The organism is Thermosyntropha tengcongensis, from assembly GCF_055381335.1.
Genome location: NZ_AP042437.1, coordinates 57,672 through 115,342, shown reverse-complemented (window position 1 = coordinate 115,342; position 57,671 = coordinate 57,672). Strand labels below are relative to the sequence as shown.

At 44.6% G+C, this 57,671-nt stretch carries 56 protein-coding genes (2 of these 56 cut by a window edge); 6 read left to right on the top strand and 50 right to left on the bottom strand.

Annotated elements, in window-relative coordinates; genetic code table 11:
- The 3 genes from ACZ42E_RS00595 to ACZ42E_RS00585 form a co-directional block, all read right to left on the bottom strand.
- Positions 1-1,376, bottom strand: partial view of a copper amine oxidase N-terminal domain-containing protein gene (locus ACZ42E_RS00595; RefSeq protein WP_464892536.1) — the 5' portion only. 835 nt of this gene lie to the left of the window's left edge; 1,376 of the gene's 2,211 nt are visible here — the first part of the coding sequence; the start codon lies at positions 1,374-1,376; its stop codon lies off the left edge, out of view.
- 292 nt (positions 1,377-1,668) lie between these two features.
- Positions 1,669-1,827: a hypothetical protein gene (locus ACZ42E_RS00590; protein ID WP_464892535.1), complete on the bottom strand. Its 159-nt coding sequence runs from the start codon at positions 1,825-1,827 to the stop codon at positions 1,669-1,671.
- Complete coding sequence (locus ACZ42E_RS00585; protein WP_464892534.1) at positions 1,824-2,381, bottom strand: hypothetical protein; 558 nt, start codon at positions 2,379-2,381, stop codon at positions 1,824-1,826. Before ACZ42E_RS00585 ends, ACZ42E_RS00590 begins: the two co-directional genes overlap by 4 nt.
- A 295-nt stretch (positions 2,382-2,676) precedes the next feature.
- Between ACZ42E_RS00585 and ACZ42E_RS00580 the strand changes: the two genes are divergently transcribed.
- Positions 2,677-3,789: an ISL3 family transposase gene (locus ACZ42E_RS00580; protein WP_464892533.1), complete on the top strand. Its 1,113-nt coding sequence runs from the start codon at positions 2,677-2,679 to the stop codon at positions 3,787-3,789.
- A gap of 172 nt (positions 3,790-3,961) precedes the next feature.
- Here the strand turns inward: ACZ42E_RS00580 and ACZ42E_RS00575 are convergent, their stop codons facing one another.
- Both ACZ42E_RS00575 and ACZ42E_RS00570 read right to left on the bottom strand, forming a co-directional pair.
- Positions 3,962-4,456 (bottom strand): hypothetical protein, encoded by a 495-nt coding sequence (locus ACZ42E_RS00575; protein WP_464892532.1) that lies wholly within the window; start codon positions 4,454-4,456, stop codon positions 3,962-3,964.
- Between the two features lie 32 nt (positions 4,457-4,488).
- On the bottom strand, positions 4,489-5,850 hold the full coding sequence (locus ACZ42E_RS00570; protein ID WP_464892531.1) for an HD domain-containing protein: 1,362 nt from the start codon (positions 5,848-5,850) through the stop codon (positions 4,489-4,491).
- Positions 5,851-6,373: 523 nt separating this feature from the next.
- Here ACZ42E_RS00570 and ACZ42E_RS00565 point away from each other — a divergent pair.
- From ACZ42E_RS00565 to ACZ42E_RS00555, 3 genes are all read left to right on the top strand, one after another.
- The gene (locus tag ACZ42E_RS00565) at positions 6,374-6,592 is read left to right on the top strand and encodes a DUF1659 domain-containing protein (RefSeq protein WP_464892530.1); all 219 of its coding nucleotides are present in this window, start codon (positions 6,374-6,376) and stop codon (positions 6,590-6,592) included.
- 43 nt (positions 6,593-6,635) lie between these two features.
- Complete coding sequence (locus ACZ42E_RS00560) at positions 6,636-6,860, top strand: DUF2922 domain-containing protein (protein WP_464892529.1); 225 nt, start codon at positions 6,636-6,638, stop codon at positions 6,858-6,860.
- 318 nt (positions 6,861-7,178) lie between these two features.
- The gene (locus tag ACZ42E_RS00555; RefSeq protein ID WP_464892528.1) at positions 7,179-7,349 is read left to right on the top strand and encodes a YvrJ family protein; all 171 of its coding nucleotides are present in this window, start codon (positions 7,179-7,181) and stop codon (positions 7,347-7,349) included.
- Between the two features lie 64 nt (positions 7,350-7,413).
- Here ACZ42E_RS00555 and ACZ42E_RS00550 read toward each other — a convergent pair whose 3' ends face one another.
- The 27 genes from ACZ42E_RS00550 to ACZ42E_RS00420 form a co-directional block, all read right to left on the bottom strand.
- Positions 7,414-8,565: a DegT/DnrJ/EryC1/StrS family aminotransferase gene (locus ACZ42E_RS00550; RefSeq protein WP_464892527.1), complete on the bottom strand. Its 1,152-nt coding sequence runs from the start codon at positions 8,563-8,565 to the stop codon at positions 7,414-7,416.
- An 11-nt stretch (positions 8,566-8,576) separates the two neighbouring features.
- Complete coding sequence (locus tag ACZ42E_RS00545; protein ID WP_464892526.1) at positions 8,577-9,227, bottom strand: acetyltransferase; 651 nt, start codon at positions 9,225-9,227, stop codon at positions 8,577-8,579.
- 15 nt (positions 9,228-9,242) lie between these two features.
- Positions 9,243-9,878: a sugar transferase gene (locus tag ACZ42E_RS00540; RefSeq protein WP_464892525.1), complete on the bottom strand. Its 636-nt coding sequence runs from the start codon at positions 9,876-9,878 to the stop codon at positions 9,243-9,245.
- A 3-nt stretch (positions 9,879-9,881) separates the two neighbouring features.
- Positions 9,882-10,892 (bottom strand): UDP-glucose 4-epimerase GalE, encoded by a 1,011-nt coding sequence (gene galE / locus ACZ42E_RS00535; protein WP_464892524.1) that lies wholly within the window; start codon positions 10,890-10,892, stop codon positions 9,882-9,884.
- A 26-nt stretch (positions 10,893-10,918) separates the two neighbouring features.
- The gene (gene murJ, locus ACZ42E_RS00530; protein ID WP_464892523.1) at positions 10,919-12,442 is read right to left on the bottom strand and encodes a murein biosynthesis integral membrane protein MurJ; all 1,524 of its coding nucleotides are present in this window, start codon (positions 12,440-12,442) and stop codon (positions 10,919-10,921) included.
- A 63-nt stretch (positions 12,443-12,505) separates the two neighbouring features.
- Positions 12,506-13,177, bottom strand: a complete 672-nt coding sequence (locus ACZ42E_RS00525; protein WP_464892522.1) for an acyltransferase — start codon at positions 13,175-13,177, stop codon at positions 12,506-12,508.
- A gap of 5 nt (positions 13,178-13,182) precedes the next feature.
- Positions 13,183-13,602, bottom strand: a complete 420-nt coding sequence (gene tagD, locus ACZ42E_RS00520) for a glycerol-3-phosphate cytidylyltransferase (protein WP_464892521.1) — start codon at positions 13,600-13,602, stop codon at positions 13,183-13,185.
- A 40-nt stretch (positions 13,603-13,642) separates the two neighbouring features.
- Positions 13,643-14,866, bottom strand: coding sequence for a CDP-glycerol glycerophosphotransferase family protein (locus ACZ42E_RS00515; RefSeq protein ID WP_464892520.1), 1,224 nt, complete (start codon positions 14,864-14,866; stop codon positions 13,643-13,645).
- A 280-nt stretch (positions 14,867-15,146) separates the two neighbouring features.
- Positions 15,147-15,302 (bottom strand): hypothetical protein, encoded by a 156-nt coding sequence (locus ACZ42E_RS00510; protein ID WP_464892519.1) that lies wholly within the window; start codon positions 15,300-15,302, stop codon positions 15,147-15,149.
- A 119-nt stretch (positions 15,303-15,421) separates the two neighbouring features.
- Positions 15,422-16,342 (bottom strand): glycosyltransferase, encoded by a 921-nt coding sequence (locus ACZ42E_RS00505; RefSeq protein WP_464892518.1) that lies wholly within the window; start codon positions 16,340-16,342, stop codon positions 15,422-15,424.
- Positions 16,278-17,525 (bottom strand): O-antigen ligase family protein, encoded by a 1,248-nt coding sequence (locus ACZ42E_RS00500; protein WP_464892517.1) that lies wholly within the window; start codon positions 17,523-17,525, stop codon positions 16,278-16,280. Before ACZ42E_RS00500 ends, ACZ42E_RS00505 begins: the two co-directional genes overlap by 65 nt.
- Positions 17,526-17,657: 132 nt before the next feature.
- Positions 17,658-18,767: a glycosyltransferase family 4 protein gene (locus ACZ42E_RS00495; protein WP_464892516.1), complete on the bottom strand. Its 1,110-nt coding sequence runs from the start codon at positions 18,765-18,767 to the stop codon at positions 17,658-17,660.
- 21 nt (positions 18,768-18,788) lie between these two features.
- Positions 18,789-20,630, bottom strand: coding sequence for a polysaccharide biosynthesis protein (locus ACZ42E_RS00490; RefSeq protein WP_464892515.1), 1,842 nt, complete (start codon positions 20,628-20,630; stop codon positions 18,789-18,791).
- Between the two features lie 15 nt (positions 20,631-20,645).
- Positions 20,646-23,543 carry an O-antigen ligase family protein gene (locus tag ACZ42E_RS00485; protein WP_464892514.1) on the bottom strand — a complete coding sequence of 966 codons (2,898 nt, stop codon included), beginning with the start codon at positions 23,541-23,543 and terminating at the stop codon, positions 20,646-20,648.
- A 65-nt stretch (positions 23,544-23,608) separates the two neighbouring features.
- A complete protein-coding gene (locus tag ACZ42E_RS00480) occupies positions 23,609-24,571 on the bottom strand; it encodes a YveK family protein (RefSeq protein WP_464892513.1) in 963 nt (320 codons plus the stop codon).
- A gap of 147 nt (positions 24,572-24,718) precedes the next feature.
- A complete protein-coding gene (locus tag ACZ42E_RS00475) occupies positions 24,719-25,681 on the bottom strand; it encodes a hypothetical protein (RefSeq protein ID WP_464892512.1) in 963 nt (320 codons plus the stop codon).
- The gene (locus ACZ42E_RS00470; RefSeq protein ID WP_464892511.1) at positions 25,674-26,087 is read right to left on the bottom strand and encodes a hypothetical protein; all 414 of its coding nucleotides are present in this window, start codon (positions 26,085-26,087) and stop codon (positions 25,674-25,676) included. Before ACZ42E_RS00470 ends, ACZ42E_RS00475 begins: the two co-directional genes overlap by 8 nt.
- Entirely contained in the window at positions 26,050-26,988 is a 939-nt protein-coding gene (gene cmr4, locus ACZ42E_RS00465) for a type III-B CRISPR module RAMP protein Cmr4 (protein ID WP_464892510.1), read from the bottom strand. The genes ACZ42E_RS00470 and cmr4 overlap by 38 nt, the downstream gene beginning before the upstream one ends.
- 17 nt (positions 26,989-27,005) lie before the next feature.
- Positions 27,006-29,939: a CRISPR-associated protein Csx11 gene (locus ACZ42E_RS00460; protein ID WP_464892509.1), complete on the bottom strand. Its 2,934-nt coding sequence runs from the start codon at positions 29,937-29,939 to the stop codon at positions 27,006-27,008.
- 35 nt (positions 29,940-29,974) lie between these two features.
- Positions 29,975-30,895 (bottom strand): RAMP superfamily CRISPR-associated protein, encoded by a 921-nt coding sequence (locus ACZ42E_RS00455; RefSeq protein WP_464892508.1) that lies wholly within the window; start codon positions 30,893-30,895, stop codon positions 29,975-29,977.
- On the bottom strand, positions 30,888-32,060 hold the full coding sequence (gene cmr1, locus ACZ42E_RS00450; RefSeq protein ID WP_464892507.1) for a type III-B CRISPR module RAMP protein Cmr1: 1,173 nt from the start codon (positions 32,058-32,060) through the stop codon (positions 30,888-30,890). The genes ACZ42E_RS00455 and cmr1 overlap by 8 nt, the downstream gene beginning before the upstream one ends.
- A gap of 338 nt (positions 32,061-32,398) precedes the next feature.
- The gene (locus ACZ42E_RS00445; RefSeq protein WP_464892506.1) at positions 32,399-33,421 is read right to left on the bottom strand and encodes a hypothetical protein; all 1,023 of its coding nucleotides are present in this window, start codon (positions 33,419-33,421) and stop codon (positions 32,399-32,401) included.
- 28 nt (positions 33,422-33,449) lie between these two features.
- On the bottom strand, positions 33,450-35,180 hold the full coding sequence (locus tag ACZ42E_RS00440) for a hypothetical protein (RefSeq protein WP_464893553.1): 1,731 nt from the start codon (positions 35,178-35,180) through the stop codon (positions 33,450-33,452).
- A gap of 93 nt (positions 35,181-35,273) precedes the next feature.
- Positions 35,274-37,718, bottom strand: coding sequence for an N-acetylmuramoyl-L-alanine amidase (locus ACZ42E_RS00435; RefSeq protein WP_464892505.1), 2,445 nt, complete (start codon positions 37,716-37,718; stop codon positions 35,274-35,276).
- A 224-nt stretch (positions 37,719-37,942) separates the two neighbouring features.
- Positions 37,943-38,353 (bottom strand): type VII toxin-antitoxin system MntA family adenylyltransferase antitoxin, encoded by a 411-nt coding sequence (gene mntA, locus ACZ42E_RS00430; protein WP_464892504.1) that lies wholly within the window; start codon positions 38,351-38,353, stop codon positions 37,943-37,945.
- A 23-nt stretch (positions 38,354-38,376) separates the two neighbouring features.
- Positions 38,377-38,640 carry a type VII toxin-antitoxin system HepT family RNase toxin gene (gene hepT / locus ACZ42E_RS00425; protein ID WP_464893542.1) on the bottom strand — a complete coding sequence of 88 codons (264 nt, stop codon included), beginning with the start codon at positions 38,638-38,640 and terminating at the stop codon, positions 38,377-38,379.
- A gap of 196 nt (positions 38,641-38,836) precedes the next feature.
- Positions 38,837-39,901: a hypothetical protein gene (locus tag ACZ42E_RS00420; protein WP_464892503.1), complete on the bottom strand. Its 1,065-nt coding sequence runs from the start codon at positions 39,899-39,901 to the stop codon at positions 38,837-38,839.
- A 170-nt stretch (positions 39,902-40,071) separates the two neighbouring features.
- On the opposite strand from ACZ42E_RS00420, the gene ACZ42E_RS00415 reads away from it, so the two are divergent.
- Complete coding sequence (locus ACZ42E_RS00415) at positions 40,072-40,311, top strand: AbrB/MazE/SpoVT family DNA-binding domain-containing protein (protein ID WP_464892502.1); 240 nt, start codon at positions 40,072-40,074, stop codon at positions 40,309-40,311.
- Positions 40,311-40,646: a type II toxin-antitoxin system PemK/MazF family toxin gene (locus ACZ42E_RS00410; protein ID WP_464892501.1), complete on the top strand. Its 336-nt coding sequence runs from the start codon at positions 40,311-40,313 to the stop codon at positions 40,644-40,646. Before ACZ42E_RS00415 ends, ACZ42E_RS00410 begins: the two co-directional genes overlap by 1 nt.
- Positions 40,647-40,786: 140 nt before the next feature.
- On the opposite strand, the gene ACZ42E_RS00405 is transcribed toward ACZ42E_RS00410, so the two are convergent.
- The 18 genes from ACZ42E_RS00405 to panC all read right to left on the bottom strand — a co-directional run.
- Positions 40,787-42,238, bottom strand: a complete 1,452-nt coding sequence (locus tag ACZ42E_RS00405; RefSeq protein ID WP_464892500.1) for an MBOAT family O-acyltransferase — start codon at positions 42,236-42,238, stop codon at positions 40,787-40,789.
- A gap of 83 nt (positions 42,239-42,321) precedes the next feature.
- Entirely contained in the window at positions 42,322-43,410 is a 1,089-nt protein-coding gene (locus ACZ42E_RS00400) for an LCP family protein (RefSeq protein ID WP_464892499.1), read from the bottom strand.
- A 14-nt stretch (positions 43,411-43,424) separates the two neighbouring features.
- Positions 43,425-44,492 carry a glycosyltransferase family 4 protein gene (locus ACZ42E_RS00395; protein WP_464892498.1) on the bottom strand — a complete coding sequence of 356 codons (1,068 nt, stop codon included), beginning with the start codon at positions 44,490-44,492 and terminating at the stop codon, positions 43,425-43,427.
- Positions 44,493-44,591: 99 nt separating this feature from the next.
- Positions 44,592-44,771 carry a hypothetical protein gene (locus ACZ42E_RS00390; protein ID WP_464892497.1) on the bottom strand — a complete coding sequence of 60 codons (180 nt, stop codon included), beginning with the start codon at positions 44,769-44,771 and terminating at the stop codon, positions 44,592-44,594.
- Positions 44,772-44,885: 114 nt separating this feature from the next.
- Complete coding sequence (gene lysS / locus ACZ42E_RS00385; RefSeq protein WP_464892496.1) at positions 44,886-46,385, bottom strand: lysine--tRNA ligase; 1,500 nt, start codon at positions 46,383-46,385, stop codon at positions 44,886-44,888.
- Positions 46,386-46,424: 39 nt separating this feature from the next.
- Complete coding sequence (greA, locus tag ACZ42E_RS00380) at positions 46,425-46,904, bottom strand: transcription elongation factor GreA (RefSeq protein ID WP_464892495.1); 480 nt, start codon at positions 46,902-46,904, stop codon at positions 46,425-46,427.
- Positions 46,905-46,999: 95 nt separating this feature from the next.
- A complete protein-coding gene (locus tag ACZ42E_RS00375) occupies positions 47,000-47,896 on the bottom strand; it encodes a hypothetical protein (RefSeq protein WP_464892494.1) in 897 nt (298 codons plus the stop codon).
- Positions 47,889-48,803, bottom strand: coding sequence for a quinate 5-dehydrogenase (locus ACZ42E_RS00370; RefSeq protein WP_464892493.1), 915 nt, complete (start codon positions 48,801-48,803; stop codon positions 47,889-47,891). The genes ACZ42E_RS00375 and ACZ42E_RS00370 overlap by 8 nt, the downstream gene beginning before the upstream one ends.
- A gap of 37 nt (positions 48,804-48,840) precedes the next feature.
- Complete coding sequence (locus tag ACZ42E_RS00365; protein ID WP_464892492.1) at positions 48,841-49,377, bottom strand: helix-turn-helix domain-containing protein; 537 nt, start codon at positions 49,375-49,377, stop codon at positions 48,841-48,843.
- 163 nt (positions 49,378-49,540) lie between these two features.
- Complete coding sequence (dusB, locus tag ACZ42E_RS00360; protein ID WP_464892491.1) at positions 49,541-50,506, bottom strand: tRNA dihydrouridine synthase DusB; 966 nt, start codon at positions 50,504-50,506, stop codon at positions 49,541-49,543.
- Entirely contained in the window at positions 50,499-51,275 is a 777-nt protein-coding gene (locus ACZ42E_RS00355; protein WP_464892490.1) for a type III pantothenate kinase, read from the bottom strand. The genes dusB and ACZ42E_RS00355 overlap by 8 nt, the downstream gene beginning before the upstream one ends.
- A 13-nt stretch (positions 51,276-51,288) precedes the next feature.
- A complete protein-coding gene (locus tag ACZ42E_RS00350) occupies positions 51,289-52,248 on the bottom strand; it encodes a P1 family peptidase (protein ID WP_464892489.1) in 960 nt (319 codons plus the stop codon).
- Positions 52,249-52,304: 56 nt separating this feature from the next.
- Positions 52,305-52,880, bottom strand: coding sequence for a biotin transporter BioY (locus ACZ42E_RS00345; RefSeq protein ID WP_464892488.1), 576 nt, complete (start codon positions 52,878-52,880; stop codon positions 52,305-52,307).
- A gap of 182 nt (positions 52,881-53,062) precedes the next feature.
- Positions 53,063-53,893 carry a carboxylating nicotinate-nucleotide diphosphorylase gene (gene nadC, locus ACZ42E_RS00340; RefSeq protein ID WP_464892487.1) on the bottom strand — a complete coding sequence of 277 codons (831 nt, stop codon included), beginning with the start codon at positions 53,891-53,893 and terminating at the stop codon, positions 53,063-53,065.
- Between the two features lie 19 nt (positions 53,894-53,912).
- Entirely contained in the window at positions 53,913-55,514 is a 1,602-nt protein-coding gene (gene nadB, locus ACZ42E_RS00335) for an L-aspartate oxidase (RefSeq protein WP_464892486.1), read from the bottom strand.
- 10 nt (positions 55,515-55,524) lie between these two features.
- Positions 55,525-56,433, bottom strand: a complete 909-nt coding sequence (gene nadA / locus ACZ42E_RS00330) for a quinolinate synthase NadA (protein ID WP_464892485.1) — start codon at positions 56,431-56,433, stop codon at positions 55,525-55,527.
- A gap of 14 nt (positions 56,434-56,447) precedes the next feature.
- On the bottom strand, positions 56,448-56,819 hold the full coding sequence (gene panD, locus ACZ42E_RS00325) for an aspartate 1-decarboxylase (RefSeq protein ID WP_464892484.1): 372 nt from the start codon (positions 56,817-56,819) through the stop codon (positions 56,448-56,450).
- A gap of 7 nt (positions 56,820-56,826) precedes the next feature.
- Positions 56,827-57,671: the 3' portion of a pantoate--beta-alanine ligase gene (gene panC, locus ACZ42E_RS00320; protein WP_464892483.1), read on the bottom strand. It continues 4 nt past the right edge of the window; 845 of the gene's 849 nt are visible here — the last part of the coding sequence; its start codon lies off the right edge, out of view; it ends in the stop codon at positions 56,827-56,829.

Genomic DNA, 57,671 nt, shown 5'->3' with positions numbered 1-57,671 from the left:
ACTACTGGAGGTACAACCTTAGCAACAGTAATAGTGGTTTCTTCTAAACCAGCAGTACCATATGCTTTAATTTTAATTTCACCATCAAGAGCAGCACTTGCAGCAACTGACAGTTCAGCTTTGTGGAATACCATATCAGCAGCACTTGTCGAAGCACTATTTACAGTTGCTCTTATAATTTTGCCGGTAGTTCCTACAGGTTCCCAAGACCCCAGATTATGATTTTTGCTCTTTGTTCCATCTAGTACAGGCACATCTTCCCATTTGGCATTTCCGATTATTTCAAGAGTTATGGTTCTGTTTGCAACCAAGCTGCCAGCAATGCCTTCTTTAATTCTGAAAGCACCAATTTCCTGATCTTTTTTCCCAGCTACTACTTGTTTAGCATCGCCAACAGGTTCTACAATAACCTTATATTCCCCATATTTTGCAACTAAGAGTTCACTTACAGTAGAAGAAGTTTTTCCTCCTACAGTTGCTACAACATCGCCTAATTTTGCTACTGATTCATCTACTTTAACTCCAAGTCCTTTTATCTCAAACTTAGTTGCTTTGGTTGTTTTGCTAGAAGTTGTTATAACTAATGTCCTTCCATCATCTTCAGTAGAAAGATTCAAAGTAGCACCAGATTGTCCCCAAATAACATTCTTAGAAGCACTAGTGTAACCAACCCAGGTGAAACCGCTAGGAAGTTTTAGTTTAAGGCCACTACCTGAAGTTCCTAACGCCCCAGGACTATCTTCAGTAATGTAAAGCTTGTCAATGTCAGTTTTTGAGGTGGTTATTGTGTTGACATCTCCCATTGACAGAGATACAGCACCCGCACCTGCTTTAGCTATAATAACTTCGCCACTGCTTAATCCTGATCCAGGATAAGCTTCGATATTCATTTTTACTTCACCGGAAAAACCAGCATCAACATATAAGTCTTCTAATCTAAAAGCAATTTTTCCATCATCTGTTAAAGAACTGGCTCCCTGTATTCTTAATTCAAATACGCGTCCAGTTAAATTGAGCGTTTCAGGGTTTCCATTAGCTTCAAAGTCTTTCCATGTTTCCCAGTTCCCATCGTCATCTTGTACACGAACCCCGATCTCAGTACCAGCACCAAACTTGTCAGCCACACCGCTTGCAATTTTTACTTTAAAGCCACTCGGGAGTTCTAAGCGTGCATAAGCATCGCCAGAAACAGATCCTGCTGTTACATTAATGTTAAGAGTATTTATATAGCCATCATTAGAACCTACTACAACATTCATCGGTTGTCCTACGCTATAACTGCTTGCCGCCCCTGCTGTACCTAAGCCCACAAACATGGTCATGAGCATGGCAAGAACGAGCAGTATGGAGAGTTTCTTGCTTCTTGCTTTTATCAATTTCTTTTCCTCCTTTTTCTTTGGTATGTTTTTTGGATTTTGTACTATAAGTACATTATTTCAGGTGATCCAGGTGGTCCAAACCCTAGATGGCTTTCCTTCTCTCATTCCCCCTTTCATGGTTTTGTACGAGGTGATCAGTGAGAGCTTTTCAAGCCACCTGTAACCCCCACTAAGTTTGCGGCTGTTATTTATGACGCCATAACCCTCTTTAAGGTTCCACTTTTTTTGAAAAAATTTTTAAATTTTTTCTCACTTCATGCCTTGTTTAATTAAGACGAAGGAATCTTTTTTAAGTTCCCTTTTTACTCCCTCTTTTCAGGCTGTTCTCCATAACTGGCAAATCAACCAAGCCAAGCCTTTTCCTCCATCCTGGCAGCCAAACAGTCCCCCCCAAAATTATTATTATTAAAATTCCTCCAGCCCTTCCTAATCCGTCCCTGTCCCTCATCCCTGCCTCCTTCCCATCGCCGCCCCCAGCTCAGCCACCAGCCCCAGGAGGGAATCAAGGGACGCGTATCCTAAAGCTCTGCTCTCCCTCTCCCCAATAAGCCTCTCCTTAAGCTTTCTTCCCGTATAGACGGCCTTTATAACTGTTTCTTCCTCACAGGTAAGGAGTATCTCATGCCCTACGCTCAAAGTCAAAATGCAGGCTGTCCTCCCCTCTGCCTTCACATCCCTTATCTCTCCCACCTCCACATAGCCGTTTACCATGTCGTTCTTGCTCACCGCCTTTCGCATCTTGAGGGGGATAAACACCCTGTCCCCTATGTAAAAAGGAAGGAGCTTTTTCCTATCCATTTCCCCGGAAAGCAGCTTCTGCTGTTCCGCAAAATCCACGGCATAGTTTTTGAGAAAATTCCTCCTCACCGACTTTATCCCGGCATAGAAAAGCTCGACTTCCCCGTTTTTGAGGTAGACTTCCGTTGCGTCCCCCCGTTCGGTGTAAAGCGGCCGCAGTGCAATTATGGAATCCCTTATCCTCTCCAGCCTTACCCCTGCCATTTTCCTTTCCCCTCCTCATTACGCAATTTAATTCCTTTTTATTCTAGCACAAACTCTGTAATAATAGAACATTTGTTCGTGTATTTAAGGGAAAAATCTTTTTGCCCACTTTTTAGATTTTCCTCCTTATTTTTTATGGTTCTATAATAAATGTTGGGGTAGGGGGAAAATAAAAAGCATTGGGTCGAATACCTGTGTATAATCCCCAAAACACATAAAAGGAGGTATTCTTCCCAATGCAATTTCAGTTTAACAAAAATTTGCTTTTTTAAAAGATGTAAATATCGACAATATCATGCAGTACAATGATTATTATGAGATAGGTATCTCTAAACCGGTGGTTCCTAATAACTGTCCGGTTTGCGGAACACAGGCTATAAAAATTCATGATTACAGGTATCAACGTATAAAAGATATTCCTTTTTTAAACAAGCCCTTATATTTGTTATACCGCAAACGCCGCTACAGATGTACCGAATGTGGCAAAAGTTTTTATGAAATAGCTGATTTTATTGGCAAATATCAAAGAATGACCCATCGCCTTATTGAAGCTATTATTGAAAAATTAAGAACTAACTACAGCATGACTTCTATAGCTAAAGATTTCGGTATTTCTTCGAGTACGGTAGCCAGAATCTTTGATTATATTTCATATAGTATCAATGAACTTCCAGAAGTCATATCAATTGATGAATTCAAGGGTACTACTGATAAAGGAAAATATCACTGTATATTAGTTGATCCAGTTAACTCAGTTGTTTTAGATATTTTAGACCGGCGTAACTTTGACTTCCTGGTTAAATATTTCAAAAAATTTACCAGCCGGGAAAATGTTAAATATGTGGTTATTGATATGTGGAAACCTTATAAAGAAGCAGTAAAGAAGGTTTTTCCCCAGGCAACCATAGTTATCGACCGTTTTCACTATGTAAGAAACTGTATCTGGGCTATAGATAAAGTTCGTAAATATGTTCAAAAGAGTCTGCCCTATGAAAAAAGCAGATTTATAAAGAAAAATAGAAAATTATTGCTTAGAAATAAAGCAAAACTAAGCGATGATGATAAAATCAAGCTAGCTAATTTGCTCCGTATAGATGAAAAGCTAAGATTAGCATATGTATTAAAAGAAAAATTTATGGATTTTGTGAACGCTATTAATTCTGCTGACGCTGAAATAAAGCTTAATGACTGGCTTGAGCTGGTAAAAGTATACAATATTGAACAGTTTTCTTATCTTGCCAATACCATTGTCAATTGGAAAGAAGAAATATTAAACTCGTTTGATGTGCCTTATACGAATGGATGTGTTGAAGGATTTAATAATAAAATTAAGGTTATTAAGCGCAATGGTTACGGCTTTAGAAATTTCTCCAGATTTCGTAATCGTATACTACATTGCTGTACATAAAAAGAAGGCAGCAGGTATTTGACCACTACCTGCTACCCCAACTATTGACAAAGAACCTTTTTTATTTAACAAATCCTCTCAAAAACAAAAAATCTGCAGGCAAGTCTTAAACTTGCCCCCGGAAAAAAATTTGCTTTGTACAGGATTTTTAATTCGAAATTAAATCAATGCACTAAAAAGGTGCTTCCTCCTCAACCAGTTCCCTGGCATCTTCAAAAAAAACTGCCAGGTGCTCCTTCAGTTTTTTGGCCTCTTTTTCCGCTTTTTCATAAGAATAGCCTGATTCGAGCAAATAAGCATAGGTACTCGCTATTTCCAGTACCTGCGTGTTTTTATTCAACAGTTTTTCCAGCAAATCATCAGGTATATCAAAGTTAGAATCCACAAACTCCCGATAAGCTCTTAAAAATTCAGCACCTTTCTCTGTAATTTCATACACATACATATCTCCTTCCATAAATTCCCTCAAAAATCCTTGTTTTACCAGATTGTCAATCTCAATTTGAAGTTCAGAAGAATAAGGTCCATAATAATGGTAAGTGTAATCCAAATTAAAAGGTACCCCTTTAAATTGCAGCAAGTGCACCGTCTTTTGCAGTTTTTTTCTTCCTCTTATTCTCCCAGCTCTTTCAAATAAGCTTAATAAAGCAAACTCCCTCTCAAACACCTGGCATCCCTCCTATAAACAAAATACACTGCTTACTTCCTTTTTATGCCCAGAATATCCTCAACTTCTTTATCCAATTCTTCGGGGAAATATACTCTCTTTAAAGGTACTGATTTATTCCTTACCGCATTGACTATCTCAGAAACTCCCGACAATTCATGGGCTTTCCCGTTTTTATCAAATAAAAATATCTGCTCATTAACTTCACTATCATTCACCTCATCATCTTTTCTTTCTGAATAAATATAATTATCCCTATAAAATTCAGTTGATGATTCGTCCGTAACAACCAAAAACTTAAATTCTTCTCCCTTCTCGGCCGCCTTTGCTTTTAATTTTTGTATTTTTTCAAAAAATTTTTCATAACTTTTAATTTCGCTCGTATTAATATCTAAGCTTTTAAGCAAGCATCTATTCAAGAGACGAAGGCAAAGATTTTTCAAAACCTCATCTTGACTGCTTCTGGCCCATCTTGAAAAACAGTACCACAGCATATAATCATCTATTTCCAGGTATTCATCAACCGTAATCGCATTCGGCTTCAGCAATAGTTTGGCTAATGCAGGAGGAATTTCCAGCTTCTTTCGCGAACCTTCTGATAAAGATTTTACCCTTTCTAGAATTTTACGCACAATAACTTCCGCGCTTCTTGTGGCTTTATGGTAGTAAACATTCTGGTACATATAATACCTGGCCATTATAAAATCTTCTGCAATACTCAAGCCTTTTTTCAAATCAAGTCCTATTTCCAGTCTTCCATTTACTTTTCCCAAAACCATAACATTCAAAAGCCATTCCATATCAAACTTGCCATAACCAGCCCCTGTCATAATCGAATCACGCAATATATAATCTATCCTGTCGGCATCCAGCTGGCTTGACAAAAGCTTTACAATTGCCATCCCTGTGTCTCTTTCATTTTCATAAAACTTTTTTATTACACGCACTACCTTATCCGGAAAAGCAGAGTCATACTCTTTTAAAGTTTTATTTACACCTGTACTATCATCAGCAATTATTTTCATAGTCCATATTTCATGTTTAACACCGGTTATACTCTCCAGCACATGGGAAAAAGGCCCATGGCCTGCATCATGCAGGAGGGCTGCACATAAAGCCAGCAAATAATCTTCTTCAGAAAACTTTGTAATAATCCCGGTTTCATCTTTTTCCTGCAAAATTTTTATAATTCTTTTAACAGTATATGCTACTCCCAAAGAATGCACAAAACGCGAATGTTCTGCTCCAGGATAGGTCATAAAACTGAAACCAAGCTGTCTTATCCGCCTCATCCTCTGCATTTCCGGGGTATCCAGAAGCTGCAAAACTATATTTTCCTTTGCCTCATCAAATACAATCAAATTATGTACCGGATCACGAAAAGATTTAAACAAAAATCTCCCCTCCCATCAGCAAGAAAGATTTTAATTTTATAAAATTATACATATACATCCAATAAATAACAATATCTTTTTTTCTCTAATTAAAAGACTTCCTTTTACATTTTTTCACTTCATTCTATTTTTCCAGTTTTAACCCCACTATCCGGGGGCATAACCACTAAACAATATCTTTTTCTTTTTCAATATAGTGCAGATAACCCAGCATGAACACCATACAAGTTAATCCCGGCTTTGATAATCAAAAAATTAAATTATGCAAAACTTTTACAACAAACCTAACTAAAAAAGCCATCCCTTATCTTCTCCAGCCTTACCCCTGCCATTTTCCTTTCCCCTCCTCATTACGCAATTTAATTCCTTTTTATTCTAGCACAAACCTCACAATAATAGAACATTTGTTCGTGAAATGGAGGAAAAATCCTTTTTCCGTCTTTTTCCTTTTTCATCCCCACCCGCTAGAATAAAGCCATAGGGAGCGCGCTCTTCTAAAAAAGTAAAAAAGGAGGTGAAGCTGGTGCCCCAGGCAGTCCCTGTCCAGAACGACCTGGTCCTCGTCATGGAAAACGGAACTTCCGCATCCGGCAGGACCTTGACCAAAAAGCTTACCTACAAAAACCTGAAGCTTACTGCCAGCGACAGCGACATCTACGCCGTGGCCCAGGGGATTGTAGCCCTGCAGGAAAAGAACAACCTGGCCGTCTACAGGGTAAGCACGGTGGAAATAACCGAATAAGAAGGCTTTTATCCCTTAAATCCCATATCAAGGAGGTGAAAGGATGGCTGTAGAAAGGACACTGGTCATGGAATTCAAGACGGAAGGGGAAAAAACCCAGCGCATAAGGGTGAGCGGAGCCAGGGAAGACCTTACCCCTGCCCAGGTAAACAGCGTAATGGACAGCATCGTAACTAAAAACATATTTTTAACCAGCAGCGGGGATATAACTGATAAAGCGTCCGCCTACCTCATCGCCCGCGAAGTGACCGAAATCCCTTTAAGCTAGGCCTCATGCCGGCAGGAAACCCTGCCGGCTCTTTTTAAAAGCGCAAGCAGAAGCGCAGTAAAAATGCCGCTTGTAAAATACGCCAAAAAACCGGCAGCGGCTTTATTTCATGAAGATAGCCAGTCAAGGGAATAAAAGGCAGGCCCGCAAAGCAGGCTTTATACAAAATCAGGGTTTTCTGCCATCAAGCCGGCACAAACCCCTTTAACCCTTAAAAACCGGCTCAAGCCGGCAAAAACCTTTCTAAAAGCGCAGGGCTTAGCCTTAAGCACCCGGTTTAGCTGCAGATTCCCTTAGCGGAAAGGAGGCTTTAATATTATGGAAGAGCTTTTAAACCTCATCGGCAATGCCGGCTTTCCCATTGCGGTAGCCGTATATCTCCTGGTAAGGATTGAAAACAAGCTGAACTCCCTTACCCTGGCCATCATCCAGCTCAGGGAAGCCATCATCCTCCTTCGCCCCCACGGTGACACTTCCTGCGGCCCCTGAAAAGGGGGCCGCAGGCTTTCTTCATCCTTGGGCCTTTGCTTTTGTCCCTCTCCAACCCGCTATATTATTTTACGCCAAGCGCCTTCCTTACAACCTCCACCACCCGCGCCTGCTCATCTTCAGTAAGGCTGGATCCGGAGGGGAGGCAGACGCCTTTTTCAAAAAGCTCGTCGGAAACGCTTACTCCCTCTTCTTCCGTAAAATACATGCAGTCCCTGAAAAGCGGCTGCCGGTGCATAGGCTTCCACACCGGACGGGATTCGATATTCTCCTTCTCCAGTTCCTCTATCAAATCCAGGGGAGATACCTTAATACTCTCCCCATCCAGAAGTATCACCGTAAGCCAGCGGTTCGCGCGCCCGCAGGGAGCTTCCGGCATAAAGCCTATCCCCTCTATATCTCCCAGCAAGGCCCTATACCTTTCAAAAACCTGCCTCCTCTTCTCCACCCGGTCTTCTATAACCCTGAGCTGGCCCCTTCCTATCCCGGCCAGGATATTGCTCATGCGGTAGTTGTAGCCCATTTCGCTGTGCTGGTACCACACCGCCCTGTCCCTGGCCTGGGTAGCCCAGAACCTGGCCCTGGCAAGAGCCTCCTCATCATCAGAAAGGAGCATCCCTCCCCCGGAGGTGGTTATAATCTTGTTCCCGTTAAACGAATATACCCCAAAATCCCCCAGGCTTCCGCATTTTCTCCCTTTGTAAAGCGCTCCCATGGCTTCTGCCGCGTCCTCCACCACCGGCACCCCGTATTCGCAACATACCTCCCGGATGCGGTCCATGTCCGCACTCTGCCCGTAGAGGTCGACAGCCACCACCGCTTTCGGAATGCGCCCCTTCTTTTCCGCCCATTTAAAAGCCTTCTTCAAAGCCTCCGGGGACATATTCCAGCTTTCCCGCTCTGAATCTATGAATACCGGGGTTCCCCCCTGGTACAGGACCGGATTCACGCTGGCTATGAAGGTAAGGGTGGAGCAGAAAACCGTATCTCCCCTTTCCACCCCCAGAAGCCGCAGGGCCAGGTGGATAGCGGCCGTCCCCGAGCTCAAGGCTACCGCCCCCTTAACCCCGGCATATTCCGCAACTTCCCTTTCAAAAGCATCCACATGGGGGCCCAGAGGGGCTACCCAGTTGGACGCAAAAGCCTCCTTTATATACTCCTCCTCATACCCGCTCAGATGGGGAGGGGAGAGGTAGATGCGCGGTTTTTCCTTCATAATCAAACCCCTCATTCCGCAGACAGATTTTTGATAACCCTGGCCGGCACGCCGACGGCTACCACCTTATCCGGAATGTCATGCACCACGGCAGCCCCGCCTCCGATTATGCTCCAGCTGCCAATCCTTTTCCTGTTTATAACACATGCATTAAGCCCCAGGTAGGTGCCTTCCCCTATCCAGACATCACCAGCCACATTTACCCCCGGCATGAGGCTTACAAAATCCTGCAGAACCGTGTCATGTCCTATAAAGCAGCGGGGATTCACGACGCAAAAATCTCCCAGCACCACATTGGTGGTTATAACGCTTCCGGCACATATGACAGAACCTTCGCCAATCCTTACATAATCGGACATCATGGCTGAAGGGTGGATAAGGGTGGCAAACGAAAAGCCTCTCCCTTTTAGCTCAGAGGCCAGCCTCTTTCTTATCCCGGCATCGGCAATCGCCAGCGCCAGGTACGGCTTTTCCCTCATCCCGTACAAATCCTCTGTCTTTCCTATTATCGGATACCCTTCCGGAGTGCATCCTTCCTTGCTGTCATCGATAAAGCCGATAAAATCCCATTCTTCCCCTCTGCGGTTCAAATCCTCAACCAGCCAGGCAACTTCCCGCCCAAAGCCCCCAGCCCCTATAATTGCCAAAGGTTTCTTCTCCATATCCTGCCCCTTCCTTTACCCTTCTTCTGCCGCTGCTGCCTCTTTTTTGGCTTCCATTCCCATAAACTCCGGCATGGTGGCACAGCCGCCCGCATTTATCCCTTCCCGTTTTGCCACCTTAACCAGGGTTAAAAAAAGTATCTTCACATCCAGCCATAAAGACCAGTTGTCGACATACCAGACATCAAGACTGAACTTTTCCTCCCAGGTAAGCAGATTGCGCCCGTTAACCTGCGCCCAGCCGGTTATCCCCGGCTTTACCTCATGCCTGCGCGCCTGTTCCGGGGTATAGCGCGCAAGGTACTGCATGAGAAGCGGCCTGGGCCCCACCATGCTCATGTCCCCTTTTAACACATTAAAAAGCTCCGGCAGCTCATCCAGGCTGGTGCTCCTCAAAAAAGCCCCCAGCCTGGTAAGCCTTTTCTCGTCAGGGAGAAGGTTTCCCTCTTCATCCCTTTCCTCAGTCATGGTGCGAAACTTGTACATCATAAAAGGCTTCCCCTTAAGCCCCGGCCTTGCCTGGGCAAAAATCACCGGCCTTCCCATGCTGAGATACACCATAAGGGCAACAAGCAGAAAAAACGGGGATAACAGTACAATAAGGCAGGAAGAGATTAAGATGTCAAAAAGCCTTTTTATGAAAAATTTCATAAGCTATACATACCCCTCCGGATTGTTCTTCTGCCAGTTCCAGGCATCCCGGCACATATCCTCAAGAGTCTTCTCCGCCTTAAACCCCAGCTCCCGGCAGGCTTTCCCTGTATCCGCATAGCATACCGCTATATCCCCAGGCCTGCGCCCGGTTATTGCATAAGGAATTTTCACCCCGTTCACCTTCTCAAAAGTCTTAATAACCTCCAGCACGCTGTATCCCCTGCCGGTTCCCAGGTTATACACGCTGAGTCCCGTTTCCTTAAGCACTTTTTCCAGAGCCAGGAGGTGCCCCCTTACCAGGTCAACCACATGGATATAGTCCCTTATCCCCGTACCATCCGGGGTAGGGTAATCGCCGCCGAAAACATTGAGCTTCTCCCGCTTTCCCACCGCCACCTGGGTAATGTAAGGCATGAGATTGTTGGGTATCCCATTAGGGTCTTCCCCTATCCTGCCGCTTTCGTGCGCCCCCACCGGGTTAAAATAGCGAAGCAGGCTTATGCTCCACTCCCTATCAGAATTATAAACATCCTTAAGGATTTCTTCTATAATAAGCTTGGTCCTGCCGTAAGGGTTTACCGCCCTAAGGGGAAAATCCTCGGTTATCGGCACCACCTCCGGATTTCCGTAAACGGTGGCCGAAGAGCTGAAAACCATCTTCTTTACCCCGCATTCCTGCATAACCTGGCAGAGTACAACTGTTCCCCCTACATTGTTGCTGTAGTAGGCAAGGGGATTAACAACCGACTCCCCTACCGCCTTAAGTCCGGCAAAATGCACCACTGCCTCTATATCATTTTCGGCAAAAACTCTCCTTAAGCCTTCCCGGTCCCTTATATCGGTTTCATAAAATTTAAAGCCCTTCCCTGTTATCTCCCTTATCCTTCCCAGCACTGCCGGCTTGCTGTTTGCAAAATTGTCCACCACCACAATGTCAAAGCCTGCCTCAAGAAATTCCACACAGGCATGGCTCCCAATATAGCCGGCCCCGCCGGTCACCAGAATCTGCATATCCTTTCCTCCCTTATACCGCCCCATCAGGATAAATAGCCTTTAAACCGCGCCTTCACCGTATCTATAATGATTTCTGCCTCCCTTATCCTCATAAAATATATTATAACCCCGTAAACCACAGCCCCCGATATAACAGCCAAAATAAGCGCCTTGTTCATTCCTGCCCCAGCCAGCAGGACCCGGTAAACCAGCCAGGCTGAAACCCCCATAACCGCTGAAGCCAGAACTATTCTGGCAAAAGTCACCAGTATGTTCATAACCCCAAAAGGCCCTATCTTCCTGCGCAGGCTTGCAAACATAAGAAAAGCGGCAAGGAGCATAGATATGCTGGTGGCCAGAGCCAGCCCCCCAATCCCCAGGAAACGGGATAGAACAAGGTTAAGTATAATATTGGCTATCAGGGCTATCACCGCGTTAGCCATCGGGGTCCTGGTATCCTGCAGGGCATAAAAAGTCTTCGATAAAATCTCATTAAAAGCAATGCCCAGCATGCCTGCAGCATAAAAAAACAAAGCCGATGAAGTAAGTTCAGCTGCCTTTATGTCAAAAGCCCCCCGGGCAAACAAAAAATTTACTATCGGAACCGCAAAAATCATGGTTCCTGCGGTAATCGGCACCACAATAAGGCTCACCGCATTTACCGCTTCCGCCAGCGATTTTTTCAATCCTTCCATATTATTATCTGCCGCCATCCTGGAGATAAAAGGGTACATCACCGTAGAAAGCGATATCACAAATATATCCTGAATAAAGCCGTTAAGCCTACTGGCATAATTAAGAGCCGATATCCCTCCTACTGCTATCCCGGAAGCCAGGGTCCGGTCAACCAGGGTGTTAATCTGGCTCACCGATGTCCCCAGTATAACCGGCAAAGCCAGGTATACCACCTTTCTTACATTCTCATCATGCCTGTCCAGCACCGGCTCGTAGCGGTAGCCCTTCTTCCAGGCAAAAGGCAGTACAAAAAAAAACTGCGCGGCAATGGCCAAAACCAGCCCCAGCGGCAGAAAAATATAATTTATCCTCACACTCACTATTACAGAAGCTATCAATATTATGTTATAAGGAAAGCCTATCAGGGCAGGGGATATAAAATCATCCCTTATCTGCAGATAGCTGCGCAATATATAGGTAAGCCCCATAAAAAACACCGCTGCTATGCTGATGCGGGTAAAAAAAACCGCCAGACGCAGCGTCTCCCCGGCAAACCCGGAAGCAAAAGCCCTGACTATTGGTTCGGCAAAAACCAGGCACACTGCAGCTATAAGGATACAAAAAAGAAGCAGGAAATTAATAATGTTATTGGAAAATCTTAGAGCCTGCTCTTTCCCTCTTTCCTTCTGAATCTGCGTATAAAGCGGGATATAGCTGGTAGCCAGGGCTGTAGCCAAAAAAGCAAATATAACTGTCGGAATAGTGGACGAGATCAGATAAGCATCGCTTATCCCCGAAGCCCCGTAAAAATAGGCCAGGACAATTTCGCGGAGGAAGCCAAAAGCTTTTGACAAAACCGATACCAGCATTAATAAAAAAATAATCCTTTTCATATAGTACACCTTAAAAATTTAAAATATTAGAACACTATAAGACCCATTCAATATCCTCTTTTATTATTTTAGCTGGAACCCCCCCACCAAACATTTTGGTGGAATATCATCAATTACAACTGCACCACTTGCAATTACTGCCCCATCTCCTACAGTTACCCCTTTTAAAATAGTCGCTCTACTTCCTATCCAAACATTATTTCCTATAATTACTGGACTTGTTTCTACATTTTTCTGCCCATCAACTATAATATTGTGAAAATCACTATCTAATATTTGTACATCCCAAGAAATAGCACAATTATTGCCTATCTCCACTTTCTGCCTGGCTATGATTTTAGTATTGTGCTGAATAAAAGAATTATCCCCCAAGTTTACTTCAGCATTAGGCCCCACAATTATTCTAGCTCCCGGATACATAGTAAAATTATTTACATTAAGTCTCCCATTATAACCCAATTGAACAATACATCCTTCATATCTTATTTGCCCAACTTCTCCTGCCCTTGTAAAAGCAAACCCTAAATTAAATCTTTTCTTAACATTTATTTTGCTTTTTTTAGAACATTTAATTACAGATTTCCACGTTGATATTACAGGCAAACTTCCTCTTATAAGCTGATTTTTCCCATACTTAACTGAATAAAAAAACTTTTTAATATTGTTCCCGGATAAAATAAAGCCCATTTGATTTTCCTTAATAAACCATACACCATAATAACTACTCACCTGCATAAACATTATTTCAGATCAGCAAATTCAAAAACATCCTTATCCAAAAATAAATCCGTTTTTATTTTAGTAGTAGATATCTCCGGAGTTCTCGGCAAATATATGACTTTGCAATAACTTTCCAAAAAATCAAATTTTCCCTTCCAATCATCTCCCATGACAAAAATATCTATCTTGTATTTCTTTATATCCTCTATTTTCTGTTCCCATGTTTCCTCAGGTATTACTAAATCTACATATCTTATAGATTCCAAAAGCAATTTTCTTTCTTCATAAGAAAAATAAGATTTTTTCCCCTTAACTCTATTAAATTCATCGGTGGATAATCCTACAATCAAATAATCTCCCAAGCTTTTAGCCCTTCTAAGCAAATTAATATGTCCATAATGTAATAAATCATATGTACCATAGGTTATGACTCTTATCATAAAGCCACTCCTTATTCGTCAAAATATAATAAAAAAATAGTCATTTCTCTATAATATTTTTTATTCTTTCAACCACTTTTTCAGAAGCATAACCGTTTTCACAAATATTTAGTCGTTCCATAAACTTATCTAAATTTTTTAAATAAATTTCCTCATTAAAATTTCTAATATTATAAAACAATTCTTGGTTATTTTCCGCTAAAGGATACGGTAGATTTGCTATATCGAAATAAAAATCTCTATCTTGTTTATACATTTCTATATCAGAAGCATATAAAAAGACGGGCCGTCTTAACAGGGAAAATTCAAACATTATACTAGAATAATCAGTAATTAAAATATCACTAGATAATAGTAGTTCATACAAATCATCATAATCTGTTACATCAATTATTTTATTATTATCATAATTACCAGCAATCTTTAAAGTGAACGGCATATTCGGATGTAGACGCATAAAAATATACCATTTGCTATTATACTTGCTTTCTAAAACTCTTAATAATTCAATAAAATCTATATCATAGCAATCTATATTAAAATCTTTTCTGAAAGTAGGTGCATAAATTAAAATTTTGGCTTCTTGTTCTATATTAAAATATTTTTTAATATTTCTTGTTATTGAGTAGTTTTTGTTTACCAAAACATCTACTCTTGGTGACCCACACTCTAAAACTTCTCCATTGTACAAAAAAGCTCTTCGATACATATCAGTACAAAACTTACTGTTTGATATAAACAAATTAGCCATTTTTGAATCTTTTTTGGCAAATCTTATGTAATTTTTTGAAAGTTTGTCTTTTACATCCATTTCAATCCTTTTTAAAGCAATTCCGCCATGCCAAGTCTGTATATAAAATTGTCTTTTGCGTTTGGGAGGATAAAATGTTTTTCGGCAATTGTCTATCCATATTTTGGCAGTTGCTAGTTCATATAATCCTCTTATCGAATTATATTTCACCACTCTTACATGTTTTGGGAACTCTTTCTTCCCTATTAAATCTTTACGCAATAACCATACTATATCGTATTTAAGATTCTGTCTTACTATTTCTTCTACAATGTACTTAGCATTATCTCCATAACCTTTGCCATAATAATTACAAATAACTATTTTATTGTTTTTTAATGGCAAAATATTAAAAAACATTCCTATAATTTTATCCTTCTTATCTAAAAATAATAAATATAAACTATAAACAGCATAAATAATTCTATAAAGACAAGGATAATTACTTAAATATTGTTTTATTTTGAACTTCATAAATACCCCTCTTTTATATTTGTAGACAGCTTTGTGACAGTCATGAAGCGTTAAATTAGTGCCTTGGCCCCTTATTTATGTAAAAATCTATCTAAATATAATGTCCTTTAAAAATCGCATAAAATCAGGCTCTGGGAAAATAAGTTTATTAAGCAACAGATAACAAAATATTTTTATCCCTGTTAAGCTCATAATAATCAGCAGGAGTATGGTATTTCAAGCTTTTATGTATTTTCCGGTATTATAATACTCTATTATACTGGCTTATAATTTCATAAGCTTACCTGAAATTTAAAAATTCACTACAGGCATAGCTCTCTTCTTCCAAAATAGAATGAAATGCTTCTATATGAGCATTCATATTAGGAGTTCTTACAGGTATTATATCATGAGTCAGCTTTAGTTCCTGACATGTTTTTTCAAAGCTTGCTGCCATAAAAAATGCGTCCCACTATCGTTCCTTATTACTGGCAAATTTCTTTCCAACAATAAACTTCTCTTAGCCAGGCCATTTTCAAGCAAACGGATGATATCACTAATTAAAAATGTCCCATATTATCTTTTAACTAAATTTAACAATTTTTCTTCTACTCCTGATTTTTTTATTATATTTTCCCACAAAAACTCCTGGGGATTAAAACCATTAACTGCAAAATTAAATTTTTCCAATTCTCTTATGCTTAACTCAAAATTATGTTCTTTTATTTTATAAAAAGAACATTCATATTTAATTTCAAAATCTCTAACCCATTTGTAATCCGTAGTTATAACTTTTAAACCCAAAGCCAAATATTCAAGTAACTTAGTAGAAGTCTGGAGATTGTAAGGATATCTATCGGGTATAAAATTAATCCCGTAAATTGCTTTTGAAGCTATTTCAGGCACCTCAAGATAAGCAACCTTGCCAGTGAACATAATATCTTTATATTTTTTATACTTCTTATAAATTTCATCATCTACATTGCCAATCAATAAAATCTTTCCAATTGGATTTCTGGAAAACTTTTCCAATAATTTATCAATGCCCCGTTCCCTGCTTACAACCCCAATATAGACAAATTCATACTCTTTATCTACAATACCAATTTTATAATTCAAAAATCTTTCATCTATCCCCATATCCCTATAACAATAGTCTATACCATCAGCAAATTTGAAGCCATTTTTTACATTTTCATTTAAAAAAACCCTTAAGTCAGGTTTTGGATTAAACTTTGCTTTAATAAAATTCTTTAATTTAGGCATGCTGCCTGTAGAAAGAGAAGCATATTCATGAACAATTATCTTTTTTTTATTTTTCTCTCCTCCAAATCCCTTAAACTCCCATATAACGTCAAAATCATTTATGTCATAATCATTTTTCAATTTTGAAGAATCATAGGCATTAAAAATTTCGGTATTGTTAAAATATTTAATATAAGCATCTATTTCGGGTAAAAATGCTTTGTCGGTTCTTTTGAAAAGAATTTTCATCATAATTAAATCTTACTCCCAATAAATAATAATATTTATAAAATTTATAAATATAAGGATAGTTATAACAAATACCCAAAAATATAGTAAATAATAATGATAAAAATCCTATTCCTCCTAAGCTAATAACTATTGAATTGGAATTGATTAAAAGCAAAACTACACAACTAACAATTCTTTTCTCTAATCCAAATTTCACTCCCCTATAAACAGAAAAAATTATAATTAATAAATAAACTATAAAAGATAAAATTCCATGCGTCAAAATGTAATCCAAATATAAATTATGAGAACTACTATTAACTAATCCCTCCATATTTAATAATCTCGCTATATCATAGCCATACCCCCAAAAAGGCTCTTGCATTATCAACTTGAATGATGCTCGCCATAAATATTCCCTACCACTTAAAAGATTATGAAGCCTAAAAAACCCTATATCAATTAGATAGTCAACAAAAATATAAAGTGTTAAAATTAAAAAAACTAAATAAATAAATTTTAAAAAGTCAAATTTTCGCTTATAAAAAAACACAAAAACCAAAGTTAAGCATAAACTAATTAAAGCCCCCCTACTACCTGAAAGAATTAAAGCAATTAAGCATATTGTAGCTATAACAATATTTATTAATTTTTTTCTTAACGAAACTAAAAATCCTATCGCACATATAGTTCCAAAATAATTTGGATCAAAAAATATAGAAGCTATTCTAGAATATTCCACTGGTATATAACCCCAAAAATTTCCTCTGACTTTTATTAAAATAGCAATAATAGCAGAAAAACTTATTAAAAACATAATAAACTCTATTTTTTTATATATTTTATTAAAAAATATTATAGGCACAAATAGATAAAACACATAAAAAACAACTATGACAGATATTGTCCTAAAAAATCCCTCATATGTTATAATCCCATATTTTATTGATGTAAAAAAAGCTGATATCAATAGTAATATAGATAAAATATGTACTAATAAATTAGCTTTAAAAACTTTCACCAAAACCCACATAACACTTTTATTTGATATATTTATTAAAAACAAACAACTTCCAATCAGCATTATAAAAATCAAAATATATTCATATGCATTTTTATAAATATTAATCTCATATGCCAAAAAGCTAAGCAAAATAATTATAAGTATAAATATTTCATTTAAATTAACTCTATTTACTAACATGTACTAAAAACACCTTCTTAATCAAAATTATTAGCTAAATAAATTATCAAATTAATTCTATTACTCCAAACTTACAAACAAAAACTTTTTCTTTTTTGCTCCGCAACCTATTTTAATTTATTATTATAAAAATTACTTATTATAAATATTTTTCATATTTTTACTTATAACTTCCAAAGAATACTTATTAATAATCCTCAAATTTTCTTCTCTAAATTTTTTTTGCATTTCAACACTTGAATAAATTCTTTCTATCGCCTCCGCCATCCCCTTCACATCATCTATCCCCACCACAAAACCATTTTTCCCGTTTTTAACCAAATCCCTGTTGCCGCGGCAGTCTGTAACTACCAAAGGAAGCCCTGTTGCCATAGCTTCCATGACATTTACGGGCAAGCCTTCCCTGCGCGAAGCGGAAACTGCTACATCAGCAGTTTTAAGCAATTCAGGGATATCATTTCTATGCCCCAGGAAAAATACATGATTTCCCAAGCCCAGTTTTTTAACTCTTGCTTTATAGGTCTCTTTTTTTTCTCCATCCCCTGCCAGCAAAAGCTTTATTTCCGGTATGCTTTCCTTAAGCTTGGCAACTGCATCGATGATTAAATCCTGATGTTTGTTATTATTCAGTTCCCCCACACATATTAGTATAAAATCCTCCTCCCCAAACCCGTACTCCCTGCGCAGTTTTCGCTTAAGCTCTTCTGTCTGGGGAGTGAATCTGTCAAGGTCGATTCCTACTCCATCAACTTTTTCTATCCTGCCCGCCCTGAATTTTTTTCGCACTGCCAGGCTATAATCTTCATCATTTATGGTAATAAGGCAGTCGGTATATCTTGCCAGCCATTTTTCCACTGGATAGTAAAGGAGCCAGTTTTTTAAAGGGGTACCTTTGTAAAAATGAAAGCCATGGGCAGTATATATAACCCTGGTTCCCCTTTTTCTGGCACTTCTTGCCGCCAATCTGGTTAGAACTCCCCCTACCGGGGTATGGCAGTGGATTATGCGGTAGCTGTTTTCATCAATTATTTTTTTCAGCATCCTGCAGGCTTTTATGTTGCCAATACTCCAGGGAGAGCGGGAAAAAGGGACATTAAATTTTTTGTCTGAATAAGGTATTTCTCTACCTCCAAGGCTGGCCACATGCACCTCAAAGCCCTGTTCTTTGAACCATTTAAGGTAAGGCACATGGAAATGCAGAATATGGCTGTCAACGGTAGCTGTAAAAAGGACTTTATCCATTTTCTTCCTCCATAATTTTTTCTACTCCCTCCCCGCCGCCGCTTCCTCCCCGGCAAGCCCCGGTTTGAACTCCGGCAGCATGACCCGTATAATCTCCCGCACATCGGCATTGTCAAGGAAGATGTTTTTGTTCATGAGCTTTTCGATAGTCTCCAGCACAGGATAGGAGGTATCGTCGGTGCAGACGAATATCCTCTCATGCCGGGTGGCTGACATCCTCTCCCGGTCTGTGAAAAGCTCCTCGTGCAGTTTTTCGCCGGGACGGGGCCCGGTAATCTTTATCTCTATATCTTCACCCGGTTCATAGCCCATGAGTTTTATCATGTCATGAGCGAGGTCAATTATCCTAACCGGCTCTCCCATGTCCAGAACGAAGATTTCGCCTCCCCTGGCCATGGCCCCGGCCTGGATTACCAGCTGTACCGCTTCGGGTATGGTCATGAAGTAGCGGGTCATTTCGGGATGAGTTACGGTAACCGGCCCGCCGTTTTCTATCTGTTTTTTGAAGATAGGCACCACGCTTCCCCGGCTGCCCAGCACATTGCCGAAGCGCACCGCCGCAAAGGAGGTTGCGCTTTTTTCGTTCATCTCTTTTATGATAAGCTCGGCTATCCTCTTGGTGGCCCCCATTACATTGGAGGGGTTTACCGCCTTGTCGGTGGATATGAGGATAAAGGTTTCCGCCTTGTGCCGGCTGGCCGCTTCTGCCATGTTGTAGGTGCCGAATATGTTGTTTTTCAGGGCTTCTACCGGGTGCTTCTCCATCATCGGCACATGCTTGTAGGCTGCGGCATGGAAAACGACCCCGGGCTGCCAGTTTCTGAATACGGCAAATACCCGCTCCCTGTCTTTTATGTCCGCAAGCTCGGTTACAATGTTAAGTTCCGGGAAGTTTTGACGCAGTTCATTTTCAATCTCAAACAGGTTGTTTTCCGCATAGTCAAGGAGTATCAGCCTTTCCGGGGAATAGAGGCTTATCTGACGGCACAGCTCGGAGCCGATAGAGCCCCCTGCACCGCTTACAAGGACGGTTTTCCCCTTGAGATAGGCAGCGATTTCATCCAGGTTGAGCCTTACCGGCTCCCGCTTCAAAAGGTCGTCAAGCTCTATCTCTTTTATGCGGTACCTTCCGCCCAATATGCCCCCTGCCCCCTGGAATATGCGCACCCTGGCCCCGGTATCCCTGCATATTTCATGGATCTCCCTTATCGTTCTTCCCCCGGCGGAGGGCATGGCAATTATTATCTCATCTATGGAGTATTTTTTCACTATCCGGGGGATGCTCTCCCGGGTTCCCAGCACCGGGATACCATGCAGGATGAGCTTCTGCTTCAAGGGGTTATCGTCGATAAACCCGGCTGGTTCCAGGTTGAGGGATTTGTTGTTTAAGATTTCCCTGGCTACCATGGCCCCGGCATCCCCGGCCCCGATGATGAGGACCCGCTTCGGGGAAGCCAGCCTTTCTTTAAGGATTACATCCCTCAGCACCCGCCAGATAAGGCGGGAGGCCCCTATAAAAGCTGCCGTGAAAAACCAGGATAGTATGTAGACACTGCGCGGCAGGGTGGGGAAGTTCAGGGTATATATCATTACGACCATTATCCCGGCCCCTGCCGTGGCTGCTTTTAGAAGGCTGTAGAGCTCGCCCAGGCTCGCATACTGCCACATGCGGTGGTAGATTTTACCCAGGTAAAAACAGATTATATTAACCAGTATGTAGTAGGGGAGAAGGTAGTAAAAGGCATTCATGTACTGAAGGGGTATGTCCCCTTCAAAGCGCAGCAGAAGGGATATGACAAGCGCCAGGCTCATCAATATCCCGTCTATAGTCATCAAGGTTATTATTCTTGCGGTGCTGTTCAATTCTTTTCGCCTGCCTTAAGGTTTTCTCTTTATGAGTTCTTCATACCTCTTGTACATTTCCGGGTTTGCCGCCTTAATCTGCCCGGCCAGGGCCTCTGCTTCCTCCCTGCTTCCGGTCCTGTAGAGGGAGGCGGCGTAGTATACATAAGGTTCCAGCACTTCTGGCGGAGTACCTTTTTGCAAAACAGGATAAAGCCTTATATAGTCAATATAGTATACGGTTCCTTTTCCTATGCTGCCGGTTCCGATATAAAGGTACCTGCTGTCATAACCCGGCTCAATCTTGAGGCCCTGTTTGGCTGCCTGCCAGCCTGTCCAGTTATTTTCCGGGGTATAACGGTAAAAAGCAAAGCTGGTATTTTTAGAGCCGGATTTTCCGCTTATGCTTCCCCAGATACCCAGATAAGGCTCAGTGTCCCCATCGGGATTGGGGACATACTTTTCAACCCGATAGCGGACTTCCAGGATATATTCAGCATTTTCATATACAGGTATTGCGGAAGCCAGATGAAGGACATTGGGCCAACCGCCCAGGTCTTGCTTCGCTTCTATTCTCAGCGCATAGCCGTCAAGGGATCCTTCTTTTTTTACTGCCTTAAGTTTCCATTTCTCATCCTCATGGCCGGTTAATCTGAAATCAGTGTCACTAAACTCGGTTTGCAGCAGGTTAGTGGCAAAAGGTTTAAGTATTTCTTCCGCTTTTTTATATTCTCCCTTTATAAAGCAGGCTTTGGCCACTTCAACAAGCGACTGTCCCTTAAGGTTAAATCTAGGGCCGTCCCAGTAGCCCCGCCTGGTATTTACCTCCTGCTTTTTGGCAAGATAGAGGTCATAGGTGTCTATCATTTCTTCCACCAGTTTCCTGGCTTTCTCCTGATCGCCGTTTTTCTGGTAAAGCTCCATTCCTGCAGCCAGGACTTTTATATTTGTTTCATATACATTTACATCCAGCGGGTTTACTTTTAAGAGTGCTTCTGCCTGCTCCTTTATTATGTCAAAATCTTGGGTCAAACCAGCTGTATTTAAAAGCAATTCCCTTATTTTCGGGTCATACGGCTTAAGCCGCGCTGCCTTTCTTATCATATCCACTGTCTGGTTTAAAGCCTGTCCGGCAAGCGGATGGTTCGCTTCTTTCAGGGCCAGATAGCGCAGGGCATAGGCATAAGCTAGGTCAGTCTTGTATTCAGCACTTAGTGAATTCAAGGCTTCCGCCTTCTCGTAATATTTTAAGGCTTCCTGGTAATATGCGTTTTGTTCTTTTTTGTCAGCAGCTTTGGCCATCTCTCTCAGGTTTTGCGAACCCTGGGCGGCATATTTGAAAGCCGCATAATAGCTGCTGCCGCATACAACAAGCAGCAGAGCTGCCAGACTGGCCAGGGAAATTTGCAATACTCCCCATTTATTTTCTATTTTAAAGTTAAACACAATTTTCTCTTCTGCCTGTGCACTTATAAGGGCAAAAAGGGTCCACAGGATTATGGATAAAGCCCCCAGGGAAAGGTCAAAGTCAATCAGCGCATGCAACCCCAGAGCAGCTGCTGTACTCAAGATTCCCCACAGAACTATCCTTTCCCTCTTTTCCAATCTGCCCTTTAAAATCCGGCAGGAGGCAATAAGAAGCAGAATCCACATGGAGACAAAAGCTAATATGCCGATAGTACCCGCTTCTACCCACACCTGCATGAAGTGGTTGTGCACTTCGGTAGTCCAGATAAGATAGTCCTGGTACTGGTGGTAAAGGGCGTTCCATCCTCCCGCACCGGTACCGTTTACCGGATAATCCTTTACGATTTCCCATGCCCAGCGGTAAAAGTCAGCCCTAGATGTATAACTGTTATCGCTGAAATCTGTAAATCTTTGTATTTCGCAGGCTAAGTTTTCATTTAAGGCTATTTCGCCGGCTATTTTATCCCCGAATAGTGTCCCTCCTGCCCCTCCAGCTAGGATAACAACTGCCAGAGCCAGGATAAGAGCTTTTTTGGTTCCTATTTTATTTTTGACAAAGACAAGGGCTTCCAAAACCAGATAACCGGCCAGTGTAAACAGAAGCCCGGGATAAAGATAGCTGAAGCCTGAAGCTTTGGAAGCTGTAAAAACGGCAAACTGGTTGTAGCTTATGAAAGAGGCAGCAAAAGCAAGGATAAATATAAAAGCAATTTTAAGCTTGGCTGTCAAGCCGGGAACTCCTATAAAGAGCACAGCTACTCCTATCAGGAATATGAGCCAGGCCCCCTTGGAATAGGTGGCCAGGACTACAAATACCATCAAAAAAATGGATAAGGTATATATAAGCCTCTTAAGCCGGTTTTCCGCCAGCAAAAACAATGCCAGGCCTATTACAGTTGTGGTAGCCAGATAAGCTGCTGTAGCATTGGCATACTGCAGGGTGGAATTTATGCTTCTACCGTCAAAAGCCCCGGGATAACCCGAATAGCCGGAAGCAGCCAGTATGCCGATAAGGGCCACCGCTGTTCCGGCCGCAAACATTACCTTTAGAACCAGTTCCTGTTCTTTAAGGCTCTTTACTATATAGATAACTGCCAGGTAGATTACCAGATAGTTTAAAGCCCTTAAAAATCCATAAAAGGCTTCTCCGGGATGTACTGCCCCTATCATGGCTATCAGGTAGGCCAAAGCATAAGCCAGTACCGCCAAATCCAGGGGGTTTTTAAGCAAAAGATAGTCTTTTTCCCTGATTTTAAGAATAATAACCAGGGTTAAAAGAATCCCGCTGAACAGATGGTAGAGGAACATCTCTTCCTTGAAAAAAAGCCCCCGGAAAAAGGGTGGATAAAAGATGAGGACAAGCAGAAATACAAATGCAGCAAGGCTTATATACTTCTGCCAGTCAGTTTTATGGATTGATTCCGTCTTCTTTGCTTTTTTCGCTGCAGTTTCCTTCTTCTTTGCCATTTTCCTCTCCCCCGGGCCACAGAAAAGGTTCCTGTGGCTCTTTTCGCAGTATATTTATAGCTATGCTAGGCTTCCGTTTCTTCTTCTCTCAAATATTCAGCCAGAAACACCCCGAATATGGAGATCATAAGTCCCAGTACACCTGCAACGGCTATGTTAAGCTTCTTGTTCGGCTTTACCGGCACCTCTGGCTCTACAGCCGGAGACAGGATAACAACCCTTTCCTGGTTTTTAAGGAAAGCTTCTCTTATCCTGAGCTCCATCCTTTTGGCTTCTAAAAGGTCTACCGCATCCTTTTTGCGCTGAATCTCCTGCTGCAGTTTCTGATAGGTAAGGTCATAGGTTATCTTTTTTTCCCCGCTCTTTTCTCCCAGGTTTTCTACCTTAAAATCGCGCATCTTTTTCACAGCTAGGTCCAGTTCCTGGTTCGCTAAAGACAGCTGCTCATCCAGGACAGCAAAACTCTGCTCCAGGTTTTTGGCTTCTTTTTCTTTTACATACCAGCTCAGTTCTTCCGCGATATTATTGGCAATGAGGGCTGCCTTTTTCGGATCCTGGTCCTGCACCTTTATAGTTATAAAATTGGTATCTTTGCCTTTTTCTACATTTATTTTGCGGGAAAGCTCATGATAGGTAATATCCAGGTTAAGGTTGGAAATGACCTGGTTTAATATGTACCCGCTCCTGGCTATCTCGCCATACTGACTAATATCTTCTTGGGGCATATATAACGGAGATAAATACAAATCCACTGCCTGGTCTTTTATCCTGCGCACATCGCTTTCTTCCCGCAGGATATATTTCTCTGTATCATAAAGTTCCAATTCCTTATTATTGGCCGAAGTCAAAACTACCTGGGCTTCATATACCGGTTTTAATATAAAAAAGCTTATTATCCCGCTCAGCAGCATAAAGGCTGCCGTAGTAAGGATAATAGTCTTTTTCCATTTTTTAAGGGTATTTATTATATCCCTCAGGTCAATCTCTTCATAGTCGTAATATATTTCCCTTTTTTCACTGCCGTCCACTTCCGCACCATCCTTTTTCAGCTTCAGTTTATGCCTTTTTTAAATTACCTTTTTTTGCAGTTTTTTGTCAATGGTCTGCAAAAGGAAGAGGTAGATTTTTTATCCAGCAGGAACCCGGAAGGTGCGGGAAGGTTCAAACAAAACCTTTTACCCTTCCAGGAACCCTCCCTTTACTTTTATTTTCCCATCCCAGTCCAGGCAAAATTCCCTATCCTTCAGGTTAGAATCGATAACCGTCCCGGGGGCGAAATGGCAGGAAGGGGCAATGATTTTTTGCCCCGGCTTTTGATAAGGTTTCGCATCTTTTTCCTGCGGGTCAGGATATTCCCTCCCGCTTACCAGCTCTATCTCCCCCCTGAATGAAAATTCACGGCTATACGGAAGATGCCCCACCAGCGGGGAGTTTTCATCTATTTCAATTTTATCCGGGTTTTCCCAGGTAAAAGGCGGAAAGTCCCAGTCTATGCCACCTGCTTTATACAGCGCCACTCTGCCAAACCCGTATTTTACCTCTCCCCCCAGGCTAAATTCTTCTATTATATTAAATTCATCTATCCAGATCCCCCGGTCATCTACTTTTAGCCCTTTTAACCGGGCACCAGGTTTTTCTTCCTCACTTACCCAGAAGCATCCAGCCAGCATGGTATCCCGCACCCTGCCGCTCGCGTCCAAAAACTTATCTTTTATGTATTCTATCTCATGATAGCTCCCGCTCCGGGCGGTAAGGCTTCTGTCATCTATAGCCGTGGAAGCCTGGCTTTCCAGGAAGCGGTTTTCAAATTCATAACGGTCGACAAATTTGCCCCCACTTCCATACCGCAGGTATCCACAGGCATAGCCAGGCTGATACAAAGTTTCCCCATCATATATATAAAAATAGGAAAATCTGAAGCGATTTCTGATCTCATTCCCTATCTCCCGATAATCTAAAGCTTCAGGTTCTTCATAAAGCAGCCCGGTTACCTTTTTGGTCAAGGCCCCCCAAAAATTCCTTCCTGGGACATAATGCCTGGTAGGAGCTACCACGGAGCCTTTAGATGGCAGATAGCCTATATGCAGGGGGGACTTAAGTCTGAAAACCAGATTCACCCTGATCCATCTGCTACTCATTTTCTTCCCCCGCCTTCAGGTGATAGAGCAGGTAAGTAAGGGTTCTTTCCAGTATCTTCTTTAAGAAAAAAAGTTTTTCCATATCGCTGGCTATTTCCGCAAGGTTCCGGCAAAAAACATCAAAATCCGCATCGAATTTTGAATCTCCTTTCAGTAAATACATTTTTATCCCTTTCTCATTGAGCAAAGGCAAAATAAGTTCCCGTAACTCCCGCTGTTTGTTCTCCAGCCAGAGAAACATGGCATATACCCCATCTTCGCTCAGTATGCCCAGGCTCCTGCGGACATTGTTCTCAAAACTGGCTTTTTTTAAGCCTTTCTCCTCAATCCTGCAGCAGATTTCCTGGGCATGTTTCATACACAGATAATCAAGGTTGATTACCTCCTGTTTCGGATGACTGCTCATGATTCTTCCCCTCCCCTGCTTTACAACAGTCATTATTTACCATTAGCTCCAGCCGGCCAAAGCCGCGGGTTCCCATTCCGCCAATGCCCAGGGTTTTAAAATAAGATTTTACATTTGCAAGCACATCTTCTAAAGACACAGAACAATCCCCGGTATTTCTCAACCCTTTTTCCATCCCCATCTCCCAGCCCAGAAGTGTCCCCCGGGGTATGGCCTCATAGGTAAAAAGCCCTCCTTCAAGGGCAGCACCTGTTTCCGGATTTATCCTTACTGAAGTGCGTACTTCCAGATGGTCATTGACCACATGGGAAAATATGTTTTCTGGCACTATGACTATTCTTTTTATAAATTTTTCCAGAAAATCCGGCAATTCGATCTCTGAATCTGCTTTTTCTATCTTTACCAGCAGCCAGCCCAGATTTAAAGGCTTATCGCAACTTATACCCATTACCGCATATATCCTGTCATCCGGCAGGTTTGCCGGTTCATTCTGTCCATTTTTTATATATTCAGGCATCCAGTATTCTAAAATATCCCAGGTAGTAATCCATACTGTCCCCCGGTCAGAATAAACCGGGAAAAATATAATCCTCCCATCATAAAACCGCAAAATCCCTTTTTGCTCCTCGTCACCAAAAATAGGCTTTAGTTTCTCCTCTGCTTTTTTTGAATCCCCCCCTGCTTCAGCTTTTTCCTTTTTGCATTCATCATCATGCGCAAGCAGATAGGCTTTATAAAATGCCCTTACTGTCCCGGCTATGGAGGTTCCTGGTATCTTCGGGATATCGGTAGCTGGTTCCCTCACGATAGTATTGTCCACCCTCCCCAGACGATAGCCGCCCGCTCCTATATGCAGAGGATCCAGGGCATACGCATAAACTTTCAGCAAATCAGCTTTCATCTGCTTTTACCCCTTTCTTATATCTTCAAAATATGCTTAAAAAGGACTACCGCATCAAACAGCATGCCATTTACCGCGCTTTTTACAAGCCAATCCTTCTTTTCCTCCTCCAGTACCTTCCAGCTGGCCCCTCCGGCATCTTTTAAAACCGCCCTCGCCATCTTTTCCAGCACTTCTTTCTTGCCTTTTTCTTCTACCATTTCCCATCTTTTTACCTTTTCCATAAGCATTTCTTCGATAAAAGCTATCTGCCGGCGGGAAAAACAGCTGGATAAAATATCCCACAGGCAGCAGAGTTCAGGAATCTGAAAACTGTAATAAGGCCGGCCGGAAAGCATTTCATATATTTTGTCCCCTCTTTTTATTCCCTTATAGCATATCCGGTAGCGGTCAGCATTGCCTCCCAGATATTCAAAATCGAAATAGCCAGGATAGAGGCAGAATTTTTTCCCTGCAGATAAAGGCTGCAGCTCATCCAGCATATATCCCATATATCTGTTTTCATCCGAACAACATCTTACAGGATAAAATCCGTAATAGCTGTCAGTGCGCATGCCGGTTATATCCCACCATGGATAAAGCGACCGGTCTTTTCCAAAATCGTTTTTGTTTAACATGCGCTTTTCCGCATCCAGCAGCACATAAAGCGGGAATTTCCTTCCTGTTACCAGGAGTTTTACATTAAAAGGGAGTTTTCCTGCAACTTTTTCAAAGCGCACAGCATAGAGCTTATAAACTTTTTCTATAATATCCATGGCATCCCGGGCAGGAACCAGCAAGCGGAACTGGACGGGAGAACGGTCAAGCTGAATAAAAGGGTAATAAAGTTCGCAACTATCCCTGCTGAAATCAAATTCTATGTTCCCTTTAAACAGATTTTTCCCCTCAAGTAGATTCTTCTGCGGGTCTTCCTCACTTGCCAGGTAAGCAAACCCTTTTTTTAAAGCATTTTTAACCGCTTCTGCCCCTTTATGCTCTCCATGCCTGAACTTTTCCAGGGACTCTATGGTGTAAAAGCAGCCTTCCCCGTCGTAAAAAACCAGCAGGGTGTCAGGCATGAGCAAGTCTGATTTTATGATAAAAGGCCCCCTTCTCAAACAACCAGCCAGATTCAGACATCCAGCTGCACCTGAAGCATCTTTGATATTAAATTTTAACCTTTCCCATTTGTGGTAATAAATACTTTCCTTAAGCTCTTTTACAACCAGGTCAAAAAATTCAGCAGTTTCTTTCCATATCCGGTACAGCCTGGCTGGAGAAGGATTCTGGGTCAAAAGGAAAGCAGCCAGGCTCTTCTCATTAAAGGCCAGGGGCTGCACCTTGGATTCCAGGTTATCAAGGGTTTCAGCCAGGTTTTGTTTTCCTATTCTGACATCTTCAAAAAAACCGCTTAAAATTTCAGCGGCCTTTTCCCCGTCTTCCCCTTCATTATCCCTGTTAGCTATTACAAACTTCAGCGTTTCGTGAATATATGACACTGCTCCCGCATAACCAGCGTAACCATCCTTTATCCTATATTTTAAGCCTTTTCCCTCCTCCATTAAATCTTTTAAAGTCTGGCTGTACAGGGTGCCCAGCATGCTTCCGTCCAGCCACCTGTCCAGGTTAAAGCCAAAGGATATCAAGGCTATCCGGTTGTTCGCATCAGCCGCTTCCGTAACCCATATGGTATCTTCCCTGTTTTCAAGCCATTCCGCAAGCCTTCCCCGGGTTCTCTCCCCACACACTTCACACGCCTCTTCATTCCCCTTGCGCACCCTTATCCTGCACTGCGGGCAAATCTCGCCGCCTATCCCCGCTGTAAAAATATCACGGCTGCCAGATAAAGGTTCTGCTTTGCGCTCTGCTGAGCTGCCATCGCTAATAAAAAGCCGGGGAGTTAAAGCCGGCAGTTCCAGATAATTTCTCGCATAATTCAGCTCTTCACTTATAAAAAGCAGGGTTTCCCCTTCACGGCTCAATGTAAAAAAAGGCCACAGTTCAAAGCCGCTCTCTTCCATTATTATGTCCAGCGCCTCTTTTGCACAGGCTCTGGCCAACTCGCAAGCCTTTTCCTCTCCCAGGCCCGGAAAAGTAAAACACATGCCGTTTAAATCCTCATAAACCGCATTCCCCAGCGGCACCTCAACCTCCAGCTTTTCCCGCAGCTTTTCCTTAACAGCCTCAATAACCCTTATCCTTGCTTTTATATCAGCCACTTTGCGCCCCCGGTTTATGAAACCGCTTCCGTTCCAGAACACCCCAAAAATCCTCCATCTGATATCCCTTTCCGATATACCCGGCTCAAGTATTTTCTGAACCAGGGAAGACTTAAAAAGCGATGCCGCCGTATACGAATGATCCCAGAGGGTAACATCATTAGCAGGTATTCTCGTCTCACCAGGGGCATGGGAAAAATAAGCCTCCAGGAACTGCAAAAAATCTTTCCGAAAGCCGCCCCATCTGCAGCTGCTTCCGCTCTTATGCCAGTTAATAAGGTAACCCTTTAAATTTTCCTGCAGTTCAGCGAACATGCCCGCCAGCTTGTAAAAATCAATCTTCTCTTTAGGATAGCCGAAAGGGCTGCTGATAAATGTCCCGTCCCGGGACTGCTTTTTCCTCACTATCCCTTTGTCATCAGCTGAATCTTTCCGGTCGCATTTAACAAAAGCTTTAAGCAAAAAGCCCTTCGCTTTATTACTTCTATGATGTTTCGTTATAATATCATAAACAGCAAGCCTTTCCCCTTCTTCCTCTTCTATCACCAGAGACTTAAAAATATCCACAAGCTCAGGGTCTACAAATTCGTCTATAGCGGTATGCTCGTGGTATTTTTGCCTGTTATCATTTTCCCGGGATTGCTTGAGCACAAAATCCGGATGCATCTTCCCCAGATCATGCAAAACAGCCCCTATTTCACCCGTTAATATCCTGTTTCGGTTCCTGGCAATTTTTTCATACAGTCCTGGCATTTTTAACCCTCTCCTTCCCGGAAATCAGAACTATTTTACCTTTTTTTACATATTTTTTTAATCCCGGCTGCCCGTTTTGGTGTCTCCGCATATAGAACAGAAAAAAAACTTTTTTTATTTTCCGGGAAAACCTTTACATCTTTCTCAGACAGCTTTTCTATCGTCCCAAACCCCAGCTTATTCTTGGCCGAAAAGCCGTACTTATAAAACATGTTCTGTAAAGCCAAAGCCAAAAATTCCAGGTCTTCTTTTTGCTCTTTCTCCTCCGCAGCAAGGCAAGGGAAATACAGGAGGCAAAAAACGCCTTTGCTCCCTTTCTTTAACACTTCGAAACTTAAGGGTCCCCGCGCTGATACACGGCTGTCTCTTTTTAAAGGGTTTATAATGAAGGTTCCAGTATCAGAATCTTCAGTATCAGGATCCTCAGGCAAAATCCTGTTCTGGCCATTTTTACATCTTTTTTCTAATCCAGACCCCGCAGTCGCAGAGAAAAAAGTAGTATAGAAATAAAGCCTTCCCTGTTTTCCCTCTTCCTGTGGCTCATTTCCCCACAGCCTGGTTATAATAGCTTTCTTTTTCTCTTCCTCCCCATATTCCACATGCCTGGCTGCCCACCTCAAATAGCCTTTCCAGCTGGTCGAAGCAATAATTGGCCATTTTGTCAAGCTATCCCTTCGCAAAGGATTCTCACATATACCGCCATTTTTTATAATAAGAGTATCCTGCTCCCTGCTGAAATAAGGCCTCTTCAGGGTAAAGTGGATTTTTAGCAGCACAGTATCCGAAGGCAGGCACGCAAGGTCCTCCTTCCGGGGGTAAAAAATATCCACATCATTTTCTTTAAAATCCTTCTTTATATTTTTAAAAATATTTTCTTTTTCGTTTAAAGAAGCCAGCTTCCCTATATTATCCCCTGCCCTGGAAAGATAAAAATCAAAACATCTCCCCTCAGTCATATATACCACTCCTCAAATCCAGGAAGTCCTCCGGTGCAGGCTCCCACTTTTCCCAGATTTTGCCCACCAAAACCGGGCTTTCTGACAAACCAAAAGCATCTTTCCAGAACTCTTCGCTCTTCAGGTTTGTGCGCAGCCTGTCTTTTACTTCATCCCTGGTTACTCCCATATCAGCAGGCATCGCAGGCAGCCATCCCCACACCTTCAGCTCCCATTCCGCCTGCCTGTCTCTTAAGAAAGCGTTTTTGTTATAGAGATGGGACACAAAAATGCAGGAGCCTTTCTGCTGTTTTTTATCAGCTATTCCCAGCAAATAATGCCGCAACTTCTTTTCGCCATTATCTTCATCCCGAAACAAATCGCGGATTTTTCTCCGCACCCATGGGGAAACAGGCAGATAAGGTAAAGAGGCAAATATTTTATCAAACTCTTCTTCCAGAGGCCTTCCTTCATTAATTACCTTATAAAGCTGCTTGCGCAGCACTTTTTTTACATCTTCTACCCCTTCTGGCTTCCAGGGTATGCGGTAAAAGAAAAATTTGTCCGCTGAAGGCAAAGCCTGCTGCCTTTCCCCTCCTGCTGAATCTTTTTCTTCCGCAGGCTTTAAAGCTGCTTTATCTATGTACAGATTCTGAAAAATACTCTCTTTATCTTCAATAAAAACTATACCAAACCCTTTCTGCACTTTAGCTCCCAGCCCCCAGCTGGACGCCAGCAGAACCAGCAATTTTAATAAATCCGCATACGGTTTTTCAGTTAAAAAAATCAGCCTGTGCCTGCCCAGCAGCCCCCCTCCGTCTTTCCAACCTGTTTTGCCCAGAGGATATAACCGGGCATTTTCAGCTGTCCTTGCTGATACCAGCGGAGCATAACCATAACAACAGTTCTGCACCTCCTCAATATGCAAAATAAAACGCCCCCGCCAGCCATTACAGCCAAACAGCTGGCAGGCTGCGCAGCGCTTTTTCCCCCGGCAGTTCATATTTCCGGCATCTGTCACTGCTGGACCGCATGCCATCATTCCCATACCTCTGAGCAGCGCTTCATACCACCAGCGCAAACTGCCTATCACCCCGCTCGGCCTCAGCTCCTCTGAAAACCCATTTTCATTGCCCGTAAAAAGAGGGGTTAAAGGTTTTATTGTCACAGCAAACTCATCTTTCATCTTTTTCCCTTCTTTCCTTACGTTCTTGCCGCCATCAAAAAATATGGCCGTAAAAGCCTGAAATACCCATTAACCGCCCTTTTTTACAAAATAACACAAAAACCTTTTCTATTTACCAGTTTCTTAATACAAAAAACTGCTCTTTTTCGACTTAAAGGTAAAATTAGCCCTGTAAAAAAGTTAACGGGCCAGGGAAATCCCTGGCCCGTTTATCAGTATCATAATGCCAGCTGTTTATAATTGAAATGTCCCCAGTATTAATATCTTCAAAAATAAAATCCTCCATAAATAATTTATCTCCCCAAATTTATAACTTAACTGGTTTTGTCTAATCTATTTTAATCTAGATAAGAATTCCGTATTTTTTCTATTATTTTTTTATTTTCGCAATTAAAAGCATCCCCGAACTGGGAAACTGAAGTTTCTCCTTCCCGGCTTACTGTAACGGATAAAATTGAACTTATGAAAACACCTATGTAAATCACGCTCGAAAATAAAATAATTAATGTAGCTATTTTGCTCTTTAAACTGTTCGGCTCTAAATAAAAAGTATCCGTACTCAAAAAAGTCCCCAAGGTAAAATACAATAAGTCCATAATGTTTATATTCCTTGCCATATTATTCTCAAACACAAAAGCTATATGTTCAGAAGAATAACATACCCACACTTCAAAAAAACAACAAGTTACCAACAACACCAACCACCATATTGCCTCTTGCCAAATTTTTCGTTCTAACATATTTGTTGTTTTAAAAGGGTTTCCACTAATTATAACCCTAAACATGCATTTCCAAATAAGTACATTGGAAGATAAAAAAACAACAAAAAATAATATGAGAACATTTTCACTGATTTTAATATTAAAATAATTTTTTACGGCATAAAAATAAAATAAAAAACCTGAAGAAATTAAAGTAGTAAATACAATTATGGATTCAGTAGCAAATTCATTTTTATGTTCATCTATAAAATCAAAAATCTTTGTAAGAAGCTTATATACTAAAACTAATAGAATCAAAAAAATTAAACCGCTTAATAACAGCGCAATAAAGAATAGGTAAAAAATTGAAATATTACACAAATTTATTAGGGCGAAAAGCATCGTTAAAAAAAATAAAAAAAATACGCCAACATACACAATCCTACTATACCAAGGCATTTCATGAAAAATAATCTTTATATATTCTTTAAAGTCAATAAAAAATTTTTTAAGTATATTTTTATCTCCATTTTTCATTTCCCGCAATTTATTTAAAAACCATAAAACAGATTCTATGCCAATAAGTACCAAAAAACTTAAAAAAATCAAAGCATACAAAAGAACTGGTAAAATTATATTAAATAAATCAAACCCACCCATGCCGAACTCTGCTTTCCTCCCTTAACATCTACAAACGCCCCTTGAGCCTTTCCCGCAAATCTTCCGGGATAACTGCGATTTTGGCTGGATAAAGCTTCCCTTTGTCCCTGCCTATGGCTATAAGCCCTTTTAGCCACAGCCGCCCCAGAGGCGAAATAGAAGGTATGTTTTCTTCCGCGTAGGAATCCCCGCAGGTGCTGTAGCCGTATCCTTTTTCCAAATCCAGAACAGGCATCAGGCAGCCGCTTTCCAGAAGCAGCTTCAGGATTTTTTTCTCATTGGCGTCCAGTTTCTTTAAAACCCTGTCCAGGCCTTCTTCGCTGGCAAGCAGGTTTTCCAGGTCTTTCTGCCTCTCTTCCCTTCTCCCTTTAACCGGCAGCTCATTCAGGATGCAGGCTGTCCTTGTCCACTCATAGGGCATATTGCGGTAGATTTTTTTTACAGTTATCCTGCCGGTTAAAAACCTGTCTTCCACCTGCCTTCTTCCCTCTTCCCGCATGGAAAAAATCATTCCATATGAAACTTCGCCATCTTCCCCTTGAGGGCCGTAAAGTTTAAAATCAGGGAATACGCTTGCTGGATCATAGTCATAATAATCGCGATAAAGCTCTTCCAGTTTCCGGTTTTTCCTGCCTGTTTCACGGGTAATATCTATAAGTTCTTCTAATATAAACAAAGAAAATTCTTCCAAAAGGGAAAAGGAGGCGCCGTCTTCTTCCAGGAACAGCAGGAATTCTTGCATTTTTTCCAAATCCTGAGCTATGCCGGGATACTTTCCTTTTATATGGGGAATAAGGGCAACCAGCCTGGGAGTAAGGGCAGCAGGAGGCCAGCTGCCTTTACACGGAAATATCTTATATTCTTCTTCTATCTCTTTTAAAACCGGAGCCAGCATCTGGCTTAAACCCTTCTGGCTCTGAATTAGCCCATAAAACTCCTGGGCCCAGGGATGGGGAGTATATTTAAGGTTTTTCAATATTTCTTTCCTGGCCTCTTTTATCCGGGAATCAGGCTCGAAAAGGAAAGCCAGAAGCAGAATGCGGAAAGTTCCGTCATCTAAAAACCTGGCATTTAACAGCGGATTTTTTATATATTTCATTAGCATCTCTCTATAATGAACATCGAAAATATCCGGCAGGTATCTCATCTTAAAAGGTTTGATAACCCCCTGCCCTATCATTTCTACTACCTGGGGCAAAGAATTAAAAATATCATCTCCTGCTGCCAGTTTTTTGAAAGCCCTGGCTGCTTGCGCATACTTTCCGGTATTGAAAAGGGCTGTTGCCCTGAAATAATCCAGCAATTCAAAATGGGGAAGCAGCCGGGAAAGGCTGCCGGATAGCTCATATATATCCCTGTGCCTTTCTTCGTCTTCCAGGACAGCCAGAATGAGCAGCACAGCTTTAACAGCAAACAGCCATACCTTGTTATCCTCTTCCATCCTGTCTATCTGCGGGTTTTCTTTGGCAAATCGAAGAAGGTCAAATACAGCTGTCTGCAGATATTTTTCCTTTTCTTTTTCTCTTCTCCAGCTTCTCATAATAAAAGCAGCCAGAGCAAAGGAGAAGGGCCGGGGGCGCAGGCTTTCATCTTCCAGGTTAGGTTTTATCTTCTCCCAGACCGCTTTCAAATCCCCTTTTTCCATCAGCAAAACAGCCGCTTCCTCCCGGTAGGATGCTGCCTCTTCTGGAAGCATAGCCATCTCTATCATATCCTGCTGTATAAAAATTCCTTCCCCTCTCTTCTTTCCTTTTCCCACTAAAAATCCTCCTTGCTCAAGTCCGCCATGGGGAGAGTCCTTTCACCTCCCCATGGGAATCATACTAAGCGCCTTTTTATTTATTTTTACCCCTTACCTTCTTCTCGACCTCATGTACTGGTCTACCCCTTCCGCTATGGCTTCCCCCGCGCGCCTTTTGAAGTCGTCGCTTCCAAGCAGCATCTCTTCTTCCGGATTGCTTATAAAGGCTACCTCGCAGAGGATAGACGGCATGTTGGTATTGCGCAAAACAGAAAAGTTGGCCTGTTTTACCCCCCGGTTGGGACGACCCAGGTACCTTACCAGGGAATTCTGGACAAAGGTAGCCAGATCTTCCCGCTCATCCTTCTGGATGAAGAGATGAGGGCGGTCAGATGGGGCATAGAAATAAGTCTCCGTCCCGGAAGCAGCCCGGTTGGTGCTGGAGTTGTTGTGGATGCTCACAAACACTGCGGCATTAAGGGCATTGGCCATGGCTGCCCGCTCTTCCAGGCTTACAAAGCTGTCATCAGTGCGGGTAAATTCCACCTGGTAGCCCCTGCTCCTCAATATGCGGCCTGCTTCCAGAGCTATTTCCAAGTTAGGTATTTTTTCCATATAGCCGTTTGCACTTATGGCACCGGTTTCTTTCCCCCCGTGTCCGGGGTCAATGACGATGAGGTTCTGGTTGCGCTGCGGCACCTGGTCCCTGCCGGCAATCATCACGGCAAGTATGCTGCCGTCCCCGCTCCTTCCGGTGCTGGAGCCCCCTATGCCGCTCGTGTAAATCACAGCGGTTGTGCCGCCGCTCTCTTCGCTGAAGGCTGCCTTTTCTATCACTTTTCCGCTGAATGTATATTCTTTTTGGGCCCTTCCCAGGATTACATCCTTCATCTTTATTTCTATCCTGTCCCCGCTTATCTGCCTGGTATATTCAGCAGGGGTAAGGGTAGTTATAAGGAGCCGTTCCCCGTAGGTGCCGAATTCTTTCTTCTCCACCCACATTATGAAGTTGGGGATTTTTATAACCTGCGCCTTTCCGTCATTTTCGGCATAGGTGCGGTATTCCACCCCGTAGGGGATGGTAACCCTGATAACCGCCTGGTTGTTTTCATTAACCCCTTTTGCTTCCAGAAGCTCATAGCCGATTTTTTCCTTTATGTAATTAAGGCCTTTAAGTTCCATGTCCGGAAAGGTATAGGTAAGGTTGTTGCCGCTCTTTTCTATAAGCGGCTCAACCCTCCTGCTGGTTTCTATTTTTACGGTTATCCCGGTAGCATCAAGGAAGCGGGAGAGCTTAACTTCATTATCTTTTAAAGCTTCCGGCTTATCCGGCTGGCTGATGGCGCCGCTGTCCGGCTGGCTTATGACATCCGTGTTTTCCGGGCTTTCTTCCCTGCCAGACGCGGGATTATTCCCGTTTGCAGCTTCCCATACCGGTTCCACTACCCAGGAAGCCACCCACAGGGTTCTTCCTCCCCGGCTCACCTGATACCAGCCGTCCCGGGAAGCGATAACTGGCATTACTTCCCCGGCTGCTGCCTGTTCTGCCACGCTAAAGCCTGTACCAGCCCCGGTGCGCAGGTTGGTGAGGGAAGTGGTCCTGATATAGGGGGGAGGGCCGGAAGCTGTGTTTTCTGCCGGAGGGGATGTAATCCTTACCGTCCGGGCAGCTGCATCCCATTCTACCTTTCCCCCGAAAGCTTCCCCCACAAAGCGTAAGGGTACCAGGGTGCGGTTTTTTACAATTTTCGCCGGCACATCCAGATTTACGATTTTGCCGTTTACGGTAGGCTGGGTGGAACCTATTTTCATGACAACCGTGGTGTTCCCCCGGATGGCTGTAACCGTCCGGGTAGACGGCTGCCAGTCAACTCTGGCCCCCATGGCTTCAAAGATAGCGCGCAGGGGAACCAGGGTGCGACCGCTGTCGATTACAGGCTCCACATCAAACGCAAGCTGCCTTCCGTCCAGGTATACCCGGATAGGGGGCAGGCTTCCGGTATTCCCCGCAGAAGGGGAAGGGCTGCCGGATGCCGGGTTTTCAGCTTTTTCAGTTCCAGCTATTTTTTCCCCCAGGAAAGATGCGATATAGGCGGTATTCCCGTTTTTATCCCTTATCCTGTACCATCCGTCAAGCTCTTCCAGTATGGGAAACACCTCGCCTTTTAAAGCCTGTCCGGCCAGGCTGTAGTTCGTCCCGGGGCCGGTCCTCAGGTTGGCGCTGCCAGCAGTAACCTTAAAGCTTAAAGCAGGCTGGCTGGAGGTGAAAGCCAGAAGGTCGCTCTTTATCCAGCCGCTTATATTCTTAAACTGGACTTCGGTCCAGCCGTTTAAGGTTTGTCCGGTTTCCACTTCCGTATCCTTGTAGACATTGCCGATGATGTCGTAGCTTGTTCCCGGCCCGGAGCGTATATTTACCACGCTATCCTTTACTTTAGCCTTTCCGGCCAGGGCAGGGCAGGGAAGCGCGAAAACCAGCAGGCTGGCACTGATGAAGAGGAATAAGGCCAGAAGAATATGTATCTTATGCAGGCTGCGATTAAGGCTGAATCTCAAGTTATCTCTCCCCTCTTTAGTTTTACATTTTTTCTACTTACTGGCTTGGTTTCTCTTTTTCGACACCTTGAAGGCTATATCCTTCCCTTTTCGGCAAAATGTTTCTATAAATATTATAAGCGGGAAAAAGGCTTTTCCTTTCACTTTTACCCTGATAAAAATAAAGCAGCTGCCCTCAGGGCAGCAGCCTGCAAAAACCTGAAAGATAGGTGTCCCGCAGCTTCTTATGTTTGGCGCAGGTTTTTTTCTATCTTTTCAATAAGGCTGCGGTAGCTCATTTCATAGTATATTTTCATATCTTCATACTCAAAAACTGCTTTTTTAAGGAAGCTTATCCGGCAATCCCTATCCCGTTCCCAGACGAGCAGCCCATTTCTTATGACTTCTATTCTTAAAAGGGGAGAAGCCCCGTTTAATATGGCTACATCTGCTTCTATGCCTGCTATATCCGTAAGCTCCCGCTTAAGGGTAAGGTATTCCATGCTTTCTATTTTCCCATCCGCCAGAAAGACAGCTATATCCAGATCGTTATACTTCTCCTTTTCTATAAAAGAGCCAAAAATATAGGCAAAAAGTATATCCGGCCTATTTTTCAGATATTCGGTTATATTTTCTATAATCATTTTTTTATCCATAAAACCATCTCTTTTCCCGGGAATTATAGAAAATTACGGTGGACAAGCGCGATAAACCTCTCAAAATCCTTCAGGCTGCCATTCATTACATCACAGACAATTTTTTTATCCAGGTTTATATATTCATGAGCCAGGATATTGCGAAAGCCTACCATATTCTTATAAATAACCAGGTCATTTTTTGATATATACCCTTCCCTGTGCAGAATTTCAAATGCCCTGTACATGCTGTCCGGGCTCCCCAGATTCTCATCTGCCACTATGTACACGGCAATATCTGTCATTATATTTATGGCATTAAATTAAATTATATTCCACCACATCCTGTGCCACATCATCGGCCAAAAATTCCTCCAGAGAAAGGTGCCGTTACCTCTGAAGTTTAGTAAGGCAAACATACACCTTTTCCAGCCTTTTTTTGATAACCTCCGGTTTTACCACTCCAAACATTCCCTTCCCTATAAATATATTATTACAATTATTTTATTCCCCTCTCCCTTTTTCCTCACCCGCGGAAAGGATTTCTGCCTTCATTTTTTCTATCTTACTATCTACATTGTTCCGGCCGAGCACTATCCCGAAACCGCCTGGCATGTTTTTATCCTCTATCCCCATTATCCTGCAGGCGATAAAAGTCCCCACATGCGGGTAAAAATGGCTTGCGTCATAGTAGTTGTCGAGGTTTAAAGTTACCGGATTGGGATACATGAAGTGGTAAACCTCCCCGAAAACCTCCACATTTTCTTTAAGCCACCTCTCATAGTAGGGCATGAGGCCTTCTTCAGCCAGAAGCTGCATGAGGGGCAGGGATTCCGGGGTGGTAAAAACTATAAACCTGGTATGGGGGTTAGCCTTTTTAAGCTTTTCAAAAAGCCCTTTATATGAAACATATTCATAATCCCGGTACAGCTTATCCCGGTAAATAGAAAGGGCATTGTCTATTTTTTTATCCCTTTCTTCTTTCGCAAGCGGCAGCAGGTGCTTTACATTGTGCCGGTCATAAAAATACTCCATCGGGATCCCTCCCCGGGAAGCCCTGAAGTTTTTGAGGGCCAGCTTGCAGGTGTCGTAGGAAAAAAGCACCTTGTAGCGGTAGTTAAAGCTTCTGGCCTTTCCTATATAAAAACGGGGCTCCTTTATGGGAGAGGGAAGCTCCTTGTTCCGGTTGGTGGTCCAGAAGTCAAGGCCTATTATGATACAGTCAAAATCCCTCCCGTTTCGCTTTTTGGCATACTCTATATAGTCATAATATTCTTCCGGCAGCATGTTGCTCACCGCATAGTTGTAAACCTTAAGCCCCCTGAAGTCATGCTGGTTTATGTAGGTAACCCGGCTGCTTCCCAGGAGCAGGGCATCATAGGAAAAGGGGCGGAAAGTCACATAATTGGTCTTCTGCGCCCTTTCATCATAGGCCACCTGCACCTGGTTGTATTTATGGTCAGGGGAAAAACACCAGTGCGGGTCGATATACCAGTTAAAAGCCCCTATAAGGAGCAGGGAAAAAAGGATAAGAAACAGGGTGCTGAAAAACCAGGATTTATATGACATAAATAAACTGACTCCTCCTTGCAGAACATATAACGGCAGCCATCCATATAATAATGCATATAAAGCCATATAGCAAATAAAAGCCAAAAATAATGCTTTCAGTTTAATTGACATCGAAAAGCCCAGTGTATATATTTAGTATATACAAGTTTTTCAAAAGAGGTGGCCACATGTTTACCAGTATCCAAAAATGGGGTAACAGCCAGGGAATACGGATACCAAAATCTATCCTTAAAGAAGTGGGGCTCAAGGAAAATGATCAGGTAGAGATTAAAGTCAAAGACGGCGGATTATTTATAGCCCCGGTAAAAAAGCATAAGACCCTGCAGGAAAGGATAGCAGAATATCAGGGGGACTATCAGTGTCAGGAGTGGGACACCGGAAAGCCCCAGGGGAATGAGGTGTGGTAATGAACTATACAGCAGAACAGGGGGATATAATAATACTGGACTTTAACCCCCAAACAGGCCACGAGCAAAAAGGCAGAAGGCCTGCTCTGGTTGTCAGCAATAAAATTTTCAACCAGTTTACCCATCTGGCTCTGGTCTGTCCCATAACTAACACCAAAAAAGGCTTTCCCCTTCATGTTCCCCTGGACAACCGCACCAAAACAACCGGGGTTATCATGTGTGAACAGATTAAATCTCTGGATATCAATGCCCGCAATGCTTCCTTTGTCGAAAAAATCCCCCCGGACATCCTGGAAGAAGTGCTGGATATTATAACCGGATTTATGGAAGGGTGAAACAGGGAAGCGAAACAGGGGACGGTTCTCAGCGAAACAGGGGACGGTTCTCTGTTTCACTAAAGTGAAACAGAGAACCGTCCCCTGTTTCCGTCCCCTGTTTCGCCGCGTTCCCTGTTTCGCTCGCTCTGTTTCGCTGTTCAGAAGTTGAAGTAGAGGAACTGGGTGACATTGGTAAGGTGGATGATGCTTACAAAGGCTAGAAAGCCTATTGCCACTGCATAAATAAGGCCAGGCCGGAAGCTGTCCTTCAGCTCCACTGAATTGCGGCAGGCCAGGACAGCGACAAGGGCAAGGATTATATATACAACTGCTTCCATGGTATTCTGCAGGGTAAAGCTGCCGTAGGGGTAGGGCAGTTTATCCAGCAGGGCTATTTTCCCTTCCAGGTTGGCAGGAAGGACTACCCCGTTCAGGCCCAGCATGCCTTTTAAGACCTTTAAGGCATCCTCCCAGGTTTTAGCCCGGAAAAATACCCAGGCGGCATTGACAAAGTTGAAGGTTATAAGCCAGGCCAGAAAACGGGGCATTTTTATGCCGGTTTTTTTCCAGAGCCGGTGGATGATTAAAGCCAGCCCGTGCAGAAAACCCCAGAAGACAAAATTCCAGCCGGCTCCGTGCCACAGCCCGCCGATAAGGAAGGTTGCCATCAGGTTGCGGCAGGTTATAAGCTCCCCCCGCCGGTTTCCCCCCAGTGGGATATAGATGTAGTCCCGCAAAAAGCGGCTAAGGGTCATATGCCACCTTCGCCAGAAATCCTGGATATTAAGCGCCTTATACGGTGAATTGAAGTTCAGGGGCAGTTTTATGTTGAAAAAGAGCGCCGCTCCGATAGCCATATCGGTATAGCCGCTGAAGTCAAAGTAGAGCTGGAAGGTATAGGAAAGGGAAGTAACCCAGGCTTCAAAAAAGGTGAGACGGGATATCCCGTCAAACCCCCAGTTAGCCCAGTAGGCAAAGGTGTCGGCCACCATCACTTTCTTGAAAAGGCCGATGCTGAATATGAAAAGCCCCCTGGCCATATTTTCATATTTTATACGCTGGTTTCCCCTGTCCCGGAACTGGGGCATCATCTCCCTGTGGTGCACGATAGGGCCAGCTATGAGCTGGGGAAAAAAGGTTATAAAAAGGGCATAGTTCAAAAGGTCGTACTCCCTGGCTTCTCCCCGGTAAGCGTCAACGATATAGGCAATCTGCTGGAAAGTAAAAAAGCTTATGGCCAGGGGAAGCGCGATGTTCAGAAGAGAGATGCCGGTTTTAAGGAGATAGTTTATATTGCCTATAAAAAAATCGGCATACTTGTAGTAGCCTAAAAGGCCGATGTTAAAAAAAAGCCCTGCCAGGAGGAAAAAGCGGGCCTTTCCTTTATCCCTTTCCGCCATCTCCCCTATTTTCCTTCCCAGGGCATAGTTTACCCCCAGGGAAAGCAGGATAAGGGGCAGGTATTTTATGTTCCAGTAGCTGTAGAAAAAGAGGGAAGCCAGAACCAGCCACAGTTTGGCCCCGTTCTCATGCCTTCTGGCCAGCAAAAAATATCCGGCAAAAGCTGCCGGTAAAAATGCAAATATATATACATAAGAGTTGAAAAGCACCTAAACATTCTCTCCCTTCCTGAAACACAGGGACGGTTCTCTGTTTCAAAATGAAACAGAGAACCGTCCCCGCGTTTCACCTTTTATAGATAGCCGTCGCTGCCGGTGAACTGCGGGGTATAGGAGGAATAAGGGCCGCCAGCAGCACCGGCACTGTGTCCCGGGCTGGGCAGATTTTTCCTCTGTTCTTCCGGTGAATCCTTTTTAATTTTATCCGGGCGGCTGGCCACCTTGCCGGCTGAAGTGTAGAACCCGGCCGGCGGTTCGCTCACCACGGCCATGGTTTCCCCGGCAAAAAGCCTGTCCAGGATGCCGCCTATCAGCTTTTTGTCCGGAATCCAGTAGCTGGCCACCATTACCCCATAGCTGTTGTACTCATCATAAAAGTACCCCGGCAGGGTCTGGGTGATGATGGAATCGGCCGTAAAGCCGGGAGCCCAGCTGGCAATCCTTAACATATCCGTTATGCCCATATCGGTTTCCACATATTTGTTGGCCTGTTTGACAAGGGCAGGCAATTTGGCTATCGTCTTCGGTTTTAATATCTCATCGGCCAGGGCGCGGATAAATTTCTGCTGCATTTCGGTGCGGGCAATATCCCCCTGGATATAGCCCCGGTAGCGGACAAAAGCCAGGGCCTGCCGCCCGTTTAGCCTCTGCAGCCCTGGATACAGGTTGATATCCTCGCTCGGCTTATACATGCGCTGGGGCACATCTATGGTAACCCCGCCCAGGGTATCGATGATTTCCTTGAAACCGTTGAAGTCAACTGCCACATAGTAGTCTATATCTACCCCTAAAAGCTTTTCCACCGTCCTTACCGCATAGGAAGGCCCGCCTACCATGTTGGCGGCGCATATTTTGTCAACCGGGCTTCCCTTTATTTCCACCCTGGTATCGCGCGGTATGGAAAGTATGACCGCTTTATCCAGCTCCGGATCGATGGAAACCAGCATCATGGTATCGGAACGGGCATTAGTCTCTCCCGGCCTTTTGTCAATCCCCAGAACCAGGATGTTGACCCGCTCGCCTCCGGTATCTTCTTCTATAAGGTTTTCTTCCCCTCCCCGGGAATTGATCCATTTGGTAAGCCAGGCCCCGGCACTGAAAAAACTGCCGAAAACAAGCCCGGCGGCCAGAAAAAGAATCATATATCCTTTTATTCTACCCATATCTCCTCTTCCCCTCATCCGTTAAAACGGTTAACTTCTCCCTGGTTAAACGAAGTCTCGATTTTGACATCCCCTTTAAACAAGCCTATGCGGTCAGCAGCTATAACTACCAGCACAAGAAAGGCACCCAGGAACCATAAAGCCTTGGGGCTGCTGGTAAGGCTCAAAAATACGGCTACCACAGCAAAAACAGCGCTTATGCCGTATATAACCAGGACGCACCCCCGGTGGCTGAGCCCCAAAGCCAGCAGCCTGTGGTGCAGGTGGTCCTTGTCCGGCTTGAATATGGGAACCCCCCGGTTCATCCGCCTTATGATGGCAAAAAAGGTGTCAAATATGGGGATGCCCAGAATTACAATCGGCAAAAACAGGGAAATAGCCGTCGCCCCTTTGGCTGTCCCGGTAACCGCCAGGCAGGACAGCACAAACCCCAGGAAATTGGAGCCTCCGTCTCCCATGAAGGTACGCGCCGGGTGAAAGTTATAGGGAAGAAATCCTGATATAGCGCCTACCAGCAGGAAAGAAGCGTAAAACACCGGCATATTCCCTTTTATCAGGGCAATAGCCCCCAGGGTAGCCGCAGCGATAAGGGATACCCCTCCGGCCAGCCCATCCAGCCCGTCAATAAGGTTTATGGCATTGGTAACCCCGATTATCCAGAGGAGGGTTACCGGTATGCCCAATATCCCCAGGTTTAAAAGTCCGTCAAACGGGTTGGTAACAAAGCTTACCGTTATGCCGCAGTAGACAGCTGCAGCAGCGGCTGCTATCTGCCCCATGAGCTTCAGCCAGGCAGAAAGTTTGTAGATGTCATCCAGTATGCCTACTGTAAAAATGATTATTCCTCCATATATTATACCCCGGAAAGGGTAAGCCAAATCAGGCGCAAGGAGCATTCCTGCCATAAAGGCGGCAAAAAGCCCCAGTCCCCCCAGACGGGGCATGGTGCGGGAGTGCACCTTGCGGGGATTGGGGTTATCTACAGCCCCCACAACAAAAGCCAGCTTCATGCTTAAAGGCACCATAGCAAAAGAGACTATAAAAGCCAGTATGATGACTAATATATATATATCATTAAACATGGTATTCACATCTCCTGAATGCATAAAATACTAGACTAATTCTAGCACTAAGCATAAAGCTTGTCTATATGGGGGAAAGAGCCAGGGGTGGCAATTTTTTTAGCCTTTTTCCCTCATTTTCCCAGCCAGGGGAAGCAGAAGGCCGGCCAAAGCCAGGAGCCCCCTTAAAAAGGAAATTTTTAAGGGATATTCATTTAAGGCCAGATCGAAGCTGAAGTAGAAAAACACGATAATCCCCAGGTAAAAAAGGAACCCTGCGCGCGGCTTTTTCCTTGCCATGCCGTCCCACCTTCCCGACAGGTTATCCGATAATTAATATAGCACAATCCTTTCTGCCTGCGGCATAAAAAAATAGGATGGGAAGAACATTCTCCCATCCTGTTTTGTCTTCATTTATTCCTTGCGCGGCCGCAAGGTCGGGAACAGGATAACATCCCTTATGGAAGGCGAACCGGTCATGAGCATTACCAGCCGGTCAATCCCTATTCCCAGTCCCCCGGTAGGCGGCATGCCGTACTCCAGGGCATTGATGTAGTCTTCATCCATCATGTGGGCCTCATCATCGCCTTTGGCCCGTTTTTCCATCTGTTTAAGGAAGCGTTCCTTCTGGTCAATGGGGTCATTGAGCTCAGAGAACGCATTGGCAATCTCCCTGGCCATTATAAATACTTCAAAGCGGTCGGTAAATTCGGGATTTTCCCGGTTCCTCTTGGCCAGCGGCGATATCTCAACAGGATGCCCGTAGATGAAAGTGGGCTGGATAAGCTTATCTTCCACAAAAGCTTCAAACACTTCGTTGATTATTTCTCCGCGGGTAGCATTGGGCTCTACTTTGAGCTTAAGCTCTTCTGCCACTTTTCTGGCTTCTTCATCGGTTTTCACCTGGTTGAAATCTACCCCGGCATATTTCTGAATGGCCTCCAGCATGGTCATCCGGTTCCACGGAGGGGTAAAGTCTATCCTGTGCCCCTCAAACTCGGCTATCATGGTGCCGTTTACCTTGTACATGACGGTAGATATCAAATCTTCCGTCAGGTTCATCATGTCGGTATAGTCGGCATAGGCCTGGTAGAGTTCCAGCATGGTGAATTCCGGGTTGTGCTTGGTAGATATCCCTTCATTGCGGAAGTTGCGGTTAATCTCATATACCTTTTCCAGTCCGCCCACGATAAGGCGCTTTAAGTAAAGCTCGGGTGCTATGCGCAGGTAGAGCTGCATATCCAGGGCGTTGTGATAGGTTATGAAAGGCCTGGCGGCTGCTCCTCCCGCAATCGGATGCATCATGGGGGTTTCTACTTCCAAAAATCCCCGCTCATCCAGATAACGGCGGATTTCCTTTATTATCTGGCTCCGCTTTATAAATACCTCTTTTACTTCCGGGTTTACGATTAAATCCACATAGCGCTGGCGGTACCTCAGCTCCACATCTTTGAGCCCGTGCCACTTTTCCGGCAGGGGATTCAAAGACTTGGCCAGGTAAACAAATTCGCGCACATGGATGCTTATTTCCCCTTTTTTGGTGGTGAAAACTTCCCCTTCCACCCCGATGATGTCGCCAATGTCCATCTTTTTGAAAATCTCGTATTTTTCTTCCCCTACATCATCCTGGCGGAAGTAGAGCTGAATAACCCCGCTCATGTCCTGCAGGTTGGCAAAACCAGCCTTGCCGTGCAGCCTTTTGGACATGACGCGGCCGGCTATCTTTACCTTTTTCCCTTCGTAATCGCTGTAGTTATTCTTGATGAGAGAAGCCTGGGCATCCCGTTCAAAACGGAAGCCAAAAGGGTCAATCCCCAGGCTTCTTAACTCATTCAGCTTTTCCAATCTCACTTTCTTAAGTTCATTTATATCTTCTGTCTGTATTTCTCCCTGGTTTAATTCGTGTTCTGCCACACCCAACACATCCTTAATCCAATTTTTTATGACAGGGTATTATCTTTCCACATTAAGAATCTCATATTTTATGATGCCTGCCGGGGCTTCCACTTCCACGATATCCCCTTTTTTCTTGCCTATGATAGCCTTTCCTACCGGAGACTCATCGGAAATCTTGCCGTCCCTTATCTTGGATTCCACAGATGAAACAACGGTAACCGTAATCTCTCTTCCCCGCTCCACTTCCCGCAAAGTTACCCGGGAACCCAGGCTTACCACATCCACTGCCACATCGCTGTCTTCCATCAAGCGCGCATTTTTAAGGGTTTTTTCCAGGCTGGCAATCCTGCCTTCGATAAAAGCCTGTTCATTTTTGGCGTCTTCATATTCCGAGTTTTCAGATATATCTCCGAAAGCTATCGCCTGTTTTATCCTCTCGGCTACCTCTTCCCTTTTTACGGACTTGAGGTATTCCAGCTCATCTTCCAGCTTCTTTAAGCCTTCCTTGGTGAGTAAAACTTCTTTTCCCTCTGCCATCCAATCGCTCCCATCATTTAATAATTTATAAAAGCGAGTCTTGTTGCTCGCTTTTCCCCGCCATCACAATTTTGCTTTAATGTATTATATAAACCTCATCCCTGGCTGTCAAGAAACATATCCCACAAATCCATCCCCTCTCCCCAGTCCTTAATCAGGGTAAAAAGCTTGCCTTCTTTGTATTTTTCTCCCCCTTCCCTGTATATTCCTGCTTCCTTCAGGAAGCAGGCCTCCAGAACAGGTGCCAGGTTATGCATTTGCACCTGCCAGCCATTTTGCTGCATAAATTCTTTTGCCTCAGGAAGCAGCTGCAAACTGTAGTCATGGTACTCCAGGCGATGAATATCAGGTTTTTCCGCTATAAAGGGCGCGGAAGAACACCCGAAAAAGATTATAAGGTCCCCTGCCTGCCAGCTTTCCGGGTTGATATAGCTTGCTGAAAGGGTATAGCCTTTTTCATAGAAAAAACGGTAGGCCATAACCTCATCTTCCCGGGGGCACAGGCTCTGCAGGGAAAGAGGCAGGCTGTACTGCAAGAATTCCTCCACCAGTTCCGGAAAATGGTCGGTCCTGCCTACTATCACCAGCCGTTTTACCTCTTTCTGCGCAAGATACCTCTCGGTCATGGCCAGCGCAAGGGCCTTTATAAAATTATCCCCAAAGGTTAAAGCAAAATGTTTGGATAAATAAAGCAGATTATCCTTGAATCTCCTGTCAGCTGCCAGGATATTAAGCCCATATTCATTTATTATTTTTAGCGCCCTGGCCAGCGCTTCCTTTTTTTTGGGCAGGGATAAATTTTCAAAGTTGCCTTTTCCCAGGTTTAATTTTACAAAACATCCTTTTTTATCTACATAAGGAAGATAAAAAAGTTTTTCCAGGCGGGGAGAAAAAAAAAGGGGAGTCAGCCTGTTGAGCAGAAAACTGCTCCCGGCCAGCCCCTTTTTTTCCTTTTCCTCCAAACTGAAAAAGGCAAAATCCAGTCTAAACATCCAACCTCTCCAGATCTACTATCCCCGGTTTCAAATCCAATTCCTTTAACATAGCATGGTAGTCTTCCGGCGCAATCTGGTCCAGAGGCTTTTTCATCAAGGTTATCATCAGGGCCTCGATAACATTGGTGCCGAAAGACCTGCCTCCCATATCCGGCGTAGTGGTAATGACCTTGCTTATGCCCCGTTCTTTCAAAAGCTTCATGTCTTCCCGGGTAGTAGTATTGGTTATTATTATCTGCCCGTTGAGCTTTTCCGGCAGATAGCGGCGGATATAGTGAAAATCGCCGGCAATTATATCTGCTTTATAATAATATTTAGAGTACCTGGGAATTATGTCATCCTGTTTATCCCCGGTGGGATAAATTTTGTCAAAAGGCAGTTTTACGATAATAGGCGCCGCGATGCTCCCCACTATGCGCAGGGTTTTCAAAGAGTGCATGGGAATAGGCAGCCCGACGGTATAAATAAAATCCCCCAGGGTAAGCTTGGCCCCTACCTGTTCAAAGGCTTCCGCCATGCCAAAACGGTCGACAGCGCATACCATGAGCACATTCTTGCCCTTCAGGTCAACAATCCCCTTTTCGTGCACTTCCAGAATACACTTGCGCTCCAGGGTATTTTTAAGGCCGCTTCCATCCACCATGGGGGTTTTTTTGGCAGCTGCCACCAGCCTTTTGGCATCCCTTATCGTGTACCGCTTGCCGGCAATATAGACATAAAGGTCAATCCCTCCCATGCCGAAAGCGTCAACCTTGCCGTCATTCTCCTCAATAAGCCTTATCGCCTTTTCAAAATCCCCATCTGTGCCTATCCTCTCAATATGAAACTTTTCTCCCATAAAATCGGTTTCAAAAGCATGGTCGCGCTTGGACGAACCCAAACTGACGCTTAAAATATGCTTCATCCTGTTTTGCCTCCCGCTGTTTTTAGTTTTCCACCCTTCAGCGTTTAACCCCTTTGAGCATACGCAGAATCTTTTCTATTTCGGCTGGATTCACCCACTTGTCTTCGGTGATAGGTGATGTCCCTATCTCCAGGGATATTACCTGCTGGCCGGTCAAAATAGCTTCGATAAGCTTTATCCGCTCATCAGAACCTATGCATATAACCACATCAAAGGTCCGAAAGCGGGTAATAAGCTCCATGATTTCGTTTAGCAGCTCGCGGCCGCTTTTTTTCTGGATAAAATCCTGCCTTTCCTGTTCGGTCATCAGGAATATATAGTCAACGCCTTCTTTTTTAAGCAGTTCGGCAATCTCTTCCTTATTTTTGATGGGAAAGCCTACACAGGCAATGGACTGGCCTTTGCGCAGCTCCCCCAGCCCCTCGATGCGGGAAAGGAAAGTGCGGTCTATCCCTATCCTTTCCGCCACCTCCTGCTGCGACATGCCGCGCGAGCGCATAAGCAGAGCCTTGCGGATGGTCTTCTCGATCTTCTGCCAGCTTATTATCTTGTCCTGAATCCGGTAAAAATCCACCCCTTCACCTCCGTTTGCCCGGAATCAGGGACGGTTCTTCGGGATTTAAGAACTGTTCCTGTTTCTAAGAACCGTTCCTGTGCACAAAATTGTGCTCATCGTTTTTTGTGGTTATTTTACCACCTTAAAAAGCAGTTGGCAAGCAAAGCAAAAAAAGGGCCTTTTAGGCCCTTGCCAGAAGTGTGTCCAGGAATTTCAGCAGTTCCTCTTTTTCTGTAATGCGGTTTATCTCTTCCCTTATTCTGGCTGCCCCTTTCATCCCCTTCACATAACAGGCCAGGTGCTTTCTCATTTCGCGCACCGCCACCTCTTCCCCTTTGAAAAGGCAGGCCAGCTGCAGGTGCTTTTTGGCTGTTTCTATCTTTTCCTCCGGGGACGGGGGAGGGATTTTCTTCCCTTCTTCTATCAAGGCAACCGCTTCCCGGAATATAAAAGGATTGCCCAGTGCCCCCCTGGCGATCATGACCGCATCACAGCCGGTTTCCTCAAGCATCCGCTTCGCGTCTTCTGCCGTCCATATGTCGCCATTTCCGATCACCGGGACCGAAACATTTTTTTTAAGGGTCTTTATACTCTCCCAGTCAGCCCTGCCGGAGTAAAACTGCATCCGGGTGCGGGCATGCAGGGTTATCGCCTTTGCCCCTTCCTCCTCTGCTATGGCTGCCAGCTCAAGGTAGTTTATGCTGCTGTCATCCCAGCCTTTGCGCATCTTCACCGTTACCGGCACCTTAACCGCATTTACCACCGCCCTTATTATGCTGCGGGCCCGGGGAAGGTCAAGCATCAAGGCTGCCCCCTCCCGGTTTTTCACGATTTTGGGAGCCGGACACCCCATGTTTATGTCGATGATGTCGGCTCCCATCGCCTCCACTTTTTGCGCCGCCCTGACCATGGCTTCCGCTTCCGATCCGAAAATCTGCACTGCTATCGGCTTTTCTTCCCCGCTTATGTCTGCCAGCTTGAGGGTTTTTTCCTGTTCATGGATAAGCCCCATATCGCTTATCATTTCTGTAAAAACCAGGCCGCAGCCGAAAGATTTTATTATTATGCGGAAAGCCTTGTCTGTAAATCCGGCCAGCGGGGCTGACACGACCCGGTTTTTTATCTCTACATCGCCTATTCTAAGCATGATACCCCCTGTTAAGTTCATAGATTAGCCTTAACCCTTCCAGGGTCAAAAATTCATCTATAACATCAATCATGTCGGTTTCTCCGGCAATAACCCCGGCCAGCCCGCCGGTGGCTATAACTTTAGGATTCCCATCCATCTCCGCTTTCATCCGCTTTACAATCCCTTCTACCTGTCCGACAAAGCCGTAGATTATCCCGGCCTGCATGCTGGCCACCGTATTGCGGGCTATCACGCTTTTCGGCTTAACCAGCTCTACCCGGGGCAGCTTGGCAGCCCTGGCCACCAGGGCTTCCATGGATATCCTTATGCCCGGGGCAATAGCGCCGCCCAGGTATTCGGCCTTTTCGCTTACCGCACAGAAGGTGGTGGCAGTCCCAAAATCTATTATGATAAGCGGCCCTCCATATTTGTGAAAAGCGGCCACCGCGTTTACTACCCGGTCGGCTCCCACTTCCCGCGGATTTTCATATTTTATGGCCAGTCCGGTCTTTATCCCCGGTTCCACTACCAGAGGCTTGCAGGAAAAATACTTGCGGCACATGGTTTCCATCTCCAGCATCAGGGTGGGAACCACCGAAGAAATGACTACCGCGCTCACTCCGCTCATCTTGAGGTGGCTGTGTTCAAAAAGAGCCATGATAAGCATGCCGTATTCATCAGCCGTGCGCAGGGTATCCGTCCTGAGCCTCCAGTGGGTTATCAGTTTTTCTCCTTCATAAACCCCGATCACCATATTGGTATTGCCGATATCAAAGACTAATATCATATAAAGCCCCCCTCTAGTCTTGCCAGCATTTTATCCCTCCCGCCGTTCTGGCAGCGTAAACCGCCCTTAAAACGGCACGGGAAAGGACTTCTCCCGCCAGATAGCCAGCTACATTAATATCCGCTTCCATTTGCCCGGTCGCCAGGGCAAATACCGTATCCCCGTCACAGTAGGTATGCACCGGGCTTATGACCCTGGCCAGCCCATTGTGAGCCATCCCTGCCATCTTGGTAAGCTGGGCCTTGCTAAACCTGCCGTTGCAGGCTACCACAGCGATGGTGGTGTTGGTATAAAAATTTTCCGGTGCCAGGACATCCATCCCGCTCAAATCCTGAAAAGCTTTTCTGGTACCAATTATTTTACCATCATCATCCCGTACGCCGGCAACTATTTTCCCCGTTTCCGGGTCTACAACATCGCCAAAGGCATTTACCGCCACAATTGCCCCTACGGTAAATCCGCTGCTCAAGGTTATGGAAAAGGTTCCCAAGCCCCCTTTGGTGGCATGATTATAGCCGCGCAGCTTGCCTACCGTTGCCCCTGCCCCGGCCCCATAGTTGCCTTCCCTGACTTCTTTTCCTGCCCGGCAGCAGGCCAGATAGCCCATTTCCCGATCCGGCCTCTTTTTGGGATTTCCCACCCCCAGGTCGTAAAGGACGGCAGCCGGCACAATGGGTACTACCCCACCTGCTGTCCTGTGCCCTATTCCCTGTTCCTCCAGGTAATCCATGACCCCGCAGGCTGCATCAAGGCCAAAGGCGCTCCCTCCTGCCAAAACTACCGCATGCACCTTTTCCACCATATTAAGGGGTGACAAAAGGTCGGTCTCCCTGGTTCCCGGCCCCCCTCCCCGCACATCAACCCCGCAGACAGCTCCTTCCCTGCCGGTCAGGATGACTGTACAGCCGGTAAGGGCATCCATATCCTCCACCGAACCAACCGTAATCCCATCAACATCCGTAATGGACGGCATCCTCTTCCCTCCCCGGAATAAAGTTTTAAAGGGGGATTTTCTCCCCCTTTTTGTGCTCACCCTTCTATATTATTAAATTCTCGCTTCAGGTCCAATCTCCTGCTCAGCTCAACAGCCAAAAAGGCTGCTATTACCACTTTCAGCAGGTCAAAGCCTATAAAAGGCAAAAAGCCCAGTTTAAGCACCTGCATCACATCCGCCGCCTTGCCCAGGTAAAAGTTGAGGACCAGATACATATAGGGAAGTCCGATAAGATAAAGGATAATTACCGCTATAATGCCAGCTCCCAGAAAATTGGCCAGGTTAGCCTTCCTTACAAGCCGGGACTGGACATAGGCCGCCAGCGGAAAAGCCAGGATAAATCCGAAGCTGGGCATAAGCACATATCCTGGCCCCCCATAAGGAGGGGATGAAAAAACCGGTATGCCGATAAGCCCCAGAAACAGGTAGGCCAGCATGCTCAAGAAAGCCCCCCGGGGGCTTAAAACGCAGGCAGCCAGCAGCATGACAAGCGGCTGCAGGCTGAAAGGTATCACCACCACCGGCTGCAAGGTCCTCACAACAATCGTCACCACACACATAAGGGCAGTAAAAAGGGATGCCATAACCAGCTCCCGCGTTGACATGGTCATATCCAGGCCTCCTTTTTGTTAACATGATTCGTTATAAAGGTTAACAAAAAATTTTATTTATGTCAACAGCCTGAAACAGTTGAAACAGGATGAAACAGGATGAAACAGGGGACGGTTCTCTGTTTCACTTTAGTGAAACAGAGAACCGTCCCCTGTTTCATCCTGTTTCATCCTGTTTCAATTTAAATAAGGTTGAAGCTTATGTCGAGGCTGGAGGCGGAGTGGGTCAGGGCGCCGGAGGATATGAAGTCAACACCGGTTGCGGCTATTTCCCGGATATTGTCTTCATTGATGCCGCCGGAAGCTTCCAGGAGGGCTTTTCCTTTGGCCATTGCAACCGCCTTTTTCATCATATCCAGGCTCATGTTGTCAAGGAGGATGATATCAGCCCCTGCCTCAAGAGCCTCCGCAAGCTGCTCCAGGTTTTCCACCTCTACTTCTATTTTTATGGTATGGGGAACTTTGTCCCGTATCTTTTCCACTGCCGAACGGATGCCGCCGGCTGCCTTTATGTGGTTATCTTTTATCATCACCCCATCATACAGGCCGAAGCGGTGATTGCGTCCTCCGCCCACCGATACGGCATATTTCTCCAAAAATCTCAATCCCGGGGTGGTTTTGCGGGTATCTACCAGCACAGCCGGATAAGGCTTGACAAGCTGGGCCATGCGGTAGGTCTTGCTGGCTATGCCGGACATCCTCTGCAGGAAATTTAGGGCCAGCCTTTCCCCCATCAAAAGGCTGCGGGTCCGTCCCCGCACCCGCGCAATGACTTCCCCTTTTTTAAGAAGGTCCCCATCCTGCTTTAAAGCCTCAAAAGCTATGCTCCCATCCAGGTAAGCGAAAACAGCCCTGGCCACTTCAATCCCGGCCAGAACGCCTTCCTGTTTGGCAATGAATTCACCGCAGGATTGATGTTCATGAGGAATCAGGTTTTCGGTAGTTATGTCCCCATGCCCTATATCTTCCTCAAGGGCCCTCTTTATCAAGTCGTTAAGCCACAAGCTTTCCAAATCCCTTCCTCCTACTCTTTCAGCAGTTTACAAAACTGGTATGCTTAAGCCATTTCACATCATCCCGCTCCGGATAGTCGGTGCGGTAGTGGCCGCCCCGGCTTTCCTTGCGCCACAGGGAAGCCAGTATGACTATATGGGCAACGGTCAGCATATTAATAACTTCATAATATTCGATGATATTATCCCCTCTGGTGAGGCTGCGGTACAGTTCATCCACCCTGCGGTGGGCCTCTTTTAACCCTTTCTCGTTCCTTATTATCCCTACTTTTTCCCACATGACATCCTGCAGGATTTTTCTGGCCTTATAAGGCTCAATCCCTCTTCTGGACGGCCTGAAAACCAGATCCTCCCGGCAGCCTTCCGTTATTTCCCCTATATGTATCTGCCGCCTGTACATAATTTCCTCGGCATTGTCAACTATCCTCTGCCCGAAAACAATCCCTTCCAGAAGGGAGTTGCTGGCCAGCCGGTTGGCTCCGTGCACCCCGGTGCAGGCCGCTTCCCCGCAGGCATAAAGCCCATATATCCCGGTTTGCCCCCCGGTATCGGTAAGTATGCCGCCCATGGTATAATGGGCAGCCGGGGAAACCGGCACCCGCTCCCGGGTAAGGTCAATGCCCCTTTCTTTTACCGTGCGGTAGATGTTGGGGAAGCGCTCTTTTACGCCAGGTATAAAGCGCATATCAAGATATACATAGTCAGTCCCTTCCTGCATCATCTCGCTCAATATGGCCCGGGAAACCACATCCCGCGGAGCCAGGTCTTTCAGGGGGTGGTATTTTTCCATAAAGGCTTCCCCTTTATGGTTAAAGAGAATTCCCCCTTCTCCCCTTACCGCCTCTGATATGAGGAAGCGCTGGGTATCGTGGCTGAACAGCACGGTAGGATGAAACTGGATAAACTCCAGGTCAGACAGGCTGCAGCCGGCTCTGAAAGCGGCCGCCATCCCGTCTCCGGTAGCTACCGGGGGGTTGGTAGTATATTTGTAAAGCTGTCCGGCCCCGCCGGTGGCTATTATAACCGCCCGGGCCGCGTATACAAAATCTTTTCCCTCTTTCAGGTCATGTACCAGAGCCCCGTAGGCTTCCCTTTTTTCAGTATCGGCAAGAATATCGATGAGAAAAACATTTTCCCTTATATTTATGTCCGCATTTTCTTCACACCGCTTTACCAGTGCCCTTCTTATCTCTTCACCGGTCGCATCTGCCGCGTGAAGAATGCGGGGCTTGCTGTGAGCTCCCTCCCGGGTCAGGGAAATGGCGCCGTCTTTCATGTCAAAGGTGGCTCCCATTTCTATGAGCTCTCTTACCCGCAAAGGCCCCTCCCTGACCAGCACATCGACCGCTTCGATGTTGCAGAGGCCGGCTCCTGCCTGCAGGGTATCCTCTAAATGCAAAAAAGGGGAATCTTCTTCATGCACTGCAGCTGCAATCCCCCCCTGCGCCAAACCGGTATTAGATTCATCCAGGCTGGTCTTTACAAGTACGGTTACCTCTCCGTAGCGGGAAGCTTTCAAAGCGGTAAAAAGCCCGGCTATCCCGCCGCCGATCACCAGAAAGTCCGTTTTAATAACGGGTGTATTTTTGTCCCATCTTCCTATATATCTTGATATCTCCATAATCCACCTTTTATCCTATGGCAATCATTTTTTCCAGGGCGTGATAAGCCTTCTTCCGTATATCTTCCGGCACCTCAACCTCATACTGCATTTTTTCAAGGGCCAAAGCCAGTTTTTCCAGGGTTATCATCTTCATGTCCGCACAGGTGAATTCATTCCTTGCCAGGTAAAACTTTTTATCCGGGCAGTGCTTCTTTAAGGTGTATAAAAATCCTTCCTCGGTGCCGATTATGAATTCTTTTTTATCGCTTTCCCTTACATATTTCAGTATGCCGGCTGTTGAACGCACGGCATCAGCCCTGGCGGTAACTTCCGGCGGGCATTCCGGATGCACCACTATTTCTGCTTCCGGATGCAGTTTTTTCTGCTCTTCTATCTCTTTTAAGGTTACCACATCATGTACCGGACAGCAACCTTCCCAAAGGATAAGCTCCCTTCCCGTCTGGCGGGAAACAAAAGCCCCCAGGTTGCGGTCGGGGACAAATATGATATCCTTTCCTTCCGGTATCGATTTTACCACTTCCACTGCATTGGAAGATGTGCAGCAGATATCGCTTTCTGCCTTGACTTCTGCTGAAGAATTTACATAACACACTACAAACGGATCATTATATAAAGCCTTTTTCTCCCGCAATTTCTCAGCGGTTACCATGTCTGCCATGGGGCAGCCTGCTTTGACTTCGGGAATGAGTACGGTTTTTTCAGGATTCAATATCTTGGCACTTTCTGCCATAAAGTGGACTCCGCAGCACACTATCACCCTGGCCTCCGTTTCGGCCGCTTTGCGGGCCAGCTGCAGGGAATCCCCCACGAAATCCGCACATTCCTGTATTTCTGGAAGCTGATAGTAGTGAGCCAGGATAAGTGCTCCCAATTCTTTTTTTCTCTCGGCTATATATCTTGTAAGATCACCTGACATCAAGTTTTTTCCTCCTATTCATAGCTCCCCAGACATACTTTTTCTATCTGGTTCTTTTCATTTACATAAACCAGTTTAGGCTTGTAGTCGCGGCATTCCCGGTCATCAACCACCGCATAGGTGAGGATGATTATTATATCCCCCTTCTGCACCAGCCGGGCTGCCGCTCCATTCAGGCATATAGTGCCTGATCCCCGTTCCCCTTCTATAACATAAGTTTCAAAACGGGCCCCATTATTATTATTTACTACCGCCACTTTTTCATTAGGCAGTATATCAGCTGCTTCCATCAAAATCGGATCTATCGTTATGCTGCCTACATAGTTGAGGTCAGCATCGGTTACTACTGCCCGATGAATCTTGGATTTCAGCATATAGCGATACATTTCTAACCTACACCTCCACCAACAGGTTGTCGATAAGCCTGGTCTTCCCTATCTTTACGGCCAGAGCCAGAAGAACCCTGCCTTCCACCTTCTCAATAGATGATAAGTCATCTGCCCTTGCTATTTCAATGTAATCTATTACCGCATAAGGAACAGTTTTTATCATCTTTTCCATTTCCTGCTTTATAAGGCTTACATTCCTCTCCCCGGCTGCTATGAGGCTTTCGGCATGCTTCAGCGCCTTATAAAGGACAAGGGCATCCTGCCGCTCCTTTTCATTCAGGTAAACATTGCGCGAACTCATAGCCAGCCCATCTTCTTCCCGTATTATGGGAACCCTTACTATCTTGATGGGAAAATTAAGCTCCCTTACCATCTTTTCAATAATCGTCACCTGCTGGGCATCTTTCTGCCCAAAAAAGGCATAGTCAGGAAGACAGATATTGAAAAGCTTGCTTACTACCGTGGTTACTCCCTTAAAATGCCCGGGGCGGGAAGCCCCGCACATCTTGGAGGTTATTTCCCCTTCCACTTCTACATAGGTGCTGTACCCTTCAGGGTACATTTCCCCGACGGAAGGATGGAAAACAAAATCGACTTCCTCCTCCAGAAGCAGTTTTAAATCCCGTTCCAGATCCCGGGGATAGATGTCAAAATCTTCCCCCCGTCCAAACTGGATAGGGTTTACAAAAATGCTTACGATAACCAGGTCGCACATGGCCCTGGCCTTTCTTACCAGAGCCATGTGGCCTTCATGCAGATAACCCATGGTAGGAACCAATCCGATTACCTTGCCTTCTTTTTTATAGTTTAAGCTCAAGGTCTGCATTTCACTTGCTCTTTCTATTACCC

Bases quoted from the DNA above. Each gene is read 5' to 3' on its own strand.
- nadA (WP_464892485.1), bottom strand. From the start codon at position 56,433: ATGTCAGGTGATCTTACAAGATATATAGCCGAGAGAAAAAAAGAATTG.
- ACZ42E_RS00555 (WP_464892528.1), top strand. From the start codon at position 7,179: ATGGAAGAGCTTTTAAACCTCATCGGCAATGCCGGCTTTCCCATTGCG.
- ACZ42E_RS00475 (WP_464892512.1), bottom strand. From the start codon at position 25,681: ATGAGTAGCAGATGGATCAGGGTGAATCTGGTTTTCAGACTTAAGTCC.
- ACZ42E_RS00410 (WP_464892501.1), top strand. From the start codon at position 40,311: ATGAACTATACAGCAGAACAGGGGGATATAATAATACTGGACTTTAAC.
- mntA (WP_464892504.1), bottom strand. From the start codon at position 38,353: ATGGATAAAAAAATGATTATAGAAAATATAACCGAATATCTGAAAAAT.
- ACZ42E_RS00345 (WP_464892488.1), bottom strand. From the start codon at position 52,880: ATGACCATGTCAACGCGGGAGCTGGTTATGGCATCCCTTTTTACTGCC.
- ACZ42E_RS00580 (WP_464892533.1), top strand. From the start codon at position 2,677: ATGCAGTACAATGATTATTATGAGATAGGTATCTCTAAACCGGTGGTT.
- dusB (WP_464892491.1), bottom strand. From the start codon at position 50,506: ATGCTTAGAATAGGCGATGTAGAGATAAAAAACCGGGTCGTGTCAGCC.
- ACZ42E_RS00545 (WP_464892526.1), bottom strand. From the start codon at position 9,227: ATGGAGAAGAAACCTTTGGCAATTATAGGGGCTGGGGGCTTTGGGCGG.
- ACZ42E_RS00500 (WP_464892517.1), bottom strand. From the start codon at position 17,525: ATGTTAGTAAATAGAGTTAATTTAAATGAAATATTTATACTTATAATT.
- ACZ42E_RS00445 (WP_464892506.1), bottom strand. From the start codon at position 33,421: ATGGGTGGGTTTGATTTATTTAATATAATTTTACCAGTTCTTTTGTAT.
- ACZ42E_RS00395 (WP_464892498.1), bottom strand. From the start codon at position 44,492: ATGTTTAATGATATATATATATTAGTCATCATACTGGCTTTTATAGTC.
- ACZ42E_RS00510 (WP_464892519.1), bottom strand. From the start codon at position 15,302: ATGGCAGCAAGCTTTGAAAAAACATGTCAGGAACTAAAGCTGACTCAT.
- cmr4 (WP_464892510.1), bottom strand. From the start codon at position 26,988: ATGAAAGCTGATTTGCTGAAAGTTTATGCGTATGCCCTGGATCCTCTG.
- ACZ42E_RS00590 (WP_464892535.1), bottom strand. From the start codon at position 1,827: ATGAGGGACAGGGACGGATTAGGAAGGGCTGGAGGAATTTTAATAATA.
- tagD (WP_464892521.1), bottom strand. From the start codon at position 13,602: ATGATAAGAGTCATAACCTATGGTACATATGATTTATTACATTATGGA.
- ACZ42E_RS00515 (WP_464892520.1), bottom strand. From the start codon at position 14,866: ATGAAGTTCAAAATAAAACAATATTTAAGTAATTATCCTTGTCTTTAT.
- ACZ42E_RS00525 (WP_464892522.1), bottom strand. From the start codon at position 13,177: ATGCAGGTGAGTAGTTATTATGGTGTATGGTTTATTAAGGAAAATCAA.
- ACZ42E_RS00550 (WP_464892527.1), bottom strand. From the start codon at position 8,565: ATGAAGGAAAAACCGCGCATCTACCTCTCCCCTCCCCATCTGAGCGGG.
- ACZ42E_RS00355 (WP_464892490.1), bottom strand. From the start codon at position 51,275: ATGATATTAGTCTTTGATATCGGCAATACCAATATGGTGATCGGGGTT.
- ACZ42E_RS00370 (WP_464892493.1), bottom strand. From the start codon at position 48,803: ATGAAGCATATTTTAAGCGTCAGTTTGGGTTCGTCCAAGCGCGACCAT.
- ACZ42E_RS00505 (WP_464892518.1), bottom strand. From the start codon at position 16,342: ATGATGAAAATTCTTTTCAAAAGAACCGACAAAGCATTTTTACCCGAA.
- murJ (WP_464892523.1), bottom strand. From the start codon at position 12,442: ATGAAAAGGATTATTTTTTTATTAATGCTGGTATCGGTTTTGTCAAAA.
- ACZ42E_RS00560 (WP_464892529.1), top strand. From the start codon at position 6,636: ATGGCTGTAGAAAGGACACTGGTCATGGAATTCAAGACGGAAGGGGAA.
- ACZ42E_RS00350 (WP_464892489.1), bottom strand. From the start codon at position 52,248: ATGCCGTCCATTACGGATGTTGATGGGATTACGGTTGGTTCGGTGGAG.
- ACZ42E_RS00460 (WP_464892509.1), bottom strand. From the start codon at position 29,939: ATGCCAGGACTGTATGAAAAAATTGCCAGGAACCGAAACAGGATATTA.
- ACZ42E_RS00400 (WP_464892499.1), bottom strand. From the start codon at position 43,410: ATGGGTAGAATAAAAGGATATATGATTCTTTTTCTGGCCGCCGGGCTT.
- greA (WP_464892495.1), bottom strand. From the start codon at position 46,904: ATGGCAGAGGGAAAAGAAGTTTTACTCACCAAGGAAGGCTTAAAGAAG.
- panD (WP_464892484.1), bottom strand. From the start codon at position 56,819: ATGTATCGCTATATGCTGAAATCCAAGATTCATCGGGCAGTAGTAACC.
- nadB (WP_464892486.1), bottom strand. From the start codon at position 55,514: ATGGAGATATCAAGATATATAGGAAGATGGGACAAAAATACACCCGTT.
- cmr1 (WP_464892507.1), bottom strand. From the start codon at position 32,060: ATGAAAGATGAGTTTGCTGTGACAATAAAACCTTTAACCCCTCTTTTT.
- ACZ42E_RS00495 (WP_464892516.1), bottom strand. From the start codon at position 18,767: ATGGATAAAGTCCTTTTTACAGCTACCGTTGACAGCCATATTCTGCAT.
- ACZ42E_RS00375 (WP_464892494.1), bottom strand. From the start codon at position 47,896: ATGTTTAGACTGGATTTTGCCTTTTTCAGTTTGGAGGAAAAGGAAAAA.
- ACZ42E_RS00540 (WP_464892525.1), bottom strand. From the start codon at position 9,878: ATGAAATTTTTCATAAAAAGGCTTTTTGACATCTTAATCTCTTCCTGC.
- ACZ42E_RS00390 (WP_464892497.1), bottom strand. From the start codon at position 44,771: ATGGCAAGGAAAAAGCCGCGCGCAGGGTTCCTTTTTTACCTGGGGATT.
- galE (WP_464892524.1), bottom strand. From the start codon at position 10,892: ATGCAGATTCTGGTGACCGGCGGGGCCGGCTATATTGGGAGCCATGCC.
- ACZ42E_RS00415 (WP_464892502.1), top strand. From the start codon at position 40,072: ATGTTTACCAGTATCCAAAAATGGGGTAACAGCCAGGGAATACGGATA.
- ACZ42E_RS00470 (WP_464892511.1), bottom strand. From the start codon at position 26,087: ATGAGCAGTCATCCGAAACAGGAGGTAATCAACCTTGATTATCTGTGT.
- ACZ42E_RS00420 (WP_464892503.1), bottom strand. From the start codon at position 39,901: ATGTCATATAAATCCTGGTTTTTCAGCACCCTGTTTCTTATCCTTTTT.
- ACZ42E_RS00585 (WP_464892534.1), bottom strand. From the start codon at position 2,381: ATGGCAGGGGTAAGGCTGGAGAGGATAAGGGATTCCATAATTGCACTG.
- ACZ42E_RS00485 (WP_464892514.1), bottom strand. From the start codon at position 23,543: ATGGCAAAGAAGAAGGAAACTGCAGCGAAAAAAGCAAAGAAGACGGAA.
- ACZ42E_RS00455 (WP_464892508.1), bottom strand. From the start codon at position 30,895: ATGACTGAGGGGAGATGTTTTGATTTTTATCTTTCCAGGGCAGGGGAT.